At 58.8% G+C, this 41,463-nt stretch carries 43 protein-coding genes; 25 read left to right on the plus strand and 18 right to left on the minus strand.

Going from position 1 to position 41,463, the window contains the following annotated elements; all coding sequences use genetic code 11:
* Both C9383_RS19645 and C9383_RS28455 read right to left on the minus strand, forming a co-directional pair.
* Positions 1–708, minus strand: a 708-nt coding sequence (locus C9383_RS19645) for an IS3 family transposase (RefSeq protein ID WP_346254068.1), incomplete at its 3' end; no start/stop codon positions are given.
* Positions 705–1,007 carry a transposase gene (locus C9383_RS28455; RefSeq protein ID WP_014717988.1) on the minus strand — a complete coding sequence of 101 codons (303 nt, stop codon included), beginning with the start codon at positions 1,005–1,007 and terminating at the stop codon, positions 705–707. The genes C9383_RS19645 and C9383_RS28455, both read right to left, overlap by 4 nt.
* Positions 1,008–1,590: 583 nt before the next feature.
* Here C9383_RS28455 and C9383_RS19650 point away from each other — a divergent pair.
* Entirely contained in the window at positions 1,591–2,187 is a 597-nt protein-coding gene (locus tag C9383_RS19650; RefSeq protein ID WP_090368695.1) for a YkgJ family cysteine cluster protein, read from the plus strand.
* A 268-nt stretch (positions 2,188–2,455) separates the two neighbouring features.
* On the opposite strand, the gene C9383_RS19655 is transcribed toward C9383_RS19650, so the two are convergent.
* The 4 genes from C9383_RS19655 to C9383_RS19670 are packed head-to-tail and all read right to left on the minus strand — an operon-like array spanning position 2,456 to position 5,806.
* A complete protein-coding gene (locus C9383_RS19655; protein ID WP_090368693.1) occupies positions 2,456–2,650 on the minus strand; it encodes a hypothetical protein in 195 nt (64 codons plus the stop codon).
* On the minus strand, positions 2,647–4,704 hold the full coding sequence (locus tag C9383_RS19660; RefSeq protein ID WP_090368691.1) for an FUSC family protein: 2,058 nt from the start codon (positions 4,702–4,704) through the stop codon (positions 2,647–2,649). Before C9383_RS19660 ends, C9383_RS19655 begins: the two co-directional genes overlap by 4 nt.
* Complete coding sequence (locus tag C9383_RS19665) at positions 4,704–5,606, minus strand: efflux RND transporter periplasmic adaptor subunit (protein WP_090368689.1); 903 nt, start codon at positions 5,604–5,606, stop codon at positions 4,704–4,706. Before C9383_RS19665 ends, C9383_RS19660 begins: the two co-directional genes overlap by 1 nt.
* A gap of 11 nt (positions 5,607–5,617) precedes the next feature.
* Positions 5,618–5,806: a DUF1656 domain-containing protein gene (locus tag C9383_RS19670; RefSeq protein WP_060754331.1), complete on the minus strand. Its 189-nt coding sequence runs from the start codon at positions 5,804–5,806 to the stop codon at positions 5,618–5,620.
* A 143-nt stretch (positions 5,807–5,949) separates the two neighbouring features.
* Here C9383_RS19670 and C9383_RS19675 point away from each other — a divergent pair, with 143 nt between their 5' ends.
* The 3 genes from C9383_RS19675 (at position 5,950) to C9383_RS19685 (ending at position 7,762) form a co-directional block, all read left to right on the plus strand.
* On the plus strand, positions 5,950–6,750 hold the full coding sequence (locus C9383_RS19675; RefSeq protein WP_060754332.1) for an AraC family transcriptional regulator: 801 nt from the start codon (positions 5,950–5,952) through the stop codon (positions 6,748–6,750).
* A 113-nt stretch (positions 6,751–6,863) separates the two neighbouring features.
* Positions 6,864–7,244, plus strand: coding sequence for a cupin domain-containing protein (locus tag C9383_RS19680; RefSeq protein ID WP_090368687.1), 381 nt, complete (start codon positions 6,864–6,866; stop codon positions 7,242–7,244).
* Between the two features lie 188 nt (positions 7,245–7,432).
* On the plus strand, positions 7,433–7,762 hold the full coding sequence (locus C9383_RS19685; protein ID WP_060754334.1) for a hypothetical protein: 330 nt from the start codon (positions 7,433–7,435) through the stop codon (positions 7,760–7,762).
* Here the strand turns inward: C9383_RS19685 and C9383_RS19690 are convergent.
* Both C9383_RS19690 and C9383_RS19695 read right to left on the minus strand, forming a co-directional pair.
* On the minus strand, positions 7,724–8,371 hold the full coding sequence (locus C9383_RS19690; RefSeq protein ID WP_090368685.1) for a LysE/ArgO family amino acid transporter: 648 nt from the start codon (positions 8,369–8,371) through the stop codon (positions 7,724–7,726). The genes C9383_RS19685 and C9383_RS19690 overlap by 39 nt on opposite strands.
* Before the next feature lie 24 nt (positions 8,372–8,395).
* Complete coding sequence (locus C9383_RS19695; protein WP_090368683.1) at positions 8,396–9,202, minus strand: 2OG-Fe(II) oxygenase family protein; 807 nt, start codon at positions 9,200–9,202, stop codon at positions 8,396–8,398.
* 228 nt (positions 9,203–9,430) lie between these two features.
* On the opposite strand from C9383_RS19695, the gene C9383_RS19700 reads away from it, so the two are divergent.
* Positions 9,431–10,123: an NBR1-Ig-like domain-containing protein gene (locus C9383_RS19700; RefSeq protein ID WP_060754337.1), complete on the plus strand. Its 693-nt coding sequence runs from the start codon at positions 9,431–9,433 to the stop codon at positions 10,121–10,123.
* An 8-nt stretch (positions 10,124–10,131) separates the two neighbouring features.
* On the opposite strand, the gene C9383_RS19705 is transcribed toward C9383_RS19700, so the two are convergent.
* The gene (locus tag C9383_RS19705; RefSeq protein WP_060754338.1) at positions 10,132–10,767 is read right to left on the minus strand and encodes a LysE family translocator; all 636 of its coding nucleotides are present in this window, start codon (positions 10,765–10,767) and stop codon (positions 10,132–10,134) included.
* Positions 10,768–10,934: 167 nt separating this feature from the next.
* On the opposite strand from C9383_RS19705, the gene C9383_RS19710 reads away from it, so the two are divergent.
* A complete protein-coding gene (locus tag C9383_RS19710; protein WP_090368681.1) occupies positions 10,935–11,306 on the plus strand; it encodes a PH domain-containing protein in 372 nt (123 codons plus the stop codon).
* A 136-nt stretch (positions 11,307–11,442) separates the two neighbouring features.
* Here C9383_RS19710 and C9383_RS19715 read toward each other — a convergent pair whose 3' ends face one another.
* The gene (locus C9383_RS19715) at positions 11,443–11,736 is read right to left on the minus strand and encodes a DUF3077 domain-containing protein (RefSeq protein ID WP_090368679.1); all 294 of its coding nucleotides are present in this window, start codon (positions 11,734–11,736) and stop codon (positions 11,443–11,445) included.
* A gap of 483 nt (positions 11,737–12,219) precedes the next feature.
* Between C9383_RS19715 and C9383_RS28045 the strand changes: the two genes are divergently transcribed.
* Entirely contained in the window at positions 12,220–13,185 is a 966-nt protein-coding gene (locus C9383_RS28045) for an HNH endonuclease signature motif containing protein (RefSeq protein ID WP_143038191.1), read from the plus strand.
* Between the two features lie 427 nt (positions 13,186–13,612).
* Here C9383_RS28045 and C9383_RS19725 read toward each other — a convergent pair whose 3' ends face one another.
* Positions 13,613–14,071, minus strand: a complete 459-nt coding sequence (locus C9383_RS19725) for a helix-turn-helix domain-containing protein (RefSeq protein ID WP_090368675.1) — start codon at positions 14,069–14,071, stop codon at positions 13,613–13,615.
* A 193-nt stretch (positions 14,072–14,264) separates the two neighbouring features.
* On the opposite strand from C9383_RS19725, the gene C9383_RS19730 reads away from it, so the two are divergent.
* Genes C9383_RS19730 through C9383_RS19745 form a run of 4 tightly spaced genes read left to right on the plus strand, consistent with a single transcriptional unit; the run spans position 14,265 to position 16,600 of the window.
* A complete protein-coding gene (locus C9383_RS19730; protein WP_090368673.1) occupies positions 14,265–15,419 on the plus strand; it encodes an S-type pyocin domain-containing protein in 1,155 nt (384 codons plus the stop codon).
* A gap of 7 nt (positions 15,420–15,426) precedes the next feature.
* A complete protein-coding gene (locus C9383_RS19735) occupies positions 15,427–15,684 on the plus strand; it encodes a colicin E3-like toxin immunity protein (RefSeq protein ID WP_090368671.1) in 258 nt (85 codons plus the stop codon).
* Positions 15,685–15,708: 24 nt separating this feature from the next.
* Complete coding sequence (locus tag C9383_RS19740) at positions 15,709–16,338, plus strand: DUF3916 domain-containing protein (RefSeq protein WP_060754339.1); 630 nt, start codon at positions 15,709–15,711, stop codon at positions 16,336–16,338.
* 22 nt (positions 16,339–16,360) lie between these two features.
* Positions 16,361–16,600 carry a colicin E3-like toxin immunity protein gene (locus C9383_RS19745; RefSeq protein WP_060754340.1) on the plus strand — a complete coding sequence of 80 codons (240 nt, stop codon included), beginning with the start codon at positions 16,361–16,363 and terminating at the stop codon, positions 16,598–16,600.
* Between the two features lie 237 nt (positions 16,601–16,837).
* Here C9383_RS19745 and C9383_RS19750 read toward each other — a convergent pair whose 3' ends face one another.
* Together C9383_RS19750 and C9383_RS19755 are read right to left on the minus strand one after the other, a co-directional pair.
* Positions 16,838–18,190: a sensor histidine kinase gene (locus C9383_RS19750; protein WP_090368668.1), complete on the minus strand. Its 1,353-nt coding sequence runs from the start codon at positions 18,188–18,190 to the stop codon at positions 16,838–16,840.
* Positions 18,187–18,849: a response regulator gene (locus C9383_RS19755; RefSeq protein WP_060754342.1), complete on the minus strand. Its 663-nt coding sequence runs from the start codon at positions 18,847–18,849 to the stop codon at positions 18,187–18,189. Before C9383_RS19755 ends, C9383_RS19750 begins: the two co-directional genes overlap by 4 nt.
* A 147-nt stretch (positions 18,850–18,996) precedes the next feature.
* Between C9383_RS19755 and C9383_RS19760 the strand changes: the two genes are divergently transcribed.
* Genes C9383_RS19760 through C9383_RS19780 form a run of 5 tightly spaced genes read left to right on the plus strand, consistent with a single transcriptional unit; the run spans position 18,997 to position 23,768 of the window.
* Complete coding sequence (locus C9383_RS19760; RefSeq protein WP_015885790.1) at positions 18,997–19,263, plus strand: PepSY domain-containing protein; 267 nt, start codon at positions 18,997–18,999, stop codon at positions 19,261–19,263.
* Between the two features lies 1 nt (position 19,264).
* Complete coding sequence (locus C9383_RS19765; protein WP_090368666.1) at positions 19,265–19,810, plus strand: cytochrome b/b6 domain-containing protein; 546 nt, start codon at positions 19,265–19,267, stop codon at positions 19,808–19,810.
* 20 nt (positions 19,811–19,830) lie between these two features.
* Positions 19,831–21,099 carry a sialidase family protein gene (locus C9383_RS19770; RefSeq protein WP_090368664.1) on the plus strand — a complete coding sequence of 423 codons (1,269 nt, stop codon included), beginning with the start codon at positions 19,831–19,833 and terminating at the stop codon, positions 21,097–21,099.
* Positions 21,099–21,710, plus strand: coding sequence for a hypothetical protein (locus tag C9383_RS19775; RefSeq protein WP_090368661.1), 612 nt, complete (start codon positions 21,099–21,101; stop codon positions 21,708–21,710). The genes C9383_RS19770 and C9383_RS19775 overlap by 1 nt, the downstream gene beginning before the upstream one ends.
* A 36-nt stretch (positions 21,711–21,746) precedes the next feature.
* Positions 21,747–23,768, plus strand: coding sequence for an LTA synthase family protein (locus C9383_RS19780; RefSeq protein WP_090368660.1), 2,022 nt, complete (start codon positions 21,747–21,749; stop codon positions 23,766–23,768).
* Here the strand turns inward: C9383_RS19780 and C9383_RS19785 are convergent, their stop codons facing one another.
* Positions 23,769–24,143, minus strand: coding sequence for a c-type cytochrome (locus tag C9383_RS19785; RefSeq protein WP_090368658.1), 375 nt, complete (start codon positions 24,141–24,143; stop codon positions 23,769–23,771). It abuts the gene before it with no gap.
* A 166-nt stretch (positions 24,144–24,309) separates the two neighbouring features.
* On the opposite strand from C9383_RS19785, the gene C9383_RS19790 reads away from it, so the two are divergent.
* The 3 genes from C9383_RS19790 to C9383_RS19800 all read left to right on the plus strand — a co-directional run bounded on the left by C9383_RS19790 (position 24,310) and on the right by C9383_RS19800 (position 27,739).
* Positions 24,310–24,690, plus strand: coding sequence for a response regulator (locus C9383_RS19790; RefSeq protein ID WP_090368656.1), 381 nt, complete (start codon positions 24,310–24,312; stop codon positions 24,688–24,690).
* 194 nt (positions 24,691–24,884) lie between these two features.
* Complete coding sequence (locus C9383_RS19795) at positions 24,885–25,499, plus strand: biliverdin-producing heme oxygenase (protein ID WP_090368654.1); 615 nt, start codon at positions 24,885–24,887, stop codon at positions 25,497–25,499.
* Entirely contained in the window at positions 25,496–27,739 is a 2,244-nt protein-coding gene (locus C9383_RS19800) for an ATP-binding protein (RefSeq protein ID WP_090368652.1), read from the plus strand. Before C9383_RS19795 ends, C9383_RS19800 begins: the two co-directional genes overlap by 4 nt.
* Here the strand turns inward: C9383_RS19800 and C9383_RS19805 are convergent.
* Entirely contained in the window at positions 27,730–31,044 is a 3,315-nt protein-coding gene (locus tag C9383_RS19805) for a DEAD/DEAH box helicase (protein ID WP_090368650.1), read from the minus strand. The two genes, C9383_RS19800 and C9383_RS19805, sit on opposite strands and share 10 nt — an antisense overlap.
* 618 nt (positions 31,045–31,662) lie before the next feature.
* Between C9383_RS19805 and C9383_RS19815 the strand changes: the two genes are divergently transcribed.
* A complete protein-coding gene (locus C9383_RS19815; RefSeq protein ID WP_090368645.1) occupies positions 31,663–32,676 on the plus strand; it encodes a sensor domain-containing diguanylate cyclase in 1,014 nt (337 codons plus the stop codon).
* Positions 32,677–32,679: 3 nt separating this feature from the next.
* On the opposite strand, the gene C9383_RS19820 is transcribed toward C9383_RS19815, so the two are convergent.
* On the minus strand, positions 32,680–33,708 hold the full coding sequence (locus C9383_RS19820) for an amino acid ABC transporter substrate-binding protein (RefSeq protein ID WP_060754354.1): 1,029 nt from the start codon (positions 33,706–33,708) through the stop codon (positions 32,680–32,682).
* Between the two features lie 143 nt (positions 33,709–33,851).
* On the opposite strand from C9383_RS19820, the gene C9383_RS19825 reads away from it, so the two are divergent.
* The 3 genes from C9383_RS19825 (at position 33,852) to C9383_RS19835 (ending at position 36,947) form a co-directional block, all read left to right on the plus strand.
* Positions 33,852–34,745: a LysR substrate-binding domain-containing protein gene (locus tag C9383_RS19825; RefSeq protein ID WP_090368643.1), complete on the plus strand. Its 894-nt coding sequence runs from the start codon at positions 33,852–33,854 to the stop codon at positions 34,743–34,745.
* An 88-nt stretch (positions 34,746–34,833) separates the two neighbouring features.
* Complete coding sequence (locus C9383_RS19830) at positions 34,834–36,084, plus strand: 2-aminoadipate transaminase (RefSeq protein WP_090368641.1); 1,251 nt, start codon at positions 34,834–34,836, stop codon at positions 36,082–36,084.
* 158 nt (positions 36,085–36,242) lie between these two features.
* On the plus strand, positions 36,243–36,947 hold the full coding sequence (locus tag C9383_RS19835; protein ID WP_060754358.1) for a hypothetical protein: 705 nt from the start codon (positions 36,243–36,245) through the stop codon (positions 36,945–36,947).
* 144 nt (positions 36,948–37,091) lie between these two features.
* Here C9383_RS19835 and ptaA read toward each other — a convergent pair whose 3' ends face one another.
* Positions 37,092–38,183: a pyoverdine biosynthesis transaminase PtaA gene (gene ptaA / locus C9383_RS19845; RefSeq protein ID WP_090368639.1), complete on the minus strand. Its 1,092-nt coding sequence runs from the start codon at positions 38,181–38,183 to the stop codon at positions 37,092–37,094.
* A 96-nt stretch (positions 38,184–38,279) separates the two neighbouring features.
* Positions 38,280–39,635: a serine hydroxymethyltransferase gene (locus C9383_RS19850; RefSeq protein ID WP_090368637.1), complete on the minus strand. Its 1,356-nt coding sequence runs from the start codon at positions 39,633–39,635 to the stop codon at positions 38,280–38,282.
* Positions 39,636–39,877: 242 nt separating this feature from the next.
* Between C9383_RS19850 and C9383_RS19855 the strand changes: the two genes are divergently transcribed.
* Positions 39,878–40,483, plus strand: coding sequence for a helix-turn-helix transcriptional regulator (locus C9383_RS19855; protein ID WP_090368635.1), 606 nt, complete (start codon positions 39,878–39,880; stop codon positions 40,481–40,483).
* Entirely contained in the window at positions 40,470–41,348 is an 879-nt protein-coding gene (locus tag C9383_RS19860; protein ID WP_090368633.1) for a queuosine precursor transporter, read from the plus strand. Before C9383_RS19855 ends, C9383_RS19860 begins: the two co-directional genes overlap by 14 nt.
* Positions 41,349–41,463: the final 115 nt, after the last annotated feature.

Genomic DNA, 41,463 nt, shown 5'->3' on the forward strand with positions numbered 1-41,463 from the left:
TTCAGGCACCCACTCGGACTTCAAACTACCAAAGAAACGCTCCATCGGGGCATTGTCCCAGCACTCGCCTTTACGGCTCATACTTTGCCTAAACCCATGTTTCACAAGCGCGTTTCGGAATTTATGGCTGGTGTACTGGCAACCTTGATCAGAATGAAACAACACATCCTGGGGATGGCCGCGCAGCTCAACCGCCATGCGTAGCGCTTCGCAGGTCAGGTTGGCATCAGAAATCATCGAGAACGACCAGCCTACGATCCTGCGAGCGTACAGATCCAGAACGGCGGCGAAGTACATCCATCGCTTGCCGACCTTGATGTATGTCACGTCGCCACACCACACTTGATTAACCGCCGTCACATCAAATTTTCGCTTGAGCACGTGCGGCGCCACCAAGGCCTCCACACCCGGCGATTTGTACTTATGGCGCCGGCGCTGACGACTAGCGATGCCAGCTTCGCGCATCAAACTGCGAGCCATATAACGCCCGATACGATGCCCTTTGGCTTGTAGCTCCTTGGACAAAGTACGTGCGCCGGCCGACTCTCTGGACGCCTTGTGGTGCCTGACCAGCGCGGCTTTGAGCTTGTCCCGTTCAGGATTTGCTCTGCCTTGGCGCTGGCGCCAGGCGTAAAAGCTACTGCGGTTGACCCCAAACACCCGGCAACACTTTTTAACGCCGTACTGCTCGTCCAGCTCATCGATCAGCGTGAATGATCTTTGGCGTCCAAAAGCAGGAGAGCACTGGCCTTTTTTAGGATTTCGATATCCAGGTCTTTCTCTCTGAGCAGAGCTTTGAGCCTCTGGATTTCTCGTTGATCAGCGGTAATCGCCTTGGCCCCCACCGGAGTCGAGCCCAAGCGCTCTTTTTGCACTTGATCAACCCAACGGCGCAGGGCTGTGGGGCCGATATCCAGGCTGGCACAGACTTCGGTAACCGGCTGACCTTCATCCAACACCATGCTGGCAGCCTTGAGCTTGAACTCACTCGAATAGGATTTACGCATATCCAAACACCTCAGATTTGGGCGCTATCATAGCGCCCGATTGAAGTGTCCAAAATCATTAGGCCAGTTCAGGGTCCCTGCGCATGTTGGTTTGCCACGGGATAGGAAACCCGCGTGATCGTGTCAGCGGAAAGGTGCCCAGCTTAGTGAACTGCTGTTCACCAGTGCATTTGCCCTATGAATCGGAAAGCCGCTGGGGACCCTGGGCATTCGGATAGAGACGGGGCATAGAACCCACGCGTTCGTGTTAGCGGCTGGATTTTTTAAGTTGGTTGACAGGTTGACGTGGTTGACACCCATCACCATGGTTGACGCCACGCAGGTGTTCACTATCAGCAACAAACACAGCAACCTTTACCGAAGCTGTAACGATGCCCTCCCCTTCAAGGTCCTTTCAATCTCAACGATTGAAATTTCAGTAACTTCCGGCACCTCCCGCTAACTCGATCCCGCAGGTTTTATGTCCCGTATGCGTGGATAAATATCAGGGGCCCCGGCGCTTCCTGCGGCTTGAATGACACCTGGCGCTTAGCCATCATCGGCGGATACACTGCGGCGAGAAAACTTTAATTCAGGATGAAAAATGATTACCGCACAAGAACGGACGGACTTTCTGTCCGCCACCGCCTACGCGCAAAAAAAAATGATGGGGATGGGGGAGATAATCCCTGCAGCTACGTTGACCACCTACGACCAACGTCGACGAAACCTCATAAAGGAAAGCGCTCGTATAGACTTAAAGCTGAAAAAGCTTTATGAGCTCTTGGACGATTATGTTTCACACGTCAGCCATATCACTCCATGCCATAAAGGCTGCTCCGCCTGCTGCCATGAACAGGTGATCGTCTTCGAAATTGAAGCAGATTACATTCAGAAAAATACGGACCATAAGAAAATTGCGAGCGACCTTCTCCAGATCACAACGAAGGCAATGGGCGCACATACACCATGCCCTTTCCTCCAGGGAGGCGCTTGTTCAATATATCAATTCCGCCCCTTAGCCTGCCGCAACCATGTCAGTATCCTGGAAAGCTCAAGCCTATGTGACTTCAAGTATTGGAACGAAGGATTAATTTATCCTAAGACGAGCGCAGAAATACTGCTCAAGGCCGGGAAAGAACTTCAAAGTCAGCAAAAGCGCTATGGATCGGCAGACATTCGTGACTATTTCGGTTGGTGACCGGTTCTATGTACCTTTCTCTTGATTGAGATAAAGCGTGTAATCGCTTTACTGAAAAATATCAGCAGCAAACACAAACATGTATCCCTGCTTGTATCCCAAACCGTATAATTCCTCTACAAAACACGAATTACATAGAACGCACGAGTCTCCCTCGGGCACCATCTTAAAAAAAGACCTTGAAATTCAAGGTCTTTTTTTCGCCTGTAGAAAAGTGCGCGGCCAACAAAATTGCCGCTCGCCCCCTAATCCCTCCCCACTCGCCAAATCACCCACCACCGCTGTCACCACCTCCCTGAAATTTCGCATCCTTCGGCAAATGCTCCCCTCGATGACCACGCTCCCCCCCATCCTTATTCTGCTGATGCCAGCGCGCCAACGCCTCGGCACCGTCTTCGGCCTGCGCGATCAGCGGAACTGACACCATCAATACAAGCCCCATGCATAAAGTCAGTTTTCTCATCTCATGTCACCTACGTGGGTTGAAACGCAAATGCGGGCACCACGAACCCCATGCTTGCGCCCCTGAAGCCAGCTGCGATTGCGGGGCGATCCGCTGGGATTGGTAGTGTTCGCGTATCGCTCTAACAACCAGGCCAGGTCCTGATAGCACGCCGCCAAATGATGGGCGCCGAGCCTCGTCATCGACTTCGACGTTCGTCGTGCCTGGGCCGCGCCGATTGACGGGGCATGGGCGTAGCGAGAGATCCGTCGTATTCCTGCTTGTGCGCACTTGGCGATGGGGGATGCGGGGTCCACGCGGCTTGCCTTGCGCTGTAGCCGCCCCAGTTCACGGCTCAGTTGAAGCGACAGGTAACCCACCTGGTAGTCGTGCTGATTGTCCGGTCCGAGCAGATTCTTCAGGGACACCATGCGGTGCTGCTGCTTCGCCTGCCATTTACCCTGATCGATACGCTGCCCATAGCGAAGCAACAGACGCGTTTCTTTATGCAACGCGCCTTTGAGCGCCAGGATCTGTTTGTTGGCATCCTTGGGCAGGATTTGAAAGGCTAATAAGGAAATGAGCATCGCGGCGAACCAGGCGAGCGCCTGATTGGCAAATTCGGCGAAGTCGTAGTGGGCGGTGCCACCGGTGCTGACCAGCGTATTGAACGCAATCAGGTAGGCGATACCTTGAAGCGTTTGGCGAGGTTGAGTCGTGGCATGAATGCCGAACGACCAGAATATGGCAAGCGTCATGAACAGAAGCGGAAAGCCGTTGATATGCGGCAACAGCAGAAACTTGCACACCGCGGCCGCCAGCAGGGCATAGAGCGTGCCCCGGATGAAACCGGAGATGCCGTCGATGGGGGCTGCGGCGACGGCCAGCAAGGTGCAACACGGCCCCAGCACAGCCAGTAGTGTCGGGCCCTGGTCCCAGGCGGTCAGGTACCAGAACCCGCCGACGGCCAGCGTGGCAAACAGTGCGCGGAGGCCGTTGCGTGCCGCGTCCGGATAATTGCGGTGAAAACCTACGTTGCGCACAGCTACGTATGCCTTGCGGTCGAGGCTTGAAAAACTTTCCAAGGCGCATGCGAAGTCCGCGAGTTGTTCCTGCGAGCGTTCCCTGTGCAACATCGAGTTGGGGTTTAGGCTACTGCCCAAGTCACTATCGCGGCCTATACGTATGCGACCCACCTGATCCGCCGCCGTCGCGAACCCATAGGATGTGTTTGCGATGCCTTCGCCTAAATGCTGCAACGCCCTACCTGCATCGGCGAGGGCCGGCTGGATTTCCAGTTCGGGTTTGCTCAGGGGCGCATTCAGAATCGCGGCTTGAAGTTGCGCGAGGCCGACCTGAATCGCCAGCATCCTGCTGCGAATGAGCGACGACTCTCCCCAGGCTATTCCGAGCAGGTCATCGACCTTGCCGATGTCGATGGCAAGCTGACGTTGCTCCCCAGCCAATTGCGGCGATGGTTCACCCGAGAACTGCGCCGCCAGCAGCCGGGCAGTGCGGGCGCATACGTCGGACAAGGCACGGCGGACTGTCTGCTCCGAGGTCTTGCGACTGAACAACGTGGCGATCAGGCTCAGGCTGAACACGCCCAGCACCACCGCCGTGCCGCGGGTGATGACGTGGTCAAACCCTTGCTCAGGCGCGACGAGCGCGGGCCCCAACGCCAGGCAGACGGTGTAGCCAGCCACCACCGCCGCCGTGGCCCGGTAGTGTTTCAGCAGGGTCATGGCACCGACGCACAGGCCCAACCATAGGCCGATGCCGAGGATGTACAGCAACATCTGCTGGGCGAATAAACCCGTCAGCACTAGGGCGGCGATCATGCCCACCAGCGTACCAATGGCCCGGTTCAAGCCCTTGCCTACTACCGCACCCTGAGTGGGGTGCACCAACAGCAAGACAGTCGATGCGCCAGAGAACGGCGAATCCAGGTGCAAATAGAAGCCGAGCCATAGGGCCAGCCCCGCAGCAGTAATACTGCGCAGCACGTAGCCGAAGCTAGCGGACGTATAGGGGCGGGGGATCGCGCCCATCAGTCGTATCAGGTGACGGGTCATCACATGAACGCCTGCAACCAGCGAGTGAGCCGCCAGCGAGGTTCGGTCTCCATCACCTCGACGCTGGCCGTCATGCCTGCGGCCAGTTCGACGCCGTCGGGCACTTTGTCCAACTCAATACGCACCGGCACGCGTTGCGCCAGCCGTATCCAACTGAAGGTTGGACTCACCTGCGGCAGGCCGCTGTCGCTGCGCAGCTCATTGCCATCGGCGATGCCTCGGCCCATGCTCGCCACGTGCCCGTCGAGCAGCGGGGCGAACCCCATCAACTTGATCGAAACCGGCGCCCCCAGGTGGATGCCCGGCAGCTTGGTCTCTTCGAAATAGCCGGTTACCCAGAAACTGCGGCTGTCGACCACAAAAACGTTGGTGTTGCCGGCCACCGCATAATCACCGGGTTGCAGGCGAAGCTGGGTCACGTAGCCATCCACCGGGGAGCGGATGACAGTGCGCTCAAGGTCGAGCCGGGCCTGGGCTAACTGGCTTTGTGCTACATCCAGGCGCGCCTTGGCTACCGCCATTGCCCGCGCCGCGTTGTCGATCTCTTCACGGGCAATCGCATCAGCCAGGCGTGTCCGCCGCTTGAACTGGTCGCTGCGTTGTTCGAAGACGCTGCGGGCCTCAGCCAACTCAGCCGTGCGTTGCTGCTCCGCCAAGCGGTAGGCACGCGAGTCTATGCGGTACAACAGGTCACCCGCGCTGACCCATTGGTTGTCGCCCACCAGCAACTGCTCGACCTGGCCGGATACCTCCGGCGCGATGCGGATCACCTGGGCGCTGACCCGTCCATCCCGGGTCCAGGGTGCCAGGACGTAAGCTCGCCAAAGCTGCATGCAAAACAGCAGCGCCAGTACGCCGAGCGACAGGGTTAACGCGGTCTTTAAAATCTTGACGATAGACATACATGGCCTCCTCAGCAGTTCACGATCAAGGCCGAAACGACGATGAGTGAGACGAAAAAACGCGCCAGCGTCGGGTGCCAGGCCCAATCCAGCCAGCGCCGGAAAACCCGCTCGAGAAGTCGGTAAGCAAGGGTCGATACGCCCAGGTAGATCAAGAAGGGAGGGACATAGAGATTGGCGATGGAAACTTCGCTAAGCATGCGTGCACCGGCAGTCGGAGGGTCGTCGCGTCAGGGGCCGTCTCGCTGTGGCCTTGTTGAAAGCATAAGCAACGATCATTCGTGCCGATATTGATTACACTGCCAAAATATAATCAAATTCAGCCAACCCTCGGACACCTCTCATGGCCGACATCCATCGCTATCACGTTGACCATTTTGAACTTGACGCGCTCTCACAACCTGCCGTGGCGTTGATGCTGGAAACCCAACGTAACGACAGCGAATCCGTCGAGCATAAACACCGCAAAGGCCAACTGGTGGTGGCGTACCATGGCGGTATCGTGTGCACCGTGGAGGACGGTGTGTGGATGGTGCCCTCCGGGTTCGGCGTATGGATTCCCGGCGGTGTCGCCCACAGCAACCGGGTGACCGCGAATGGGCAGGTATGCTTTCTATTTGTGGAGCCGGGCGCCGCCTCTATGCCGGAACACTGTTGCACGCTCGCGCTATCGTCGCTGATCCTGGAACTGATTCGCCACCTGAGTGGCCTGGTGCAGAACTACCAAGGCCACTGCGCCACCGCCCGTCTGGCCGGTGTGCTGCTCGAACAACTGGAGCAGGCCCCTTCGGAACAGCTCTACTTACCCCTACCTGCTTCCCACCAGTTACGTGCGATCGCTCGTGGCCTGGCGCAAGATCCTTCAAACCGCGCCACCGTGGCCGAGTGGGCACGACATGTGGCAATGAGCGAACGCTCGCTGGCACGCTTGATCAAGGGTGAAACCGGTCTGACCTTCGGTCAATGGCGCAAGCAATGGCAGATCATCGTCGCACTGCAGAGCCTGGCAGAAGGACAATCGGTGCAACAAACCGCCGAAACGCTGGGTTATGAATCGGTGAGCTCGTTCATCGCGATGTTCCGCAAGACACTAGGCAACCCGCCGGCGCGGTACGTGCGAGGTACGGCGGCGCGCAAATATTGATTTGAGTGCTCTTTAGCGTGATCTCCCCCGCCCTCCCAACTTGCAGGATCGTTCAAGCCCTGCCGCCCCCTCCCTCGCTAACCTGACAGCCCTCACCCACCGGAGCACCCGTCATGGTCCAGCCACAACATCCCGCCCTCCCCATAAACCTCACCCAAAAAGCCTCCCTCATCGACCAACAATGGAGCCCGCGCGTCGTCGCCGAGATGAACGACTACCAATTCAAAGTCGTACGCATCGAAGGCGAATTCATCTGGCACTCCCACCCCGAAACCGACGAGGCTTTCCTGGTGCTGGAAGGCACGCTGCGTATCGACCTGCCAGACGGCCCGGTGTATGTGAAGCCTGGCGAGTTGTATGTGGTGCCGCGTGGCGTCGAGCATCGGACGGCTGCCGAAGGGGAAGCCAAGCTGATGATGATCGAGCCACGGGGTATCTTGAATACCGGGCATGAAGGCGGTGACCGTACCGCGGTGAATGATCTGTGGATCTGAGGGCGGGCATTGTCTTGAGGTCGCCGGCCGTCTCAAACCGTTGACCTTGCGTCTGCACGGAGCGAACAGATGCAGGTCTTCAATGGTTTACGGGGCCGCGACCCTGGCAGTTCGCGGCATTGGGGTCTTTTTTTTCCGGTGCGGAACAGTGATCATCGCCCTCCCCCAAAGCCCTAGGAACCAAGACCATGGAGTTGACGCTGGAAGCAGTTGCGCTGTTTGCACTGAAGCTGGTGCACGAGACGGACGGCGGCAGCCCGCTTCTGCGGGATGATCCAGCGATGGGCGGGTATGAGCGGGAGGTATTTGGGTTGCTGGTGCGGCAGGGGAACCTGGCCGCTATTCAATCCAAAATAGCGGAGTGCGTCGACCAAGCACTTGAGGCACTGGGCGGTGCCGACACGGTCATGGGCCGTGAATTGCAGCGGTTGGCGGCGGATGTGCAAAACGTAGATCGGCTGGATGAACTGCGCGAGCCGCTAATGACCCTCAAGCATTACTTGAAAGATATCCAGTGAATCGCTGACCAGCATTGCGGCGAGATACACCATCAACACCGCCACCCCTGCATCCAGCCAGCGCCATACCACCGGCGCCCGGAATAGTTTGGTTAACCGCTGACATCCCAACGCCAAGAGTACAAACCACAACAACGAAGCGGTCATGGCGCCCATTGCAAAGAATGCTTGTTGGTTCGTGGGCTTGGCTGCGCCGATCGAGCCGATCAACACGACTGTATCAAGCCACGCGTAGGGGTTGGCGAAACCCAGAACGACCGCTGTGCCCAATAGCCCGCCTTGCGAGTGGTCGCCCTGGGTGTTTGGCATGGATTGATCACGCAGGCACGCCAACAGGCGCTGGCCGCCGAACCAAAGTAGGTAAGCGGCGCCGCAGAGCAGCAACAGCACTACCAGTGCTGGCCGACTTTGCAAAAGCGAACCTAACCCAGTGATGCCCAGAGCGATCAGCAGAATATCGGCCAATACGCAAATTGCGACCACGCCCCAGACAGGACCACGGCTGACACCTTGGCGGATGACCAAGGTGTCTTTGGGGCCGGGGGCAGCGAACAAACCGATCCCCAAGAGTAGGCCTTCAAGGTAGAGAGCATTGAAATAGGGAACCATGAAGTGTCCGTGCCCTTGAGGAGTTTAAAGGAGCTGAATAGGCTGATTACCGAAACCCATGTGCCGAGCGTTTAAGGCACGACTCAAGTCGATTGGCTGCCTGCGGAAAAAACTGGTTAACACCTGCTCCGGGGTCGGGTTGGCAAAGTAAATCAAAGAGCTTCTGGCCACCGGCCTCTCAGGTGCCAGGACCGCGTGATAGGCCGCAGGAATGGCGTGATCAGAAAGCTCAGTCAATAAAGACCCCGCCAGCACAGCAATCTCATTCTCCAAAAGACGCACGGGTTCAAGCGAGCGCCCCTTCACCAAGACAAGCCCTTCACGGCTGGGCTTGATAAACGACAGCATATGACCATCTTCATGGGGGTCCTGGGCAAATCGACGTTCAATGTTTGCAGACTGAGCGGTGTAAACACATAACTGCACATAAGACGCCGCACGAAACGGGGCGAGTGGCGGCACTCCAAACTCACTGCAGATGCCGTCCATCAACTCTTGAGCCAGCTCACTGATCTGGCGTTCAAAAACATCCACAGCCGCAAAAAATCCGCTCCGGGTGAATTCAAAACCTAAGCGTTTCGACGCATGTGCAGGCCAATAACAGAATCGCTCACAGAGGTCAGGATGGTCCTCGACACTTGAATACTCAGCACCGAATGGAAAAAAGCCATCCGTATCCTGACCGAAGGAAAATGATGCTTTGGTGGCTTGGGATATTGCTGAATATCCATCAACGATTTGTTTGTAGTCCTGCAGCATGGCTTCAGGTATTTGCAAGGTGCCGAAGCCTGATCGAGCAATGGAAGCGCAGCATGTTTTTATTTGAGTCATCGCTATATCCAAAGATAGATGTAAAGGAATGCAACAAACACTAGGTTCGCAAGCATGCGAGAAACCACGACACTGGATATAACGAACCAAAAAGGGACCCATCCATGTCCTTCCCAACGCCAGCAGGCCGTAAGTGTGCATTGCGCACTACCCGCCATGGCGATCAGGTTGTCTTTTTTGGCGAACAACGTGACGGCCTTTCCAAGGGCTAGGGACTAGCAATCGAATATGAGCATACGAACGCGCGATACCCTTCGATCTCTCGTTGTACGGCGCAGCCGAGAGTTGGGTAAATCAATGACGATATTGGCCAAGGAAGCGGGCATTTCCCGAACCTATCTGTATGGCTTGGCCGGCGGCGCCTCTCAGGATCCCTCGGTACGCACCCTGATCAAACTCGCCAAAGCGCTCAGGGTGTCACCGCTGATGCTGTTCCGTTACTTCGCCGACCTGGCAGGCGCGCCCGTCGATACTTATTCAATGGCGAGCACCAACCGCGCCATCGGCCTGCACGACCCCAGCGATATCGCCGTCTTCAATGCAGACGTCAGCACACCCGACCAAGCCGTGGTGCTGCCCGGCGAGATCTTTCAGAAAACCTGGGAAATCCAGAACCTCGGCACCCGCCCCTGGCGCGACCGGCGATTGGTACGAGTGGACGGCGAATACGTCATCGCTCGGCGCACCGCCACGGGTACGCCATTGGAAGTGGTGATGGACACACACCTGCGCAGCCTGAACAACGAAATCCCCATCGCCGAGACACTCCCCGGGCAGCCGGTGCACCTCACCGTGGAGTTCGCCGCGCCCAAGGAGACCTGCACGGTCACGTCCATCTGGCGGATCGAAGATGAACAGGGGAAGCCCTGCTATGGTCCGGCGTTCATCCTGCATGTGATCGTCAACGTCATGGCGCGCTGACCTGCGACCTACCGCCGCCCTTCCGCCGCCATCCGCACGGCCAGCCCCATCAACACCGAGCCCATCATCCAGCGCTGCACCACCTGCCATCCCGGCCGGGTGACGAAAAACACCGCGATGGAACCCGCCATGGTGGCAATCACGGCGTTGACGCTCACGCTGATCATGATTTGCGTAAAGCCCAGCACCAGTGATTGCATCAGCACACTGCCGTGGCCGTTCGGGTCGATGAACTGCGGCAGCAGCGACAGATACATCACCGCCACCTTGGGGTTCAACAGGTTGGTCACCAGGCCCATGGTGAACAGCTTGCGCGGGCTGTCCTGGGGCAAGTCGCGCACCTGGAACGGCGAGCGCCCACCGGGCCTGACCGCTTGCCAGGCCATATAAGCCAGATACAACGCACCGCCGAAACGCAGCGCGTCATAAGCAAACGGCACCGCCATGACCAGTGCCGTGATCCCCAACGCCGCGCACACCATATAAACCAGAAAACCCAACGCCACGCCGCCCAGGGAAATCAACCCGGCGGTGCGGCCCTGGCAGATCGAGCGAGAAATGAGGTAAATCATATTCGGACCGGGCGTGAGCACCATACCGAGTGAGATCAGCGCATAGGCCAGCCAGTTGGACATTTCAGGCATTGTTGGGCTCCTGGAGTGTTATTCGGCCGGCGTGAAATGCTTGGCCTGCGATGCGGTGTTGGCCACCATGTTAGGGCGTCCAAAAGCAGGCTGTTAGATACAGATCTGCGAGCAAAACGTCATACAGGCGCGAGCGCTTATTGCAGTACTTACACAAGGACAGGCACATGATCGACTTCAACAACAAAGGCTTCTTCAAGCTCAAGCAAAACAACGAGTACGCCGAGCGCGTCTCGGCCCTGCTGCTGGACGGCGAGGAAGTGATCGACGCCTACAAGGCCATGCGTGATGGGGTGGTGTTCACCAGCAAACGCATCATCGCGGTAAATGTGCAGGGCATTACCGGCAGCAAGAAGGACTTCACGTCGCTGCCGTATAAAAACATCGTGGCGTATTCGGTGGAAACGTCCGGGACGTTTGATCTGGATTCGGAGTTGGAAATTTACTTTTCGTCGTTGGGGAAGGTGAGGTTTGAGTTCACCGGGAAGACGTCGATTGTGGAAATCTCGCGGTTGATTTCCAGGCATCTGCTGGACTGATCAGCGCTCAAAAAAAGACCTTGGCGCGCCAAGGTCTTTTTTACTGCCTACACGATTCATCAGATGTTACGGTTCAAAATGTGGGAGGGGGCTTGCTCCCGATGACGCCCTCCCCCCACACCATCAAACCACAGACTTACACAGCAACCACTTCCTCCGTCACCCCATTCGCCAAACCATCCACCACCGCCTTCGCCATCTCGCCCAGATAATGCGCCGTCCAGGCAAAACGATCCGCCCCGTGTCCATGTCTGCGTCCAATGCGATGCATTTTGGAACAGTGCGATAGCTGAGAAACATGCTCCAAGGCATCGCGGATAAGCCCGCCGGTATTGACGAGGAATAGCCAGTGGAGGTTGGGCCGTTTGCAGCATTTTGAGAAACCGACGATACCGAGGTTTTTGTTGAGGAATAGGTGATCATTGGGCACCTATGGATTGGGTGGAAGTAAAAATGACAGTACTGCGAGAATGCGACCTATTAGAAGCGCTCGTCGCTTGAGCCCCTAGTGTAGGAGAGCTGCCATATTCGCTTCTCATGCAATGGGTGGCAGCTATGCTTCGGACTGAGAAACCGGGACGGTAGGAGCCAGACAGCACCGCAGGTTTCTCACGCATAGCCGCAATGGCACAGACGTAAGGGCACAAAAAGGTCTATCGTTTTTCGCATTATCCTGTCCGGCCGCTGATTATTAGGACGGAGGAAAAGTCATGCAACCAGACACACCATTGGTAGCTCATTTTTGTGGTTCACATTATCAATGCCACTCGAGAGCACTCATTGATCGTCAACTTTGCATCCAATGAAACACCAATAAGCGAAGATTTTCATACGTCCCTCCGCATAAGTGTAGCGCTTCCCCCTCAGCCACTGATAGCATTAAGCCACGCCCGGCATAAAAAGGACTCTGCCAATGACTGTTCAAGAGACATTCGCAAAAAAAACCAGAAAGCCATTCTCAAAAAAAATAGAAAACATACTTCTTTATAAATCAGCGCGAACATGCTGCGTATGTAGAGTCCCTAAAAGACCAGTCGAAATCCATCACATTGATGAAGACCCTTCAAACAATAACGAAGAAAATTTGGTCGTCATATGCGCTAACTGCCACGATGAAGCTCACACAATCCATAAGCTTTCTAAAAACCTAACACCAGAACGTTTAAGAGATACCAAAAAAAAATGGGAAGATGAAGTATCAAAGAGAGCTTCCCATGCAATGACCTCTCAAGCAAATTTAAACCAAGCAGTATGGACTTATATAAACCACCAACGTCTCCCGCAAATAATGAAGGCTCATGGAATAAAATTTGATGAGACATTACATTCAATCTTGATAGCAACTGGCGTCACAGACAAAATTGGGATACCCATTCTTAAGAAAAAAAAGGAGAGCCGCTTTCTAACTACCATTTATGACCGCCTTGAATACGACGAAGCGCACCGACTCCATCATATGTACTGCGAAGCCATCGACGATTTGATAGAGGCAAGTAATCCTATTGAGTTGGGCGCCATATGGTCGAAAACTGAAATCAAAGATTTAATAGCTCCTGGCACTATATGCTTCTGCATGCGCGGATTTCGTTTCCAGCGAGGGGATACAGTAGAAAACGAAGAGGATCGAGTAATTTATGCAAAAGCCAAAAATATAGAAATTAGATTTTCAGCTAATACTCGCCATATGTTTGGATCCTCCGCTTTATACGACTCGTTTGTCGGCCACCGGTTCATAGCAGCATTAATTATCGTAAAGAACGTCGACACTGAGGATGGTGTCTTAGTAATTAGGGCTACACCTCTAGCAATGGGTGCTGGTTTTGTCACGAGCGCCTATGATACTCCGTACGCAATGAAAACCAACAGATTAAAACGCTAACCAATGAAACGGGCTCACGCCCGTTTATATACTAGTCACATCGATAGAAACCAACATAATTAAGATTGCAAGCCAGCAAATATAAAAAACAAAACCAGTCATTCCTACCAGCACTGGCACCTCATATAAAACTCAACCCACACCTATCAATTTCAGCTTTCAAAAAAGTTCACTCGAAATTTTTGGACCATTATAAAATCCACAGAAAAACCTACCACGAACAACAATTAATACATACCACTTAACACCACCTCGCCCGAGAATATAAAAAACACAACGAGAAGTATGACTCCATCTAAATTTATATATTTCGATTTCATCCGTTTTGAACAAGACAGGTTTAGCGCGCTCGGCAGATATCGACTTACCTCGAAATTCCGTAGGGCAAGGGCATCAGCGACGTATATCTAAATAAAGCTCGAACACCTCATTCGTCATACCCCAGTCCCAACTCCCGGGCCTGCCGCACTAGCTCCTCAATTGCTTCTTGGCTTTTCTTACCTCGCTGCTGCTTGAACGCTATCAAATCCGAAAGTCGAATCCGCCGATGGCTCCCCCTTTTTGTAAAAGGAATAGCACCTTCTTCCAGAATCTCAACCAGATACTGGCGTGAAACACCAAGCAGGCCGGCGGCTTCCCTCGCGGTCCATTCGGCATTCGCCGAGACTACCTTCACGGCATTCCCGCTAGCCAATTCGCCTAGGATATCGACAAGCAGATGCAGCGCTGAAGTTGGGAGTATGAGGGTGTGAGGTTTGTCTTCTTTGTCAAAGATATCGATGCGCTGGGTTTGAAATCCGGTCGACAGGAGCGAGGCCACTTCGCGCAGGTCTTGCACAGCCGCTTCGACTTCTTTTTCCAGCGGAATGATCGTGTGGGTAATCATGATGCAGCTCCGGCGTTATGCAATTCGGTGGGATTCAACGCAAACGCAGCAAACGATAATCGAAGTATTCGGAACAGAGACACCCGCTCAAGCATCAGTCCACTTTTCCCACACCAACCACCGAATTAAGCCGACATCAGCCTCTGAGCCCCCCTCTTAGGCTCACTCCCTCGCACAAGGAAGTGAGCCGGTCATGTCAGAGCGCTTTTACCCACCCACCGAAGAACAGCTACTCAAACATCGGATCCTGATCCCGCAGCCATCGCGTGTGCCGTACTCGCCGGCTGTTGATTTTTTCGAGCAGCCCCCTGCCCCGCCCCCCACGCTAGCCAAGCCTCCCGGCTGCGTTTTCATCAAGCCCTGCCAACTGCCTGACGGTGTCACCCACTACTTCAACCCCACCGGTTACATCCCGTTGGAGCTGATCAAGGAGTACGCCCATTTAAGCCTGCTGGGTGGGCGTGAGGTGGATGGCCGAGGGGCGGTTGCCTTGCGCAAGATCGGCGGCAACGCACTGCCTGCAGGCTTGGGAGAGTTGGCATTGCGTTCGGCGGTTCTGGAGTCGGCGGCCACTGCCGTCGGGTCTGTCGCTGGAGGCTTGTTGACAGGGTTGGTGGCGCTGGCTTGGCCGTCGGAGCTGGGTGACAGCGCCCTCTACAGCGAGGAGCAATTGCGCTCGATGCAACGGGCGCGTTCGCAGATGCGCTTGCACATAGAACAACGCGAGGACGGCACGCTCAAGGGGTATGGGTTTTACACGGGCAATAATGCCGATTGGCAGATGATCGATGTGGTGCAGTTCCAAACCCGTGGCGACCAGTTTGTGGCAGACCTGAATGAAGGCGTGGAGCTGATCTGGACGCCCGCCGTTGACCCAGGTGACACGCTGGGTATTCCCGCCCTGGAGGCTGCGCCGCAGGCGCCGGTGATCTGGATTTACCCGCCGACGGAGAAGGCGGCGCAGATTCTGGTGAACCCGATTTACCCGCCGGAGTATCGGGATTTTATTCTGGTATTCCCGGTTGAGTCGGGGGTTCGGCCGCTGTATGTGGTGGTCAGTGTCAAGGCTGGGGATCACAAGTACCACAAGGCACCTAATACTGAACAAATAACTGGCTTCGAAAACCTGATCAAAGCAAAACCTATGACTCCCAGACAGGGAGGTGCCGGGTTGAGAGAGCGTTGGATTGAGGAAAAGGGCCGGAGAATCTATGAATGGGACTCTCAACATGGGGAGTTGGAAGTTTATCTAGCAAGTGATGGGAGTCATCTAGGTGCATTCAGCCACGTAACCGGCGAGCAGCTAAAAGGGCCGAAGAAAAAACGAAACATCAAAAAATACCTATGAGGGCTACATGGGACTGAAAGTGAGATTGGAATGGTTCGACAGAACCACAGAGTTGCTGCGCGGAACGCAGGACTCAGCGGATTTGGGAGATGACTTCTCCGTGATTTCCAAGCTGGGTCTGTCGGCAACCGAGGACGTCAATAACGGCATGTTTGAACTACGCAGGGAGTGGCTAGCAGTGATACAGGCTCACTTCGCTCATGAAATTGCCCTGTCAGAGAGCGACTACTTCATCGCCTTTGATTACGAAGATGCGAACGAATAGCACACATCTGGAGAATTCAGCTTCATGCGCAGGCTGTCACTGACAAACAAAAAACTTCGCAACATCCCCCGGCACCTCAGAGCCCTGACGCGCTGGGCAGACGGCTACGAAGGCTGCTTTTACGACCCCTTACCGTCGCCCCCCGACTACGTGGACCTGAAAATTCCCGTTATCGAAAACCTTGTTGAAGGTCATCAAACCACGCCGGAGATTCTGACGCATTGCGCTCAACAGTTGATCAAGGTTGCAGGCCACTTGATCGAAGCACGGTCAGACGATGACCCTGAGTGCTGGATCGTCGCCTGCATCATGGTCCCGGACATGTTCTCAAGCCGAGTCTGTGTCTACACCGATAAAGCCCGCTATCTCGGGCACACCCAACCCTTCGATTACGAGTACTTCCGTCAAACCCGCATCACGGACCGAAGCCTTGCCCGCGAATGGGGATTGGTCGTTCCGCCAGGGCTCCACGAAGTTGGCTTTCACTTTACCCACGAGAACGAAAACGCAGAGGTTTTCGAGTCAGAGCATTGGTACTTCGGCGAAATCAGCACGACCGATGAAGACCCTGGCGCAGAGCGCTGGAAGTATCAAACCTTCAGATCCTTCCAAGCGCAGCATCCGCATTTGTTCGCTCCGTTCAAACTGGCGTAATTAGCGGCAGAGAGCTTTCCAAATGACGATGAAAATCAGATTGCGTTGGTACGAAAAGCACAGCAATGACTTGAAGGCGGATGAGTACTCAGCGGAAATTGCAGATCCAGACAGTGTCTTTGAAGCGTTGGATCTAGCCGAAGAAACCGCGATATATGCCGACGTATTCAACGTTCTGCCTAGCTGGATAATGATTATTCAGCCGCATTTCCAGCACATGATTGAACCCGACCGACTCGACTACCAAATCTCTTTCCGCTAACAAGGCGCTTGGCCACCGCCGCCAAAGCAACCCAAGAAGGTGTCTTGATGCAATGAAACCCACACCGCAAAAGCCCGCCTTCTAGCGCTCACTGGACTCTTAATATCAAACGCCAGTTGCACACTCCATGAAGGACAGCGATACGAGCATCGGGGCCTGCCAGGCATACCGAGGTGATCCCATCGCAGCCTCGCTGGGGCTCGACAGCTCCCACAGGGGATCGGAGGTGCGGCCGCTTCAGGTGTTCTCAAATACCAACCGCGCACACAACCCGCCCCGCTCGCGGTTATGCAGCGCCAAGCGGCAGCCGATCTTGCCGACGATCATCTGCACAATCGCCAACCCCAACCCCGCGCCATTGGCATTGCCTCGGCTGTAAAACCGCTCGAACAGGCGCTCCATCTGCGCCTCGTCAATCCCCGGGCCCTGGTCTTTCACGCTCAGGCAATGGCTGCCGATCACGACTTTCACTTCGCTGCCCGCCGGGGAGAAGTTGAGGGCGTTGGTGACCAGGTTCTGGAACGCAATGGCCAGCGCTACCGGCTCGGTGGCGACCCAGCAAGCCTCATTGCCTTCGAGCACCAGGTCCACGCCTTTTTCCAGGGCGAGCGGGGTCAACTCGGCCAGCTCTTCGCGCACCAGTTCGGTCAGTTGCACCCGTTCACATACGGGGTTGTTCAGTTGCGGTTCGATGCGTGCCATGGTCAGCAGTTGGCTGCCGATACGGGTGGCGCGGTCGACGCCGTTGACCAGGAATTCCAATGCCTCGCGCCGCTGTTCTTCCGTGACGGCGCTCTGCGCGTTCTGGGCATGAATGCGCAAGATCGCCAGCGGCGTGCGCAGTTCGTGGGCGGCGTCGGCGATGAAACGGCGCTCACGGTCCAGCAGTTCATCCACCTGGACCAACAGGCGGTTGAGCGCGGTTTGCATGGGCTCCAGGTCGCCAGGCAAGGGCTTGAGGTGTAAGGGTTGCAAGGTCTCGGCGGTTCGCCCACGGATGGACAGGGCCATGCGGCGCAACGGTTTGAAGCCCCAGCCGATCACCAGCCAGATCAACAGCGCCAGCAGCGGTACGCCGATCAGCGTGGGCCAGAGGGTATGGCGCACAATGCGCTGGATCAGGTCCTGGCGGATGTCATCGCGCTCGCCCACCCAGATCAACAGGCCCTGCTGCGGGTCGGCCAGGAGGAAGGCGCACCAGTCGTTGCCGTTGTCCATCAGGTCGTGGGAACCGAGGGTCGCGGGCGGCGCCGCCAGCACGGGGGCTTCGGCGGAGCGCACGAGCAATTCACCCGAGCTGTTCCAGACCTGGAACGTCAGGCGGGTTTCATAGGGGTGGGCGGCGCCATCCTCGCCCACTCGGCTCATGGCCTGGTCAAACGCCTGGTACAGCCGGTCCCAATCCGCTTCGCCGGGGTCACGCTGGCGCAACACGCCTTGCAGCAGGCGCGCACTCTGGGCGAGTTGCGCGTCGTAGACTTCTTCGATTTCGTGGTGGCTGTCACGCAGCACCAACCAGCTGATCAGGGCGTCACCCGCCAGGATCAGCAGCAATACAGGGACGAGGATGCGCGCGCGCAGCGAGGTCATGGTTTGAGCGCCAGTACATAGCCAACGCCGCGCACGGTGCGGATCAGCTCGGTGGATAACTTTTTGCGCAGGTTATGGATCAACACTTCCAAGGTATTGCTCTCGACCCGATCCTGCCAGCCATACAGCGCACGGGACAGGCGCTCGCGGGTCACTACCTTGCCGGGGCGCACCATCAGTTGGTGCAGCAGTTGGTATTCCATCGGGGTGACGATGATGTCGGCGTCCTGGTAGCGCACCTGCTGGGTCGCCGGGTCGAGGCTGATGCCCGCGTGCTCGAGCATCGGTTGCGCACGCCCCTGACTGCGGCGCAACAGAGCGCGCACGCGGGCTTTGAGTTCTTCGACATCGAAGGGTTTGATCAGGTAGTCATCCGCGCCGGCATCCAGCCCGGCGATGCGCTCGGCGGTGCCGTCGCGGGCGGTGAGGATCAGCACCGGGATATCGTGCTGCGCGGCGCGCAATTGCTGCAACAGGTCGAGACCATCGAGGCGCGGCAAGCCGAGGTCGAGCAGCAGCAGGTCGAAGCTCTCCGTGCGCAGGGCATGCAGGGCCGCGAGGCCATCGTGCAGCCAATCGAGGGTGTAGCCTTCGGCGCCCAACGCCACGCGAATGCCCTGGCCGAGGGCACGATCATCTTCGACGAGGAGTAGGCGCATAGCGAAATCTCTGTAGGAAACGGCCGCATCATGCCGGGTTCTGGCCCTGTCTATTTCGGCAAAGATGTTACGGCGCATTGCCAACTAAGCTTGCGCTAAGGTTGGTTTTGCACTGTGAAACCTCCCACATTTGCTGAGAGCTTTTCCATGCGCAAAATTCTCCTGCTGTCCCTGATTCTCGCCAGCCCCCTGGCCGTCGCCGGCCCGCAGTGCACCACCGCCGAGCGTTCACAGTGGCAAGACGAAAAAGCCTTCCAGGACAAGCTCAAAGCCGAGGGCTACACGATCAGCAAATTCAAAGTCACCGACGGCAATTGCTACGAGATCTACGGCTTCGACAAGGACAAGCGCAAGGTCGAGATCTATCACGACCCGGTCACCGGCAAAGCCGTGAAGACTGAGATCAAGGGCTGATATGCCGGGCGACTCCCTGCGTCTGTGGGACCCGCTGGTCAGGCTGTTTCATCTGTCGATCGCCGGGGTCTTCATCGCCAACTACGGCCTGAATGAGGCGGGCGATACCTGGCATGTCTGGCTGGGCTACTACGCCATGGCCTGGCTGCTGGTGCGCACCGTGTGGGGGTTCGTCGGGCCGCGCAGCGCACGCTGGGCAGACTTCTGGCCCACGCCAAAACGCCTGAACGCCCACGTGCGCTCCCTGCTCAACCGCAACCCGCAACATCGCTTGGGCCATTCGCCGCTGGGTGCGCTGGTGATGGTGTTGATGCTGTCGGCATTGCTGACACTGGGTGTCAGCGGTTTCCTGATGCAGGAAGTGGACGCGCTATGGGGCGCCGACTGGCCGCTGCAAGTCCACGCGAGCGCCGCCAATGTGCTGCTGGCGCTGGTGTGCGTGCATGTGCTGGCCGCCGTATTTGAAAGTATCCAGGTGAAGGACAACCTGCCGTTATCCATGCTCACCGGCCGCAGGAAGCGCTTGCCGGATGAACGTGCGCAGTAATCTTTTCCGACAGGTTCTCTATGCGCTCCGCCTTAATCATCTGCAGCCTGCTCGCGGTATTTTTCGCTGCCTGGCAAAGCCATCCGCCGCATACCCTGGCACCATTTGCCCAAGCCGGCCCGAGCGATACACCAGCCGCCACGACGCCGCACTACACCAGCCGTTTTGTGTCCTCGCAGCTCACCGATTTTGTGCACTCCTCCTCCGTGACAGCCCTGCCCGGCGGTGATCTGATGGCGGTGTGGTTTGCCGGCTCTCGCGAAGGCGCCGCCGATGTGCAGGTGCGCACTGCGCGGTTTGATGCGCGTAGCGGCGAATGGGGCGCCGAGCAGGTGTTGGCCACGCGTGAAAGCACCCGCGATGGCACCCAGCGCTACATTCGCAAGTTGGGCAACCCGGTGATCGCGCTGGGTCCGGATCAACGCCTGTGGATGTTTTATGTGTCGGTGTCGGTCGGTGGTTGGGCCACCAGCGCGATCAACGTGATGGTCTCGCAGGATCTGGGCGCGAACTGGTCGGCGCCTCGCCAACTGGTGACCTCGCCCTTCTTCAACATCAGCACGCTGGTGCGTGCCGCGCCGGTGTTTCATGCCGACGGCTCCATCGGCCTGCCGGTTTACCACGAGTTCATGGGCAAGTTTGCCGAGTACTTGTACCTGAGCGCCGACGGTGCGGTGATCGATAAATTCCGTATCAGTCGCGGCAAGCATTCCCTGCAACCGACCATCGTGCCGCAGGATGGCCAGCGCGCCGTGGCGATGCTGCGTTATGCCGGTGACACCCACCACCGGGTCCTCGCCAGCCGCACCGAAGATGCCGGGCAAACCTGGAGCGAACCCTACCCACTGGCCCCCGCCAACCCCAATTCGTCGCTGGCGGCCGTCGCCACCCAGCACGAGGGCCTGCTGGTGGCCCTCAACGACCTGCAAGACGGTCGCTTCAAACTCAGCCTCTACGGCACCGACGCCCGTCTCAGCCAGTGGCGCAGCGTGATCGAGTTGGACCAGTCGCCTGACCCGCAGGGCCAACCGTTCGCCCCCGAGGTGTACAAAGAGATCATCGGCGAAGGCTTTCGCGCCTCCAGCGGGGCCCGGCGCCTGCCGCTGGCACAACGTTTCCTGAGCAACCTGGACTACCGCGTGTGCAAGCCGCGTGGCTGTGAATTCGAATATGAATACCCCTACTTCAGCCGCAGCCCGGACGGCATGTACCACCTGGTGTACTCCTGGAATAACACCTTTATCAAACACGTCAGCTTCAACGAAGCCTGGCTCGCGGAGCGTCTGTGATGATGTCGTTGTGGCAAGCCCATTTGAGTTTTGTGCTGCTGGGCTTTGTGCTCTCCAGCACGCTGGGATCCACCCGGCGATGGCGGCCATGGTTGCTGCCGATGTGGGCAGGGCTCAGCTTCATTCCCGTGCATGAACTGCCGCTGGCCGCCTACGTGCGCAGCTTCACCGATGACTTGGCCATCAGCACCCTGGTGTTGCTGGCGTGGGTCGCGCTCTGCCGTTTGGGGCTGCGGCAACCGCTTGAGCCCAGGCATCAACTGCAACTGCTGATGCTGTTCGGTGGGCTGAGCCTGCTGCTGTATCCGGCCACGCTGGGGCTGACGTATGTCGACCCTTACCGTTGGGGTTTCAACCCGCGCCCGATGATCGTGATGGTGGCAGCTGCCGCGTTGTTACTGGTGTGGCTGCGCAATGCCCTATGCGTCTGGATGCTGGCGCTGGGCACCCTGGCGTTCGCCTTGCGGCTCAAGGCTTCGGAGAACTACTGGGATTATCTGGTCGATCCGCTGTTGGCGGGTTACTGCCTGGTCGCAGGCTTATCGCAACTCAAACTGTGGGAGCGGGCTTGCTCGCGATGGCGTCGGCACGGCCAGAGCCGCTTTGGCTGATACACGCTGCATCGATTCAAAAAATGAGGACGAAACATGGGTGCGTTGCAATCACGCCGCCTGCGCTATGGCGTGGGTGCGATCGGGTTGGTGTTTGTGTTGCTGGCGGCACTGCGGCTGGTGTTTGTGGTGGGCTTTTCGGGCCTGGATGTCAACACGCCAGGGCTGATGGAAACCCTGGGCATCGGCCTGCGGTTCGACCTGCGCCTGGCGGTATTGATCCTGTTGCCACTGGCCGTGCTGGCCTGGCTGCCACGCTGGAACCTCACCACGCTGCCGGCCCTGCGCTGGCTGGCACGCGGCTATCTGGTGCTGGTATTGGCGGTGGTCGGCCTGGTGTACATCATCGATTTCGGCCACTACGCCTACTTGGGGACACGCATCAACGCGACCGTGCTTCGTTACCTGCAAGACGCGCAGATTTCTCAACAGATGGTGTGGGAAACCTACCCGGTGCTGTGGATAACGGCCTGTTGGCTGAGCGCCGTGGGGCTGTGGGTGTGGGCGCTGGTCTGCCTGGAACGACTGACCCTGGACCGCAAAGCCCAGCCCATCGGCAAACTGGCGCTGGCCTCTGTCTCAGTGATCGGCGTCATCGCGGTACTGCTGGCCCTGCTCGGCCGCGTGGCTAACCTCAACCTGGAAAACCCGGTGCCCCTGCGCTGGAGCGACGCCTTCTTTTCCGGCAACAGCCAGGTGGCTGCGGTGGGCCTGAACCCGGTGCTGTTTTTGTACGACACGCTCAAGGTCGGCCAGGCGCAATTCGACGAAGCCAAGGTGCGCGAGCTGTACCCGCAAGTCGCCCACTACCTGGGCGTCGACCAACCCGATGCCGAGCGCTTGAACTTTACCCGCGAACAGGCCGTGCAGCCCTATCGCCTGGCCGGCGAGCGGGCGCCCAACGTGATCTTTGTGATGCTCGAATCCCTCGGCACCAGCGCCGTAGGTGCCTACGGTAACCCGCTGAACCCCACGCCGAACCTGGACAAACTGGCGACGCAAAGCTGGTTGTTCAAACACTTCTATGTGCCCGTCACCGGCACGGCGAAAACCGTTTGGGCGAGCATCACAGGCGTGCCCGACGTAACCCGTCGGGAGACCGCCACCCGCAACCCGTTGATCACTCGCCAACACACGTTGATCAACGCGTTCGAGGGTTACCAGAAGTTCTACATGATCGGCGGCAACGCCGGTTGGGCGAATATCAACGCCCTGATCCGCCAGAGCATCGACGGCGTGCAACTGTTTGAGGAAAGCCACTGGCGCTCGCCACGCGTGGATGTGTGGGGTATTTCCGACCTGGATCTGTTCAAGGAAAGCGACCGCCTGCTAAGCGCTGTTCCCAAGAACCAGGCGTTCTTCGCCTACCTGCAAACCTCCGGCAACCACCGTCCCTTCACCATTCCTGAGCAAAACGATGGTTTCCAGGTAAACGACGTCACGCTGGAGCAGGCCCAGGCGGCCGGTTCACGTAGCGTCGAGCAATACCAGGCGGTGCGGCTGCTGGACTACAACATCGGCCGCCTGATGGAAATCGCCAAGGCCGGCGGCTGGTACGACAACAGTATTTTTGTGTTCTTCGGCGACCACAACACGCGCATCAGCCAGATCCCGCACATGGCCCCGGCTTTCGAGCAATTGGGCCTGGAAAGCAACAACGTGCCGTTGCTGATCCACGCGCCCGGCCTTGCGCCTCGCGTGATCGAAGAAGCGGTGGGCCTGGCCGACCTGCTGCCCAGCGTGGCCGGCCTGGCGGGCGTACCGTTTACCAATAGCGCAATGGGCCGGGATATCCAGCAACCGGCGCCGGAAGGCGAACGCATGGTGCCGTTGGTACTGCAGGAAGGTACATTTCCGATTATTGGCGGGGTCACCCGGCGCTTCCTCCTGCAAATGCAGCACGACGGTAGTTCACCCACCTTGCATGACTTGGCCTCGCCGACGCCTCGCGAAGACGTCGCCCAGCAACATCCCGAAGCGTTCCAGCGTTTACAGGCGCTGACACGGGGCCTGCATGAAAGTGCGCGGCTGATGCTGTTCAGGAATGTGCGCGAATAATCACTTGGGCTGGAAGGTTTCCAGGTACGCCAGGATGTCCTGGATTTTTTGCGGGTCACTGATGCCCCAGAAAATCATGCGCGTACCGCTGACCACGTTCTTCGGCGCCTCGATATAGGCGGCGAGTTTGTCGCGGGTCCAGACCACGCCGGAGTTTTTCATCGCATCGGAGTACTGATAGTCCGTAGTGGTGCCGGCGGGCCTGTCGATGATGCCGTTGAGCTGCGGGCCGAAACCACCCCGCGCGCCCTCGCCGATGCTGTGGCAGCCGCCGCAGGTCTTGGTGAAGAGCTTGCCGCCCGCCTCGGCATCCCCGGCAGCGAAGGCCGGGCCGGTGGTGAGCATCAGGGCGCAGGTCAATAAGGCGTACTTCATGGGCGACTCCACATCAGGTGTAGCGGGCGATTATGCCTGTTTGTCAGTCGGCCATGCCTTGAGGCGTGCGCGCCGATGACCACTCATCGTTTTGGATAGCCTGGATCGAACCTATTCGAGCCGGTCCCACTCCATCTAGTTGTTATCAGCGGGTGAAGTAAAAATCATGGCTCAGCCAGCAATTTTAGTGTTGGAAGACGACGAAATCATTCGGGCGTTGATGGTGGATGTACTGGAAGATTTCGGTGCTCGGGTGACGTCGTTTCCGTCGGCTGATGAAGGCATGATTTACCTGGAACGCGGCGACGCCCCGGTGGACCTGATTGTCAGCGATATCCAGATGCCGGGTTTACTCAACGGGTATGACTTGAGCAAAGTCGTGGCCCATCGCTGGCCCACTGTGCCGGTGGTGCTGACGTCCGGCAATACCAAGTTGGCGGCTGAGTTGGGCAAGTCGGTGAGATTCCTGCCCAAACCCTGGAGCGTCGAGCATTTACTGCAATGCGTGCAAGGAGCTCTGACCCCGCAGGGTTTCTCGATGCATTAATAGCACCGCGACATCATTTGAATTGAACTTTGCGGTATTCGCCAAGGTCGTTGGTGAGACTAGGAGCGATTTTTTCTGATCCGCCGGTCAGTGTTTTCGTGTTTCGCGCAGAACCCGGCCATGAGTTGTGTAGAATCGTCGCCCATTTCCACGCGTCATTCATGGCCGAGAGGCCCACAGTTCGAGCTTATTGAATGCATTCACAGGCCCATGACGTCAGTGCGCCCTCGTTGCTGGAAGCGTTGCGCACAGGCACCGGCTTGTTGCATGTCGCGTTGGAAAAGCGCTTGCCGTTTTTTTCCGAACACCTGGACGCGCAGTGGTATCAGCGCTTGCTCCAGGCGTATTACGGATTTTATGCACCGATGGAAGTCAGCCTGTATGCAAGCGGCCTGATCCCCGCAGGCTTTGACCCGGCACAGCGTGTGAAAACCCCGACACTGGTGAACGACCTGAAAGCCCTCGGCCTGGACGACGAAGCCATAGCGGCCTTGCCCTACTGCCGCCAACTGCCGACCTTCGACACCCCCGCCGCATGCCTCGGCGCTCTTTACGTGCTGGAAGGCGCGACGCTCGGAGGCCAGCTATTGCGCCGGGAAATGGCCCAGCGCCTGGCGGTGAATGCCGACAACGGTGGCGCATTTCTTAACGTCTACGGCGCCGAAACCGGTCGACGCTGGAAAGACTTTCTCGATTACCTGGGTTGCCTGCCACTGGACGCTGACGCCAAAGCGCGCGCGGTCATTGCTGCCCGCTCGACATTCAGCGGCTTTGAGCAATGGCTCGAACGCCAGGAGGTACTGCTATGAAACCCGATGATTTTGAAGAACTGCTGGCCAACTGCGCAGACGAACCGATCCGCTTCCCCGGCGCCATCCAGCCCCACGGCGTACTGCTGACCCTGTCGGAGCCGGGCCTGAATATCATCCAGGTCAGTGCCAACGTCAGCAGCCTGTTTGGTCACGCGCCGGAGTCACTGCTGGGCCAGCCGTTGCACACACTGATCGGGATGGACCACGCCCAGGCCGTGCAATCGATAGCCGAGCACAATACGTTTTTCGACGCGCCGACGCTGCACGTCACCTTCAATGGCGAGCCCTTCGAAGGGTTGCTGCATCGCCACCAGAATGTACTGGTGCTGGAATTCGAACCGCGGCTGGAGCACTTCAAGCCGCGCGCGCTGAATGGCCGCACCAGTGACCTGGGCAAGATGCTAAAACGCCTGCAATCGGCGAAAACCCTGCAGGCGCTGTACGAAATCAGCGTGGCCGAAATCCAGGCCATGACCGGTTACGACCGCGTACTGATCTATCGTTTCGAAGAAGAAGGCCATGGCCAGGTGATCGCCGAAGCCTCGGCACCGTCGATGGAGCTGTTCAACGGGCTGTTCTTCCCGGCGTCCGACATTCCGGAACAGGCCCGCGAACTGTACCGCACCAACTGGCTGCGTATTATCCCGAATGCGGCCTACGAGCCAGTGCCCTTGGTACCCAAGTTGCGCCCGGACACCGGCCAGCCGCTGGATTTGAGTTTCGCCACCCTGCGCAGCGTGTCGCCGATTCATTGCCAGTACATGCAAAACATGGGCGTGCTGTCGTCCATGAGCATTTCGCTGATGAAGGGCGACAAGCTTTGGGGGCTGATCAGTTGCGGCAATCGCGAGCCGTTGCTGGTGCCCAACGAACTGCGTAGCGCCTGCCAGACCATCGGCCAGGTGTTGTCACTGCAGATCAGCGCGATGGAAGCGTTGGAACTGAACCGGCAGCGCGAAGAAAAAATCGACGCCTTGGCCACCCTCGACAAAGCCATGAAAGCCTGCGACGGCAACGTGTTCGACGGCCTGGCCCAGCAAGGCCAAGTGCTGATGGACCTGACGCTGTCCGGCGGCGTGGCGATCATCGAAGACAGGCAACTGCACCGTTTCGGCAATTGCCCGGAACCGGCGCAGATCCGAGCGCTGCATAAATGGCTGCAAGACAGCGGCGAAGCGGTTTTCTCCAGCCATAACCTGGTGTCGGTCTACCCACCCGCCGCAGCGTTTCAACAGGTCGCCAGTGGAGTCTTGGCCATGAGCCTGCCGAAGCCTGTGGATAACGGCGTGTTGTGGTTCCGCCCGGAGGTCATCGAGAACGTCAACTGGAGCGGCGACCCGAACAAGCCCCTCGACCTGGAAAGCTCTGACGCCGGCTTGCGCCTTCGTCCGCGTACGTCCTTTGAAATCTGGAAGGTGGAAATGGCCGGTATCTCCACCAAATGGAGCCATGGCGACCACTTTGCCGCCAATGACCTGCGCCGCTCGGCCCTGGAAAACGACCTGGCCCGCCAGGTTTTGCGTGAACAACAGGCCGTACGCGCCCGTGATGAGCTGGTGGCGGTGGTCTCCCACGACCTGCGTAACCCGATGACCGTCATCTCGATGCTCTGCGGCATCATGCAAAACGCCTTCAGCTCTGACGGCCCGCACACGTCACGGCGGATTTCGTCGGCCATCGACACCATGCAACAAGCCGCCGGACGTATGAATACGTTGCTGGATGATCTGCTCGACACCTCGAAAATCGAGGCGGGGCGTTACGTGGTCAAGCCGGTGGCGCTGGATGTCAGCCAGATGTTCGAGGAAGCCTATGCCCTGCTGTCCCCACTGGCGTTGGAGAAAGGTATCGACCTGTCGTTCAACGCCGAGCCGGGACTTCGGATCAACGCTGACCCGGAGCGGCTGTTCCAGGTCCTGTCGAACCTGATCGGCAACGCCATCAAGTTCACCCCGCGCCAGGGCAATATCGGTATCAGCGCCATGAGCCACGGCGAAGAGATCGTGTTTTCGGTACGCGACTCCGGCGAGGGCATCGAACCCGAGCAATTGCCTCACGTCTTCGACCGTTACTGGACCAAGACCGAAAACAACCCCACCGGCACTGGCCTGGGGCTGTATATCAGCCAAGGGATCGTGCAGGCTCACGGCGGCAAGATCGTTGCTGAAAGTGAGGTGGGGCGTGGCAGTGAGTTCCGCTTTACGGTGCCACGCCTCCACGACAACGCTCAGGCCTGACCCAAGCGGTCGGGCGACGCTTGTGCCCGCCCGCTCTTGTTAAGGATGCCGAACGCATTACGCGTGAGCCGGGCCAGCGCATGTTCGCCACGCGCGGCCAGGGAGAAGTGTTCCAACTCTCCCCACAGCTCAATGTCACCCACCAGGTAGACCCGATGCCTGGCGCGGGTCAGCGCCACATTCAGCAGGTTGGGTTTGGAGGCGGCCCATTGCGCGCCTCCCGCGTGGTCCCTGTCCGCGCCCAGGATCATGAACACCGTGTCCTGCTCTTTGCCCTGAAACGTATGCACCGTGCCGACGTTACGCTTGAGCCACTCTTTAAGGTCCGTGCGCCGGGGCTCGGCACCCGCCCATTTGACTTGCATCAGGTGCTGGCGCAACGCCTGGCGCACGGCCTTGAAGGGCGACACCACATACAATCCGGGCAATGCCTGGTCGCGCTGGAACAGGCACACGATCACCTTCGCCATGAATTCAACCTGCTCGTACACCACTTGTTTGCGGGTCACGTTGCCGCGTATGTCGACCCAGCCGCTGGGCAGGTCGATCAATGGCGCGTCCGGAGCGTTTCGCTGAGCATGGCCCAAGACCATCTTGTCGTCATAAGCCATGCGATTGGCCAGGGAAAACATCGGGTCATAGCAACGCCGGTGCACGCGCAACGGGCTGCCAATCCAGAGACGCTGCCCCATCATCGGCGCATAGGTGCCAAAACGGCTGGCTTGATCCGCCAGGCGTTGCACCGACACCTGATGGGGCGCATAGCTGTCGTCCTGGGTAAACGGTGACAGTTGCCCCAAGGCCGTGATCAGTTGCCGTGGCAGGGTAAACACCGGTTCAATTTGCAGCGGGTCGCCTACCACCACACAACGTCGGGCTCGCCATAGCGCACCGACCGCCGCCTGGGGCACCGCCTGCCCGGCTTCGTCGATAAACACCCACCCCAGCGCGTCGCTTTGCAAGCCTCGAAACTGATTGGCAAAGGAGGCAAACGTGGTGGACACCACCGGCACAATCATGAACAGGTTTTGCCAGATCGGCAGTACGTGGCCGGCGTCTTCCGGCTGCTTGTTGTTCAGCAGGTTGGAGATGACCCATAGATTGGAGCGCATGCGGTTTTTGGGCTGCCCGGCCTCATGCAACCAGGCTTGCTGCAATTGCAGGGCAGCCGCGAACAACGCCGAGCGCAGTCGAGCGAACTGAGCGTCATGCCACAGACCGTTGATCTGAAACTGCGGCAACTCCAAGTCAGCCAGGGCGGCAGGCAGCACAGGAACACCCAGGCGTTGCTCAAGTACCGCACGCTCTGCGGTTTTGGTTTCCCAGTCGCGAGACCTTTGCGCCAGGCTGCGCTCACCGGCTTGCCGTTGAGCGTCAAGCTTCGCGAGCTGGCAGGAAAGGGTCACCGCTTCGCTTTTGAGCGCTCTGAGACGAGCATGCGATTCGAGCTGCAACTTGGCATTTTCAGCGCATTGGCCCATGTAGGTCTTGGCAGACTGGGTGCGCCACAACCGCGCCCACCAACCAGGCGAGGTGCGATCGATCAGTCGTTGCTGTTCGACGAGCAACAGGCACTCCTGCCCCTCCACGTGCTGCAGGCGCAGATTCTCGCGTACAGCCGCGTCAGCAGCCTCCACGCCCGCTCGCAATTGCGTATGAGCTTGCTGCGCCTGCGCCACGTAGCTGGCCTGGGTACCATCGCCCAGCTCTTCGAGCAATTGCGCCAGGCGCTCGCGCTCAGCCAGTGCGGCGCTGACGGCCTTATCGGCCAGGCTGAAAGCGGCGCGAGCCTCAGCAAAACGGGTCGGCTGCGCCTGATCGAACCACTTCCAGAGGGTCTGCGGCCGCTCGGTTTTATCGGACTCGAATTCGTTGAAAAACAGCCCTTCGCGAAAGCGTCGCCGATTACCGGCGTTGCCCAATGCACAGCTGACAAGGCCCCAGGGAACGTCCCGGCCCTTGGGGAAAACCGGGCCGGATTTTTTGACCTTCACGGCCAGGTTATGGGCCACCGGTTGCAGGTAACCGACCGATTGCCAGGCAGCGTCCAGGGCGCTGCGCTTGGTCAAGTCCACCGAGATGTTTTCCACCGCGGCATTATTCGACGATGCCACGACCATCTCGAAACCGGTCAGGGCCTCGATCAAGGGCCACACCTTGCGCTGTTCATCCATGAAACGAACAGTCAGCGGCTGCGTACTGAACGCATCATTGACGCTCGACAGGCCCGACAGCACCCGCGCACGGCGCACGATGTTGTCGGCAAACAGATCTCGTAACAGTGTCGTCTTGCCGGTACCCGGCGGCCCGTTGACCGCAAACAAGCCGTTGTACTGCAAGTCTGCGCCGGCTTGATTGAGCGCGAACTGTTGCATCAGGCTCATCGGGTGCTCGGCGTTGCCCAACCAGTGGCCGATGCTCAAATGGCGCGGCCGCAACCGTTGGTACAACAGCTCGCGCCCGGCGTTGGAATACAGGTCCAGGCGCTGATCATCGGCAAGCGGGGTCAGGTACTGCCGCAGGGCGGCGGGCACATTGCCTGTCCGCACACTGTGCATCGCCCGCTCGAGATCGCCGATGTAAAAGCTGTTGAGGATGTCGAGGTCGTCGACAGGGTCATCCTCATCCTCTTCTTCCTGGAGTGTTGCGGGCTCCTGATCGCTTGCATCATCAGGCGCCTGGGTGGTCCTGGCCTTGGTCTTGACCTCAAGTACGGCCAGCGGCTGGTCAGCCCCTGGGTAAAAACCCGCCCACTGGCACAGGGTCTGGTGCAGCGAAAGCACTTCACTCGCCGTCAGCGGGCCGCTGGCATTATCCACACGGGTGGCGAAGAAGTTGTTGAACCGGTTGACCAAGTCGTCGCGGGCAGACTCGAACTCGGTGGCTCCCAGCGCTCCCAACCCGTGGGACAACGCCTGGCCCAAGGCCCAAGGTGCGGTAGAAATGGAGATGGAGCCTGCGAGGGGGCAACCGGACTTATCCAGGCTGATCCTGGCAAAACAGGTCTGCCCCTCAAGGTCGGCACGCGCCTCTTCCTCGAAGCGCGCGGCGGCACTCAACGGTGCGGGAACCGGTACTAACTTCTCACACAGCGAGAGCACTGCAGACTTGTCGAACACGCCCAGGAAGAGGCTGTAGCTGATGATCTCCTGATCAACAGGGACATCCATGTGATTCCACTGGGTAGAGCCGGCGTCGAGACAGGCTTGCGGCAAGATCACCTTAGATTGCCAGTCCTCCAACTCATCCAGGCGCTGATCCAGGCCATAGGGCACAAAAAATTCGACCTTGTGCCAATAATCCAATATGGCTAAAAGTCTTTGCTGATCAAAGGGTGCCAACGTCCTGTATCCCGAATATCCATAATCGAAGGGTGAGTGTACACGCCCCCTCTTCGCAGCGGAGCAGCGCCATCGCCACGCTCGGTCATCTTTTGACGCGAGAAGTTTATAGTCCAGTCGCCCAGTGCTCTGTAGGTTGGGTGCGCGTCGACCCGCTCGACACGTTCCCACCAACGGAGATCGCCATGATCGATTTGTTTTTCAGCATTCCGCCCAGCTATGCCTCCCTGCATCCGGATCGCAGTGTCACGCCTGACCGGCCCCCAACCGTAAAACCCAAGCCTGCGCCCGAGCCTGGCCCCGCCATCGATTTCAGCGGGCGCCGAAACAAAGCGGCTCGCCCAGGCAATCTGGATAGCCTTGGAGGCGGAAGCGTTCTTTAAACGCTGCTTGAGTTTTTTTGTAGGAGCGAGCTTGCTCGCTCCTACATCGGCATGAGTGATGGCTCGTAGCCACAACTCTAAAGCAGTATTCCCGCCCTATTCAAAGCCCACGGCCCACGAGGTAAAGTAGCGCCAGCCACGGAGTATCGGCGTCAACCATGATTGGCCCTCAGAGCCAATCCAAGCAGGGAGCGCGCATATGGACGATACCTCCGACAACCCGCCGCTGAGGAACGATTTTTCCGACCTCAACAGCGAACTGCTTCACGCGGTCATGGAATTGGTCAGCGATGGGATCTGGGATTGGAATGCCAATACCGGCTTCGTCTACCGCAACCCGGGCTGGTACGACATGCTCGGCTACCCCCGCCACTCCATGGAGAACAGCGTATTCACCTGGGAGAACGTGATCCACCCGGATGACTACCCGCAAGTCATGACGCTGTTCGATGACTACATTCATCATCGTGCGCCCTTTTACCGAACCGAATACCGCTGCCGCAAGGCCGATGGCACTTACCTGTGGATCGAAGACCGCGGCTACATCATCGCGCGCAATGACGACGGCTCGGTGGCGCGCATGGTCGGTGCCCATCGCGATATCCAGATACGCAAATCCTCGATCGAACAGCTTGAGCGACGTAACCAGTCCCTTGAAGCCCTGGTAGCCGAGCGCACCCGCGAGCTGTCACGGGTCAACCAGCAACTGCAATTGCAACTGGAAGAAAACCGTTCCCTGGCTGAACGCGACGCCCTGACCCACGTGGCTAACCGCTACTGCCTGGAGAAAGTGCTGCTGGAAGAATGCGAGCGCGCCGAACGCTTTCGTTCGCCGCTGGCGCTGGTGGCCATGGATATCGATGACTTCAAGCCGATCAATGATCAGCACGGCCACGCCGTCGGTGACCAGACCCTGGTGCGTGTGGTGGAGAGCCTGTCGGCCTGCGTACGCGAGGGCGACCTGCTGGCGCGCTGGGGCGGCGACGAGTTCATGTGGGTCTTGCCCAAAAGCTCGCTGGCGGTTGCCAGGGCGCTGGCCGAAGAGGCCCGCCGCGCCATGCACGAGGCTCCGGCGGTCGGTGCGTTCGCCCTCACCTTGAGCATGGGGGTGGTGGAACGTCGGCCGGGTGAGTCTCCCGCCGCCCTGGTGGCAAGGGCCGATCAAGCGTTGTATCGGTCCAAGGCGGCGGGAAAGGACAGGGTGTCGGAATAACGATCAGCGCACCGGCGGCGCGTACTGGATGCCGCCTTCACTCCACAATGCATTCAGCCCGCGCTTGATCTTCAATACGCTGCCCTGGCCGATGTTGCGCTCAAACACTTCGCCATAGTTGCCCACCTGCTTGACGATCTGCACGACCCAGTCCTTGCGCAGTTTCAAATCCTTGCCATATTCACCGTCGGCGCCGAGCAGACGGGCGACGTCGGGATTGCGGGTGGTCTTGGCTTGCTCTTCGACGTTCTGCGAGGTGATGCCCATTTCCTCGGCATTGAGCATAGCGAACAGCGTCCACTTGACGATGCTGAACCACTCATCGTCGCCCTTGCGCACCAGCGGCCCCAACGGTTCCTTGGAGATCACTTGCGGCAGCACGACGAATTCGTCCGGGTGGGCCATCTTGATGCGCTGGGCGTACAGGCCCGACTGATCGGTGGTCAACACATCGCAACGCCCGGATTCCAGGCCCTTGGCGCTTTCATCGGCGGTATCGAAGGTGATCGGCGTGTACTTCATGCCGTTGGTACGGAAGTAATCGGAGACGTTGAGTTCGGTCGTCGTGCCGGCCTGGAGGCAAATGGTCGCACCGTCCAGTTGCTTGGCGTCGGTCACGCCCAACTTGTGGTTCACCAGAAAGCCGATCCCGTCGTAGTAGGTCACGCCGGTGAACACCAGGCCCATGCCCGAATCACGCGAACTGGTCCAGGTGGTGTTGCGTGAAATCACATCGACTTCACCCGATTGCAGCGCGGTGAAACGCTCCTTGGCGGTCAGCTGGCTGAACTTCACTTTCGAGGCATCGCCAAATACCGCTGCGGCGACGGCATGGCACACATCGACGTCGATCCCGGTCATCTTGCCCTGGCTGTCCGGTACGCCGAAACCCGGCAGGCCGTCGCTGACCCCACACTGGATAAAACCCTTCTTCTGAATCGCGTCCAGTGTTGCGCCCGCGTGCGCAGTACCGGCCAAGGCCAAGGCTGCAGTGGTGCCGATCACGGCCAAGGTGGTTTTGAATGGGTTCATGCAAGGCGCTCCCTGTCATTCCTTTTTATTCGGCGCTGCACAGCCCGCGCCGGTTTATAGTGATGCCAGGCAGTATCGGCGGGTTTCCCGCCTGCCACAAACGACCTTTCGGCAAAGGCTCCTTCCGATTTGGAATGAACTGCATGATTTCAAAACGCTTGACCCCTTCGATGACCGCCTTGCAATGCTTCGAAGCGGCCGCCCGCCACCTGAGTTTCACCCGTGCCGCTGAAGAACTGCACCTGACCCAAAGCGCGGTGAGCAAGCAGGTGGCGCAACTGGAAGAGATGCTGTGCCACAACCTGTTCGAACGGGTGCGCCAGCGCTTGTACCTGTCACCGGCAGGTTCGCTGTACCTGGCCGAAGTGCACAAGATCTTGACTCAGGTGGATATCTCCAGCCGCTATATCCTCACCTACGGCGGCGAGACCGAAGTACTGCGCATCGCGACCCAGCCAACGTTCGGTGACCGTTGGCTGGTGCCCAAGCTCAAGGATTTCGCGGCCAAACATCCCAGTATCCACTTGGACGTACGCAACGAGCTGGAGCCTTTTGACGTGCTGCAGGCCAAGGCGGATATCGCGTTTTTCTTCGGCCAGGGCTCATGGCCGGGGGCGACCTGCATCGAGTTGTTTCACGAGGCGGTGGTGCCGGTCTGCGCACCGGGGTTCGTCGCCGAGGGCAGCGATGCCTCTTCGCGCCATACCCTGTTGCAGTGCACATCGCGCCCGGAAGCCTGGCACGAGTGGTTTCTGGAGCAGGGCCTGCACTCGCAGAACAGCTACCACGGGCCGCGTTTCGACACGTTCTACATGTGCATCCGTGCGGCGCAGTCGGGTTATGGCGTGGCATTGGTGCCGCAGTATCTGGTGGCCGAGGAGTTGGCCAGCGGCAGCTTGATGATCCCGTGGAACTACGCAATGCCCAGCGCTGGCGCGCATTTTATTGCCCATGCCGAACATGCCGGCGATATCCCCAAAGTGAAGGCCTTCCTGAACTGGATGGTCGACTACGTCGGCGCACATCCTGACTTTTAATAATGACCCGGCGACTTTATTTCGTTTGCGACAGGGCCGGGCGTGCGGCTTAGATAAAAAACGCCCGCCACTGCAGAGTCCGAGAGTCATGAGCCACGCCACCATCAGCCAGTCGATTTCCATCGTTCACCCGATCAGCCTCAGCCACGGCAAGAACGCCGAGGTGTGGGACACCACGGGCAAACGCTATATCGACTTTGTCGGCGGCATCGGTGTGCTCAACCTCGGCCATTGCCACCCAGGCGTGGTCGAGGCCATTCGGGAACAGGCCACGAAGCTGACGCACTACGCGTTCAACGCCGCGCCCCACGCGCCCTACCTCGAATTGATGGAACGCCTCAGCGCGTTCGTTCCAGTGGGTTACCCGGTGAGCGGCATGCTCACCAACAGCGGCGCGGAAGCCGCTGAAAATGCCTTGAAGATCGTGCGCGGCGCCACCGGGCGCACGGTGGTCATCGCCTTTGACGGCGCCTTCCATGGCCGTACCCTGGCCACCCTCAACCTCAACGGCAAGGTCGCGCCCTACAAGCAAAAGGTCGGCGTACTGCCAGGCCCCGTGTATCACCTGCCCTACCCCAGCGCCGACAACGGCGTCACTTGCGCCGAAGCGCTGAAGGCCATGGACCGCTTGTTCAGCGTGGAAATCGACGTCAGTGACGTCGCCTGTTTCATCATCGAACCGGTGCAGGGCGAAGGCGGCTTCCTGGCCCTGGATATCGAGTTTGCCCAAGCCCTGCGGCGCTTCTGCGACGCAAACCACATCCTGCTGATTGCCGATGAAATCCAGTCCGGCTTTGGTCGCACCGGCCAACGCTTTGCGTTCTCGCGACTGGGCATCGAACCGGACCTGATCCTGCTCGGCAAAAGCATCGCCGGCGGCGTGCCCTTGGGCGCCGTAGTCGGCCGTAAACCTTTGCTCGACAACCTGCCCAAGGGCGGCTTGGGCGGCACCTATTCCGGCAACCCCATCGCTTGCGCCGGCGCATTGGCTACCCTCGATGCAATGACGGATGCACACCTCAAAACCTGGGGTTCACAGCAGGAAGAAGCCATCACCCGCCGTTATCACGCCTGGCGCACACAAGGCGTGTGCGCGTACCTGGGCCGCATGACCGGCGTGGGGGCCATGCGCGGCATCGAGCTGGTCAATGCCGACGGCACGCCGGCCTCCAAACAACTGACCCAACTGCTGGAACTGGCACGGGACGCGGGCTTGCTGCTGATGCCCAGCGGCAAGTCGCGGCACATCATCCGCCTGTTGGCACCACTGACCATCGAGCCCGCGGTGCTGGAGGAAGGGCTGGATATCCTGGAGGCGTGTCTGCGGCAGTTGGCCTAGTAAAGCGGAGGGTGACGTCGGTCCGGTCCCGAGGTGACCGTTGGTCTGTTCTGCGGACGAGTCGCGATAAGGGCATTGTGCTGCCTTGACCTGACTCCCCTGCCCCTTGAAAATGCGCGACGCTTTTTTGTCCCGCTTACTGAAGTAGTGAAATTTCAATGTCCGATTCGCACACCGAAGAATCCGTAGTCGCCTTGCACTCCAAAGCTGAATACGAAAACGCCATCAATCTTTCACAGCATGTGCCTGCCGCCAAGATCATCAGCGAGATGGTGTTGGACGCGTTCCACACCTCCAAGGAAAGCGACCAGATCCGCGAACTGCGCGTCGCTATCCGCCAGGCCCACGATGCCTTCGACGATGACAAAGCCTACGACCTGATGGGCCAGCTCAAGCAACTCAAGGACGCCGAAGCCGCCGACAATGCTGCGCTGGAAAACCTCAGCAGCCAGTTTTCGATCAGTCGCATTCTGTCCAGTTTCAAGGACGACCCCGAGTTTCAGGAACTGGTCTATGGCCTGGCCCTCAAGGTGCTGAACCAGAGCCACCAGGCCATCAGCAACCCAAGCGCCGGCAAGGGCAAGGCGGCCCGCGCCAAGAAAGAAGCCGAAGTGTTTGTGATCAGCAAAGACGGGATCAGCGTCACCCTGCCGCTGCGCACGCCACGCTCCAAACTGAACGTGGACCGCGAGGCGCTTGAGTTCCTTGGTTTTGCGTTTGTGGGTGAAGGCAGCGAAGCCGAACTGGAAAGCGAAACCTTCATCGATAACAGCGGCGTGGAGCAACCGGTCACGCGCAAAAGCATCGTGACGGCCCTGCAACAGCAGAGCGCCTTTGACGGCTACGCCATCGCCGCGCAATAAGGGCGTTCAGCCTGTGGCGAGGGAGCTTGCTCCCGCTGGGCCGCGCAGCGGCCCCAGCTTTGGGTTTGAAAAGACTGGGCCTGCTTCGCAGTCCAACGGGAGCAGGCTCCCTCGCCACAGTCGCAGCGTTGCGCCTTTGGCCGACTAAGCGTTCATCACCTGCCCCGCGAACACTTCACGAAAGCGTTCCATCTCCTGCTGGGTGCCGACTGTCACCCGCACCCACTGCGGCCAGTTTTTCCAGACCCGCCCCACCATCACGTTCTGTGCGGCGAGCCGCTCGATGACGTGCTCGGCGGGCTGTTTCACGTCGATCATGAAGCAGTTGCTCTGCGAGACCGTGCAGGTGAAGCCGCGGGACTTGAGCCAGGCCAGCGTTTCTTCGCGCACCCGGGCATTGAGCGCCTTGCGCTGCGGCAGCAGCGTGACGTCTTCCAGGCTCGCCCGGGCGCCGAGCAAGGAGGACGCGGCCGGTACGTTATCGCCACCGAACACCGCCAGCCGCTCCAGCAACGCAGGGTGGCCGATTGCCAAACCCAGCCGCGCTCCAGCCATACCGTAGATCTTTGAGAATGTGCGCAGCACCAGCAAATCGTCATGGTCCTTGACCCAGCTCACGCAACTGGGGGCATCGGAGAAATCGATATACGCCTCATCCACCACCAGCACGCAGCCTTCGGGTTTGTTTGCCAGCGCTTGGCGGATCGTCGCGCTGGGCGTCAGGGTGCCGGTCGGGTTGTTGGGGTTGCACAGGTAAAGCAGGCCCGCCTGGGGATCAGCGGCGAGCATGGCGGGCACATCATGGGCGTGCCTGGCATCGAGGTTCACTTCGTGCACCGGCGCCTTGTGCGACTCGGCAGCCTGGCGCGGCAGTTCGTAGGACGGCGTGGCCATCACCAGGCTGCGGGCTTCGCTGGTGAACGCCACCACGGCGTAGCGCAGTGCGGCCATGGAGCCGGCAAACACGGCCACATAGTCTTCCGGGATGGCCTGCTGCTGAGCGAACAAAGCGGCCAACGCGTACATGTCCGGGTAGGGATACCGCCCGGACGTCGCAATCCCACGCTGCATCGCCTCACGAGCAGCGCTCGAGGGGCCGTAGGGGCTTTCGTTGTAGTTGAGCAATACCTTGTCAGACGCTGCCGCCGCCGGGCTGGCGAGCGCCCAATCCAGACGCCCGAGTATCGGCAGGGCCGCGCCGACGGCAAGAAGGGAACGACGACTCACGCTGACCATGGTAACGACTCCTCGTAGGCGGGGATGGATTCGCACAGCTCATACAGAGGAGTATGACGAGGAGAACACCGGCTGATTTAACCGGGCACTGGGCGATCAGCGCTCCAGGTAGTCGATGATGGGGTAGCTCGCACACAACGCCTGCACCTGCGAACGCAGCTGTTCGCGTACCGCAGGGTCCTGCCGGTAATCCTCCTCGCCCAGCGGTGTCACGCTGTCCAGCACCTGGCAAATCAGCGCGACAACCTGCCGGCAGCCCGGCGGGTCGATCATGCGTTGCGCCATGGAACCGGTTCCGATACACACGCCGCTGGTGACCCATGACGAGCGCGTCTCACCCGGTACGCGATGCTTGTTCACCAGCAGGCCGCAGCCCTCCAGCGCCGACTCCGCGATGGCGCCGGTCATGGCGCCGCGCAACCGGATCAGCACCGTGTGGTTTTCGCTTCGCCCACCCACGACGTCATAGTCATGCGCCTGAAAAGCGCGGGCCATTTCATCGGCAAGTGTACGAACCCGCTCCATGCAGGCGTCGAATGCCGGCGACTTGGCGTACCCCAGGGCGGCCGCTTTAGCCGCGATCATATTGACCGCCGGTGCCCCCTGCATGCGAGGGAAGACGGCCTGGTCGAGGACGCGGCTGAAGGTCGACTTCAAGCCGGGCACCTTGGTATTCGCATCGCGCCCGGACAGGATCAGCCCACCACGAGGGCCGCCCAATTGCTTGTGCGTGCAGGTAATGGTGACATGGGCTGCGTTGATCGGGTTGGGATGGCGTCCGGTCACGACCAGCCCGGCAATATAGGAAATGTCAGCGAGCAGGATGGCGCCGGCCTCATCGGCAATTTCGCGAAACCGCTCGAAATCCACCACCCGCGAGTAAGCCTGCGCCCCACAGATGATAATGCGCGGACGATGCGCGAGGGCCAGGCTGCGCACCTGCGCGTAATCGATGAGGCCGTCGGCGGTGGTGCCGTAACGGATGGCTTTGTAATAGGCGCCCGTGAGTACAGCCGGGCTGCCGAGGGCGAGATCGCCGTCATGGTCGTGGGCCATGCCCAGTAAGGTATCGCCCGGTTCAAGCAGCGCTGAGAGGACTTGGGAGATCGCACTGGAGGCTGAGTGCGACTGTACGCCTGCGTAGTGGGCATCGAACAGTTCCAGCGCCCGGCGAATGGCCAGGGCTTCGACTCGGTCGACGTTCTCGCAGCCCGTACGATGACGCCTGCCCGGCATGCCTTCCGCCGTGACATTGACCAAGGCCGAGGCACTGGCCACCAGCGTATGCGGCTTGACGGCGCAGGATGAAGAGACCAGCGATAAGGTGCGGTGCTGTCGCGTGACTTCCGCATCGAGGATGCTCGCCAGCTCAAGGTCTTCAGCGTGCAGATCCGCCAGGCCACGACGCAGCAGGTCGGCCTGGTCTTTCAGTGGTGCGGTATTGAGTGCCATCAGTGCGGTTCCCTTCCAGGGTGTTGCGAGCCGATTCGTCCTGAACCGAGGCATTCAATTAAACAGAAATTTAAACATTTTCCCAATTAAATGTTCATTTCTGCGCGCACAGATGACGGCAAAGCAGCGAGGCAGAGCATGCGGGACTTTATTGTTGTGGCCGACGCGTGCAACACTCGCGACGCCGTGCAACTGGCGGTGTGGAAAACGGACGTTTATACCTAAAGGGAAGTGGTGAGCACGTGATACACAAACGGGAAAAAACCGAGCACTTGAAGAGCAACATCAAGTACTTGATCAAAAGCCGTGGCGAAACCCAGCTTTCGCTAAGCAGTGCCGCCGGCCTGACCAGGACCACCATCTACAACATCCTGGAAGGCAAGGTCGTCAACGTACAGCAGTCGACCATTCGCAAGATCTCCGACTTCTTCGGTATCTCCTACGACGAGATCGAGACCGTCGATTTCGAAGCCAAGGAAATCCTCGAGAGCAGTGTCTCCCCTCTGGGCAACATGAATCCCGCAGCCGTGCCGGTGCTCAAGGAAAGCCAGGTGATGCAGAACCTGGACAAGCGTATTGGCGAACTGGCCACGCGGTATCCGTTGACCTACTACTTCGGCACCTGCTGCAACCTGATCGGCGTGCGCCTGGAGCGCGGCATTCCCGGCATCAACGAAGCGGGTGATTTATTGATCGTGCAAAAAGGCACGTCGAGCCCCGGCAAGGAAAAGTTGGTGTACGACAGGGCCATCCGCAAGATGTTCATCACCCTTGACGCCTGTAGCGCTTCGGAACGCCTGTGCGTGATCGGCGACATCATCGAGGAGCGCTTCAATGACAACGTATGAAGCGAGCGTTGAAAACAGCAACTACAAGCTGCTGGGGTTTGAGAATGACAAGAGCCTGGCGATCATCATGGTGATTGCCACCGGCAAGGTCATCAAAATGAAACTGAGCGAAGTCATCAACAGCGAAATAATGGACAACCTGAACAAAATGGAAGTCAAGAACCTGTACAAGAAGTTCTATTCGCAGGGAGGCACGCTGACCGCCTATGACTTGAACGATCGTAACGAGAACTCCTGGATGATCTACATCATCCTCAACCTGCTGTTGTTCACCTTCTATATTTTTACCAGCATCGCCGCGACCAAACCCATTTACCTGGAGTCGCTGGGCATCATCGTCACGCCGGGCACCTTCCTGTATCCGCTGACCTTTCTGATCGTGGACCTGCTCAACGAGCAGTTCGGCCTGCGCCTGGCCAGAAGGGCCATTCTGTTTGCGTTTGCCAGTAACGCGATGATCATCATCCTGCTCTACGGCTCGACCTTCCTGCCGGGGCTGCCGGGCTGGAAACTGGATGGGCCGTACAACGACGTGATCATCCAAGTGTCCTCGGTACTGGTCGCCTCCTCGGTGTCGTTCCTGGTGTCCGAGAATATAAACTCGTACTTGCTGTGCAAGATCAAAGAGCTGACCAACTCCCAGTACCTGTACCTGCGCATCTTCCTCAGCACATTCTTCGCGGTCATCATCGACAGCTTCCTGTTTTGCTTCATCGCCTTCTACGGCGCGATGCAAACCAGCGATATCCTGAGCATGATCTACGTGCAGATCGCGATCAAAGTCGGCTTTGCCTTCTTCAATATCCTGCCTGCCTACGGTGCGCGCGCATTGTTCAAGCGCTGGATCACCGGCACTACGGCCTGATTGATTACCTAGCAACTGTGCCTTCACGACTGTAGTGAGCGGGCTTGCCCCGGTACAAACCGGGGACATCGTTTACATTTCTAACCGGGGACATGGTTTACAGGCTAATACGCAT

This window comes from Pseudomonas palleroniana (assembly GCF_003031675.1).
Taxonomy (GTDB): Bacteria; Pseudomonadota; Gammaproteobacteria; order Pseudomonadales; family Pseudomonadaceae; genus Aquipseudomonas; species Aquipseudomonas palleroniana.

Coding starts and splice junctions, on each gene's coding strand:
- C9383_RS19835 (WP_060754358.1), top strand. CDS start 36,243: ATGTCCGATTCGCACACCGAAGAATCCGTAGTCGCCTTGCACTCCAAA.
- C9383_RS19750 (WP_090368668.1), bottom strand. CDS start 18,190: ATGACCTCGCTGCGCGCGCGCATCCTCGTCCCTGTATTGCTGCTGATC.
- C9383_RS19680 (WP_090368687.1), top strand. CDS start 6,864: ATGGTCCAGCCACAACATCCCGCCCTCCCCATAAACCTCACCCAAAAA.
- C9383_RS19765 (WP_090368666.1), top strand. CDS start 19,265: ATGCCGGGCGACTCCCTGCGTCTGTGGGACCCGCTGGTCAGGCTGTTT.
- C9383_RS19825 (WP_090368643.1), top strand. CDS start 33,852: ATGATTTCAAAACGCTTGACCCCTTCGATGACCGCCTTGCAATGCTTC.
- C9383_RS19660 (WP_090368691.1), bottom strand. CDS start 4,704: ATGACCCGTCACCTGATACGACTGATGGGCGCGATCCCCCGCCCCTAT.
- C9383_RS19785 (WP_090368658.1), bottom strand. CDS start 24,143: ATGAAGTACGCCTTATTGACCTGCGCCCTGATGCTCACCACCGGCCCG.
- C9383_RS19815 (WP_090368645.1), top strand. CDS start 31,663: ATGGACGATACCTCCGACAACCCGCCGCTGAGGAACGATTTTTCCGAC.
- C9383_RS19675 (WP_060754332.1), top strand. CDS start 5,950: ATGGCCGACATCCATCGCTATCACGTTGACCATTTTGAACTTGACGCG.
- C9383_RS19695 (WP_090368683.1), bottom strand. CDS start 9,202: ATGACTCAAATAAAAACATGCTGCGCTTCCATTGCTCGATCAGGCTTC.
- C9383_RS19775 (WP_090368661.1), top strand. CDS start 21,099: ATGATGTCGTTGTGGCAAGCCCATTTGAGTTTTGTGCTGCTGGGCTTT.
- ptaA (WP_090368639.1), bottom strand. CDS start 38,183: ATGGTCAGCGTGAGTCGTCGTTCCCTTCTTGCCGTCGGCGCGGCCCTG.
- C9383_RS19800 (WP_090368652.1), top strand. CDS start 25,496: ATGAAACCCGATGATTTTGAAGAACTGCTGGCCAACTGCGCAGACGAA.
- C9383_RS28045 (WP_143038191.1), top strand. CDS start 12,220: ATGACTGTTCAAGAGACATTCGCAAAAAAAACCAGAAAGCCATTCTCA.
- C9383_RS19780 (WP_090368660.1), top strand. CDS start 21,747: ATGGGTGCGTTGCAATCACGCCGCCTGCGCTATGGCGTGGGTGCGATC.
- C9383_RS19745 (WP_060754340.1), top strand. CDS start 16,361: ATGACGATGAAAATCAGATTGCGTTGGTACGAAAAGCACAGCAATGAC.
- C9383_RS19830 (WP_090368641.1), top strand. CDS start 34,834: ATGAGCCACGCCACCATCAGCCAGTCGATTTCCATCGTTCACCCGATC.
- C9383_RS19820 (WP_060754354.1), bottom strand. CDS start 33,708: ATGAACCCATTCAAAACCACCTTGGCCGTGATCGGCACCACTGCAGCC.
- C9383_RS19850 (WP_090368637.1), bottom strand. CDS start 39,635: ATGGCACTCAATACCGCACCACTGAAAGACCAGGCCGACCTGCTGCGT.
- C9383_RS19795 (WP_090368654.1), top strand. CDS start 24,885: ATGCATTCACAGGCCCATGACGTCAGTGCGCCCTCGTTGCTGGAAGCG.
- C9383_RS19670 (WP_060754331.1), bottom strand. CDS start 5,806: ATGCTTAGCGAAGTTTCCATCGCCAATCTCTATGTCCCTCCCTTCTTG.
- C9383_RS19740 (WP_060754339.1), top strand. CDS start 15,709: ATGCGCAGGCTGTCACTGACAAACAAAAAACTTCGCAACATCCCCCGG.
- C9383_RS19705 (WP_060754338.1), bottom strand. CDS start 10,767: ATGCCTGAAATGTCCAACTGGCTGGCCTATGCGCTGATCTCACTCGGT.
- C9383_RS19650 (WP_090368695.1), top strand. CDS start 1,591: ATGATTACCGCACAAGAACGGACGGACTTTCTGTCCGCCACCGCCTAC.
- C9383_RS19685 (WP_060754334.1), top strand. CDS start 7,433: ATGGAGTTGACGCTGGAAGCAGTTGCGCTGTTTGCACTGAAGCTGGTG.
- C9383_RS19730 (WP_090368673.1), top strand. CDS start 14,265: ATGTCAGAGCGCTTTTACCCACCCACCGAAGAACAGCTACTCAAACAT.
- C9383_RS19690 (WP_090368685.1), bottom strand. CDS start 8,371: ATGGTTCCCTATTTCAATGCTCTCTACCTTGAAGGCCTACTCTTGGGG.
- C9383_RS19770 (WP_090368664.1), top strand. CDS start 19,831: ATGCGCTCCGCCTTAATCATCTGCAGCCTGCTCGCGGTATTTTTCGCT.
- C9383_RS19710 (WP_090368681.1), top strand. CDS start 10,935: ATGATCGACTTCAACAACAAAGGCTTCTTCAAGCTCAAGCAAAACAAC.
- C9383_RS19735 (WP_090368671.1), top strand. CDS start 15,427: ATGGGACTGAAAGTGAGATTGGAATGGTTCGACAGAACCACAGAGTTG.
- C9383_RS19725 (WP_090368675.1), bottom strand. CDS start 14,071: ATGATTACCCACACGATCATTCCGCTGGAAAAAGAAGTCGAAGCGGCT.
- C9383_RS28455 (WP_014717988.1), bottom strand. CDS start 1,007: ATGCGTAAATCCTATTCGAGTGAGTTCAAGCTCAAGGCTGCCAGCATG.
- C9383_RS19755 (WP_060754342.1), bottom strand. CDS start 18,849: ATGCGCCTACTCCTCGTCGAAGATGATCGTGCCCTCGGCCAGGGCATT.
- C9383_RS19790 (WP_090368656.1), top strand. CDS start 24,310: ATGGCTCAGCCAGCAATTTTAGTGTTGGAAGACGACGAAATCATTCGG.
- C9383_RS19700 (WP_060754337.1), top strand. CDS start 9,431: ATGAGCATACGAACGCGCGATACCCTTCGATCTCTCGTTGTACGGCGC.
- C9383_RS19760 (WP_015885790.1), top strand. CDS start 18,997: ATGCGCAAAATTCTCCTGCTGTCCCTGATTCTCGCCAGCCCCCTGGCC.
- C9383_RS19860 (WP_090368633.1), top strand. CDS start 40,470: ATGACAACGTATGAAGCGAGCGTTGAAAACAGCAACTACAAGCTGCTG.
- C9383_RS19665 (WP_090368689.1), bottom strand. CDS start 5,606: ATGTCTATCGTCAAGATTTTAAAGACCGCGTTAACCCTGTCGCTCGGC.
- C9383_RS19655 (WP_090368693.1), bottom strand. CDS start 2,650: ATGAGAAAACTGACTTTATGCATGGGGCTTGTATTGATGGTGTCAGTT.